This window comes from Caloramator sp. ALD01, assembly GCF_000472625.1.
GTDB lineage: Bacteria > Bacillota > Clostridia > Clostridiales > Caloramatoraceae > Thermobrachium > Thermobrachium proteoclasticum.
In genome coordinates, this window is the sequence record NZ_KI421441.1 from 4,431 (window position 1) to 62,101 (window position 57,671).

Genomic DNA, 57,671 nt, shown 5'->3' on the forward strand with positions numbered 1-57,671 from the left:
CTGTGCCGAATTACGGACTTTTCCAAAGTCGAAAAGCTAAGAATTGCTAAAGCTCATGAAATATGCCAATTTGAAATCCTTTCATGGGGCTTTTTCATACTTTAGCTAACAATTAGGTTTGTCAACAATCTGAGAGGCAATTTTATTACCTCTTTGATCCTATTCTTCTTATAAAGGCCTTTACTTCAACTCTAAATTCTGCCTCTTTAAATGCCTCATCCCAATTATCCTTATATTTTTTATAGACTTTATAATAATTCTTTCTTGTATAATCCTCTAAACCTAAATAATCAGCCTCTATATCATCTTGGAAGTATTTTATTGTTTCCATCATTTCAAGTTCAAAGGATTTTGATAAAATGCTCTCTATATCATCTAAAATTTTTTTATCAATATCCTCTTTACTAAAGGATTCATTTTCTAAGTATCCTTCAAGTTCAGCCTTTATTGTAAATTTGAGCTTTCCATTATCATCCTCTACATATATATCCCTATAGTTATCCTGTATAAAATAGGATATATCTATTCCCTTATAGTTTACAAACTTTCTTCCTCCCTTTAATTTATCATTTAAAAATTGAAATGCCCTTAAATATTTTTCATCCACCTGTTTATAGAGCTTATTATCCTTTATTAATGCAATATTCTTTATCTCAACCTCATCTTCCTTAATAGTTATAACCGGCATTATTGCCTTATTGCCTGAATTAAGATTTGAAATAAAATCTAATAATTTTACAGGTACAATATATGATAAGTTACTTGCATTCCTAAATACACCCTGTATATATGTAACAAGATATATATCAAGCTTTGGTTTTATTTTAGTAAGTTTTTCAATATCACCCTCAAGCATCATAATATTAACTGAAGCATTGATGTCGGGGTCTCTTTCTAAAAAATCTATTGTTTCTTTAAATATCTTTTCATTTTTAAGCACTTTATCACTTAAAACAACAACCTTTGTATGTGCAAAAAAAGGAGTTCTATTTAACCTTATTCCTATTTTTCTTATTGCATCTGGTATTGTCTCTGCCTCAGCCTCAACAGTAACATACCCCTTTTCTCCGCCCTTTAAGACCTCGCCAGGATTTGCAAGTGTAAATATTACCTTTAAGGTGCCATCCATATCCTCCTCATAAAAGGGTTTTACCTCTTTTGATTCTTTACTTCCTTCTTCTCCTACAGCATCAACAAATATTCCTCCTACAAAGGCCCTTTCATCTATCTCAACCTTATCCCAACAGCCTTGAAATATCAAGCTTAAGATTAAAACAAAAACCAAAGGCAATCTCTTCATTTGCCTCCACCTACCTTTTTAAACCTTGATACAATGAACATCACTATTGGAAGTATAAAAATTGTATATAGCCCTAATGTTGTTGTGAGTAGGTCGCCATAGTTCATCATATCTATAATACTTTCACCTACAAGAGAACCAAGATATATAAAGGGTAAAAATATAATTAATATATGTTTTGCTTCAGTATGACCTAATATATCCTTGCCTACAACACTCAATGAATAAAGGAGAGAAACTATGGTTGTATATACAAATAAAACCCAAAGAGCCTCTAATATACCTTCAACCCTCTCTATAAAAGCTCCTGGAACATCCGATGCCTTTATCATACTCATTGTTGGATACATAAGTCTCTGTGTTAATTTTGAACCAAAGGTTGCATAGCATTCAATTATTGTAATAACGTAGGCTACTATTAGTAAAAGCATCGCAACAAAAGATGCCTTAAAGGCTTTATTAGGCTCCTTTATAAAGGGAAATATTATAAGTAGTGCCTCAAAACCTGCGTAGGCAAACATAGCAGATTTAATCCCCTTTACAAAACTTAACAAATCGTGGGAAAGTATAGGTTTTAAATTGGAAAAATCTGAACCCACCAATCCTATTAAAAACAAAATAACAAGGACAAATGCAATTACAGGGGTTACGGCTTCAAAAAACCTTACAATTGATTCTATTCCAAGCCTTGCAAGTATTACTGATAAAATAATCAACGGAATCATTATCATTTCAAGGGGGGTTCTATTTAGCAAAAATATCTTTGCTGTTTCTCCAAAAATTCTTGTTTCGAGTGCTGCAAATAAAAGAAAATACAAAAAGACAGGAATTACAAGTATTATTCCTAATATATTCCCAAAAAGTAGCTTCAAGGTACCAACTAAACCATTTTGGGGAAATTTCTCTCCAACTTTACACATAATATAGACTATACCTATGCAGATAATACCTGCAATTATAGAGAGTATCCATCCATCATTTTCAACTTCCTTTGCCATTGAAGCTGGAAGCGTCAATATACCAACACCTAATATAGTAAGATAAACAAGCACTCCGACTTGATATGTAGATATCTTGTCATTGCCCCTCTGCATTTTCATCACCTGCCTGCCTTATTTCATCCTTCGGATTTATATGCCTTGGTCTTTTTATCATATATTTCCAAGGTGCTCTAAATATTACTGAATCCTTTATGTCTGTATACTCAAAGGGTGCAATAGGTGCCAAAAATGGTACACCAAAGCTCTTTAAGTTGCTCAAATGTATTAACACAATAATTGAACCTAAAACTATGCCATAGAGCCCAAAGACTGCTGCAAATACCATTAATAAAAATCTTACTAATCTAAAGGCTGCTGATAATTCATAGTTTGGTATAGAGAAGGAGGATATAGCTGTTATTGCAACAACTATTACCATAATAGGGCTTACAATACCAGCAGAAACAGCTGCCTGACCTATTACAAGACCTCCTACAATACCAATAGTTGAACCTATTGGTCTTGGAAGCCTAACTCCAGCTTCCCTTAAAAGCTCAAGTGTAAGTTCCATTATTATAGCCTCAATAAAGGCAGGAAATGGAACACCCTCCCTTGTTGCTGCAATTGAAAGTGCAAGTTTTGTTGGAATAATACCAGGGCTAAAGGAGGTTATCGCAATGTATAGAGCTGGTGCAAGTATTGCTATACCTCCACAAATAATCCTTAGTATTCTTACAAAACTTACAACTACAGTCCTTGAATAATAATCCTCTGGAGATTGGAAAAAAGCTGTTAAAGTTACAGGCACAATTAGAGCAAAGGGTGAATTATCAACAAGTATTGCAACCCTTCCTTCATATACTGCTGCTGCCACAACATCTGGCCTTTCTGTTGTCTGAACCTGTGGGAAAAGACTAAAGGGCCTATCCTCTAAATACTGCTGTATATAGCCACTATCTAATATTGCATCTATATTTATGCCATTTAATTTATTTATAACCTCATCAACTATCTGCTTATCAACTATGTCATCTATATACATTACTGCAATATCCGTTTTTGAGCGAACTCCAATCTGCTTTTGTTTTATTTTAAATCTTGGATCTCTTATCCTTCTTCTAACAAGAGCTGTGTTCATCCTTATTGTCTCTGTAAATCCATCTCTTGAACCTCTTATAACCGTCTCTGCTGTAGGTTCCTGTACTCCCCTTACAGGGAAAAACTTAGTTGCAATAATTAAAGCCTTGCTTTCCCCATCCATAAAAATTGCTGTATCACCAGATAAAACAGCCAAAACTGCCTCTTCAATGTTGTCATTTTCCTTAAAATCTGTTACAGACATAGCTGCAACCTTTGAGGCTTCATAGAGTTCATCTTTAATATCATCAAAGGTTGGCTCAACCATCCTTGCCATAAGCATAAGAGGTTTTAATACAAAGTTATTTAATAGCTCTTTATCTGCCATTCCATCTATATAGAATAAAAATACGTCTCTACCCTTATCTCCACCTATTTTAAACTGCCTATATACAACATCATCACAGTCCTTAAGTAGATTTTTCACAGAAAGTATATTGTCATCAATCATTGTACTAATAGGTGTTTTCTTATTAGGAGTATATTGGTATAATATTTCCCTTTTCATATAATCACCCCTAAATTTCAAGCTTTAAATAAAGCACATATCCTATGATTGCAACTATGGTGTATAGATAGATAAAAAACCTACAGAACTTGTACTCCTTCTGCATTCCCTTCTGTTTATATTCCTTTGAATCATTGTATAGAAAAAATACCGATATTAAAAATAAAAGCATCACGTTAAAATCAAAATAATCCTTAAAAAATTTCAAAATAGCCATAGCACCACCTCTTTAATTTAGTTTTACATTCATAGAGGTTATTTATTCAAAAAAAAGTTTCGCCTTGGTTTACCCAAAGCGAAACTTTTTACACTATATTTAGATACTTTTTAACAAAATCTATATCCTCCTGCTTATCAACATCATTTCCAATCTCAGGATACTTGGTGAAGATTGCACGTCCATCTACATTAAACATCTTACCAATTTTTTTCTCAACAGCCTCAATTGTAAGCTTTCCTAATGCTAACCTTATTAAAAATGTAAATCCCAATGTTCTTCCCATCTTAAAAGGCTTTTTTCTATACTCTACAAGCTTTTTTGCCTTTTCTGTACAGTTTTTTATTGCCTCCATCTTTATATATACTATATTTCCTCCAGTATAAACTCCTTCCCTCATCTTTACATAGGTCCTTCTTACATCTGGATATTTTTCATCATTTAATTTTTTGTCTATTACAGGATAACCAACATCTATATTTTTCTTTTCACATTCCTCAACAAATTCCTCTATTGCACTGCTTTTTATAAGTGGTATGTCTGCTGTACATATTATAAGAGGTGTATGTTTGTCCTCTATACATTCGGATGCAAATACAATATTATCTATTATATCACCAGCAGGATTTATACACCCCTTTACTCTATCCTTTAAAACTTTTTTTACACCTTCATCACAAACTATGTAGATGTCCTTAACTTTTTTACACTCCTTTAGAGCATCTATTATGTAGTCTACCATATACCTATCTCCAATTTTTAAAAGGGCCTTTGATACCCCATCCCTTCCCTTATCACCAGCAAGAATTAAAGCATTTACCATTTTTTACACCCCTCTATCAACTGTATTAACAACAAAAGCTTCCTTTATATAATCCCTTAATCTATTGTAGCACTTAATAGCATCCGCCTTTTCCTCAAATATACCAAATACCGTTGGCCCACTTCCACTCATAAGGCTTCCTAATGCACCAAACTCCATCATTATATTTTTAATCTCGTATATTATTGGATATTCCTTTATTGTAACATTTTCAAGAACATTTACCATTGATGCTGCAAGCATCTTTATATCGTTATATTTTATATAATCAATTATTCTTTTAGTATCTGGATGTATTGAAATTTCATCTAATTTTAGATTTTGATAAACATATTTAGTAGAAACATTTATTGGTGGTTTAGCAAGTACAATGTAGCAGGATATGTCGTTTAATTTTGTAAGTTTCTCCCCTATCCCCTCTGCAAGGCAGGTTCCTCCCTCAAAGAAGAAGGGTACATCTGCACCAAGTTTTAGAGCAATTTCCTTCATCTCGTCCTTTGAAAGTTTTAGAGAATACATTTCGTTTATAGCCTTTATTACTGCCGCTCCATTGGTACTTCCACCAGCAAGCCCAGCAGCCACAGGTATATTCTTCTCTATCTCAATCTTAAAGTTATCCTGTATTTCATATCTCTGCTTCATTAGTTCAACTGCCCTTACAGCAATATTACTTCTATCTGATGGTACATTAATATTATTGCATATAACCCTTGTTTCACTATCCTTTGTTATTTTCACTTTATCATAAAGTGAAACCGTCTGCATTATCATCTCTAAAAGATGATAGCCATCCTCCCTTTTACCAACTACATCAAGTGAAAGATTAATCTTTGCAGGACATTCGATAATCATAGAAAATCCTCCCTTCGTATATACAATTATACATAAGTTAAAAAATTCCTGCAATTATATTCAATAAAAGGTGTCAGGAAATATATTTTTACCTGACACCTTTTAGACTACTTCATAAATCCCTTCTTAGGAATTAAAAGCTTCATTCCCGGCATTATTAAATCTGGATTATCTAAATCATTTATTTTAATTATATCCTCCATAGAAGTACAGTATTTTTTAGCAATCTTCCAAATAGTATCATTTGGTTGAACTACATATAATACTAAGCTTGGCATATTCTTTATACTGTCTTCTATATCAACTTCCTCTACATTCTTAATTATATCAAACATCATCTTGTTATATAACTTTGCGGAAACCTCAACAATAACCTTTACATCCATTTCTCTTTGGGATGCCTTGTCAAAGGATAGATATTCTAAATTAACAATTGCATCCTCTATCATATCTATCTTTGCACCATCTATTGAAACTGTAGACTTAAATGGTATCTCTTCACTGTAACTTACAAGCTCATCCTCTTCCTTTTCTGCCCTATATACAGCACAAATAGAAACAACACCATCACATATAACCTTATCTTCCACAATCTTTGTCTCTGTTAATATTGGCTTTGCATCAACATATATAATATCTCTTATTCCATCTAAATCATCATCAATTGTAATTCTTTCTTTTATAGTCTGGCTATCCACTCCCTCATTATAATATCCAATTGAGCCTATATTCTCCCTAACAAATTCAAATCTTGATGATGATGTAAAGGCATCTATTGTTCTTTCTATTACTCTATCATTGTATGTTTTAACATTTACATCAAGGGATATTTGTATTTCAAGGTTTTGTCTCTCACCTGCTTCATTTTCTAATACTTTATAATCTATATCAGTTATCCTAAAGGATACGTCGCACTTCATATTTGGTTTTAAGTTTTCTATCATTATTTCATTAGTAAAGGCTATATCTACATCTTGACATATTAGCTGATCCTTTGTTGTTTCAAAGAGCACCCTTGAGAGTACACAAGCATTTACAACAAGCTTACCATCTTGAATTAATAGGTCCTTTTTATGAACGTGAGCAGAAAGTTTAAGTATGTTTGCAAACTCTCCCTTATCCTGAGGAAGTTCTAAATTACCCTTTACTATAACCTTAGATGTGTCCTCAGAAACAAACTCACATACCTTCATTGTATCCTTCTGTGTTTGAAGGTCTTGTCCTTTAATGTCAACTATTGTTTCAACCTCACACTTTTGATATACAACAGTCTTCAATGTTACAACTGCATTAACCTTTAACTTCTTATCAGAGAGCATTTCATATTCAAGCGTTTCAATTGATGACATTACTTTACAGGTCATATTAGGAACTGCCATTGGAGCCTGAACATATTGTTTAAAATTAGTATCTGCCTTTTGAATTTTAACTACAGAATTTTCACCTTTTGATGCATAGAGTATCTTAAACGACATTCTGCCATCAACTAAAACCTTATCCTCAAGTACAGTAGCCTCCATTAATGTAACTTCTCCATCAACGTTTAGTATCTTATCTATCTCTGGGTTCATCTCGTCAATCACAATATCTCCACTAACCATTGTTTGACTTGAACCTTCAGCAATTATTCTTTCGTAATTTAGCATATCTCTAACTAATTCTACTGACATTATATCCCTCCCACCCAAAATTACCTAATATAGTATATAATGACTACAGCTTTTTTATGACTAAAACATTATTTGATAGAATTTTTTTAATATTACTTCTTTTTTCGATATATATTGACATTTTTTTTATTTTAGATAAAATTAATAATTGTTGATGACCATATAACCTCTCATAAATTCTCAATACCCTAAAGAAACCTTAATCTTTTATCCCCCTATTTTAAAAAATAAGCTGCCAAACCCATAACCCCACACAAAAACCACTTCCCCGGTGGTTTTTGTGTTTTTTGCAAAATCAAAAAGGAGCCAAGCTTTGGCTCCTTTTTGATTTTGTAGTTTATCTTCTACATTGCTACTTCATTGTTTTCAAAGACTATTTGTACATTTTTTGTAAGTATGTCAGAATAGCTATATGAAATAACTCTTGATGTATTGTCACTTGCTTCGACTCTAACTACAAATATATTGGGATATGTTTGTTCTAAAATACCCTCTTTTACAAGAACTTTCTTTCTGCCGTTGTTTGCCTTTAAAAGGACCTTTTCTCCTACGTGCTCATCAATATTTTTTTTGATGGCATCTAAAAGTTCTTTCCCCTTCATAACAAACACCCTCTTTCCACAAATACAATTTTACTCCAACAACTTAATTTTGTCAAATAAAATAATTAATTTTATCAGCATTTTTATCTAAAGTCAATATTAATTTTATGTTTACTAATTTTAAAATTTTTATTAATTTCATAATACTTCACTATATCTCAACAATACTCTATAATTCATATAGTATTTCAATTTGACAAAAAATCATTGTAATAATGCCAAGACATTTCAAAAATACCTTGGCATTATTACAATCAAACAATAACTTCAAAATATTCACATACAGCCCTATATATCGCCTCTGCGATTTTATAAATATTCTCTTCACATATTAACCTACTATCTATATTTCCTGTAATATACATACACTCTACAATAACTCCTGTGCTTTTGCTCTCCCTTAAAATGTAGTAGTCCCCTTCTCTTATACCCCTATTTTTTATCTTCAATTCCTCTGTAACCCTATCTAATATCTTTTTTGATAGGGTTACAGCATCTATATCATCCTTAAAACAGTAAACCTCTATTCCATTAACGCTCTCCTGAGGAAAACTATTCTGATGTATGCTTATAAATATATCAGGTCTTTTCCTGTTTATTATTTTAACTCTATCTGAAAGTGTTATATCCTCATCTATACACCTTGTCAAAATACATTCAGCCCCTTTATTAGATAGAAGTTCATATAGCCTTAGGGCAATTTTTAGGTTTATATCCTTCTCAATAAAATCGCCATTTACATTCCCAAAATCCCTTCCACCGTGTCCTGCATCTATTACAATTTTTCTTCCCTCCAGTGTATTTACAATTTTGTCCTCATCAAGCTTAACAAATTCAATACCTGTATAGTAGTATTCTATTATATCCTTAAAATCTTTATTTTCATTTGCCATAGAACAAGCACCCTCAATACACACACCAAGCCCTATTCCTTCACCCACAACCTTTAAAACTATGCTATCTTCTTTAAAATAAACTCTATTGCTCTTTAAACCTAATATCTCCATTAGCTTATCTCCTGTTATTTCCTTGCCAAGAAGATTAAGTTTTCTTATTCTTCCTGTATCATCCCTCGACACATCACGTATAATTTCCCTTATCTGGTCTTTATATTTAATTCTACATCCTATTGCATTTGCCATCTTTTCGCAATCAATCTTTATTTCTTCACATCTTTCGCTACATCTTCTACAAAGTACCTTTCTTAAATAATTAACCTTATATCCTAATATAGACTCTGAATTTGCTGTCCCTCCTCCACAGCACTTTGTAAAATAGAGTGCAACAGGTTCAGCATTATTTACAACAATTATACCTTGTGTCTCATCATAGGCTCTATCCAATAGTTCCTTCTTTGTATCTTCAAGTTTTTTTAAATTATCCAAATTAATTTCGCCACTAAATTCTCTTTTGTAATAACCAGAATTTTTTACGTGTACAATTAGTTCACTTCTTTTTAAAACAATTAATGCCTTTAAAACCTCAAATGGCATATCAAAAATATCAATATCTATTTTCAACACATTACTTAAAACAAAATCTTTAAAGGATACACCCATTATCTTCATAAACACCCCACCTATGCATAAGGTGATTTAGGTAGTCCCTCTCTATATTTGCCCCGCGTCTCAAGTCCACCTATACCCTTAATCCCTGTAATTGTACTATCAACTATCTCTTTAGGATTTAAAAACTTTGAAATACTTGAAAATGCTATCTTTTCACAAACAAAAACAGGGTCCATGGCGTGTATAAAAACCCTATTAGGAGAGCTTGCAAAGTTTGCACCTGCCTCAATTAATGCTTCATAGAAGGATTGACAAGCACCAGCAAATATAACCAAATCATCATAGGATGGCTCGTATTCCCTTGCTCTTCTTACCGCCTCAACAAAGTATCTTGAGTTTCTATAGCTATCTAAATTTTTGTAGTCCTGACTTCCCTTAAGCATCGCATCGTGACCTGTTAAGACCAATATATCAGGTCTTACTTCATTTAAAAGCTCAAGAACAACATCCGGCTGTCTAACCTCTGGAACAAATCTTCCATAAGCCTCTATACCAAGCTGTTTATATCCCTTTAGGCATATATTTAAATATTCCATATCACCATCTATATGAAGGACCTTGCCAGGACGGCCAAAGGTAACATTTGAGTTTACATTTGGAGTATTTATTCTTTGAAAGGTCCCTTGACTTCTTCTTTGAAGTACTGCCTTTTTAATGAGTGTATTTACTCTCTTTAGGGTTTCATCTTCCTCCTTTGATATTTTAGAAATAGGTGGCTTCTCTAAATCCTCCTCCTGTGCATCTGCAATTAATCTGTAGTTAGTTCCCTTTAAAATATATAGGTTTGTACCATCCTGTTTTTTTACTATCTCCATTATTTTAAAATAGACATCACCGCCATAGGATTTCCTTATAACTATATCCCCCACTTTAAATTCCTCCATAACATCACCTCCTTTGTATATAATATGTTTTATTGAAGTATAAGGTTAAAAAATAATGACATAGGGCAGTTTAGAATATATACCTTCCAAACTGCCCTATGTCACAGTTATCACATTTTTCATACATCACAATATTTCATCTAACTTGCTTAAAAACTCTAAATATCTATCCTTTTCATCAACTATCTCCTTCATCTTCTTTAGGAAGGTCGCCTCCGTCCAAGCTGCCTCTTTATAGTAGTATCTATTAGCAAGCCTCCAAAATCTCTGTGGAAATTTAAGTAATGTCTTTAATACTTCCTTTTCATCAGAAGTAAGCTCTCTTATTGATGAGTATTCCTTTAAAATAACTACTGCATAATCTATATTCCAGTCAACCCTCTTTAATGTTTTAACAATAAGGGTTGATAAGTCATAGACCTGAACCTCAGATTTCAAATAATCAAAATCAACTAAGTACACCTCATCAGGATTTTTTATTAATATGTTGTGGTATGTGTAATCGTGGTGGCACAAAACCTTTTCAATTAGGGACATATCGCATACCTTTTTATAGCTTTCCATATTGATAGTTTCATAAGAATTCTTTGCAAGCTCATAAAAACTATCTACATTTGATAAATACAGCATATCAAACTCGGTTTTCTTTTTGTTCTTTTGTGCCATCTCCTTCATTTTCTTAAGGGTTCTAAGTCTTTTTTCAAGCGTGTATGGCAATTTACCTACATCACATCTAACCTTAAGGTTTTCCTCTAAATCAAAACCCCTTGCTGCTATATGAAATTTTGCTAAAGTTCTTGCAGCTATCTTAACATCTTCTAATACCTTAAAATCTGCCTCTCTTCCATCAATCCAGTCGGTAACTATATATATATCCTCATTTACAAGGGCATATGGATTATTATTAAGGGATAGATTGTATCTATCTACCCTTTCAAAACCATTTGAAACAATATGATTTTTAGCCTTATAAATATAATTTAGTTTTTGAATTCCATAGGATATTTTCTTTAAACATTTATCCCCTTTGTCGGTTTTTAGCAAATATACTCCTTTTTTTTGGTATACAGTCGTATATTCTAAAACCAAATTGATTTGATATTTCTGTTTCTCTAACCATAATTCCACCCCCTTTATTCATTTTTATGTCAGTTTCTATTCAACTATTCCAAATGAATAATAAATAATTGACAATATGTTTAGCAAAATAAAGCGTTTTTAGTTCACAAAACTAAAATTTCAGAATGTTTATTTTTTGTAACATAAACAAGCAAAATCATTGCTTAAATTTGTTTTTCTAAATTTTTCGAAATTTTATACTGGTTGTTTTTATTGAATTTTTTAATTCAAGTTTTTATATCATAGACTATTTTGCATTTTATCCGTCATTTTCAATTCAATTTAAAATATTATTTGAATTTACTAAATATTACTACTTTTTTAAAATATATTGTTAAAATTATTTTAACATTTTATAATACTAATTGTCGAAAAAAAATAATATAGGGGGTAGCACAATGGAACAAAAGGAATTAAAACGTTTTAACCTTAACAGCTATGCCTTCATAGTAAGCTACATATTTATGGGATTACTTTCAGGTATAGCCTTTGACGTACTTGTTACATTCCTACAACAAGTATCACTTGGTACTGCACAATCATTTTCAGCCTATATGGGCTACAGTACCTTCCTTGCAGCAGCAATTCTTCTTTTAGCACCAAAGGTAGGATATAAGGCACTTGCACTTGCAGCTCCTTTAATGGTTATATTAGGACTTGTTGCAGTTGCTTATGTAAATGTTGGACTTATATTCCCAGTTGCAACACTTGCAATATTAACTGGTACAACACTTTATGACGTAATACTTCCACCATACCTTACAGCATATACTACACCAGAAAACAGAAATAAAATATTCTCAACTGCTATTTGGACAAACCTTGCTGGTATGGTTGTTGCAACTTACTTTGGAGGTTCATTAATTGTAAATAGATTTGCTGCAAGAATGAATATTTCAAAGGCAGAAGCTCAAGCTATTTCAGAAGCAGTTGACAAGATGAGCCCTGAAATGCTAAATCAATATATCCTTGCACATAAAGACGTACTTCTAATGTTTGCAATAGTTGCACTTATATCATTAATACCATTCCTATTTGTAAAACAAGTTGAATCAGACTATAAAGAAACAAGCAAAGAAAAGAAGGGCTTTGATTGGTCAATACTTACTAATAAATACGTTCTTATATTCTTAGTATATTATGCTCTAATTAGATTTGGTGCATCATTAATATGCCCATACTTCTCAGTATATCTAAATAAGTTTGTTGGAATAGACAGAGCAACTACTTCAAAGCTAATTTCTTATTCATACTTTGCTGGCGTTATATTTACAGCTATATGTCCATATATAGTAAAGAGGATTGGACAAGTTGTTGCACTTGGTGGTCTTGCACTTGCATCAATTCCATTTATGATGTTCATTGCAAATGGACGTGCATTTGGTGACAAGGCTGCTATGGTAGTAGGTTTAGCACTATTCTTTAGATTTGGTCTTATGAATGCTGCAAACCCAATAATGAACTCACTACCAATGGAATTCGTGTCAAAGGAACTAAGACCTGCATACAACTCAGCAATATTCGTTGCAGGTGCACTAACATCAATACTTGCAGGTTTCTTTACAAAGGGATTCCTATTTAAGACTACATCTGGTTATGCAGTAGCTTACTATATAACTGCTGCTGTATATACTACAGCTTCAATACTATTACTTGTGACATACACTAAAAAATACAATAGATCAAGCGAACAAAAAGAAGAAGAAAAAGCTGCTTAATTCCTTAACATCTGGGCTGCAAAATGCAGCCCTTTTTCTTTACGTTCCTTCTTCACACTTTTATTTATATAACATATTATGATATAGTAGAAATATTTATAAGGTGCTAAAATGAAGATTGGAATTGATGCACGTGCCGCAAGATGGTATCGTGGAACTGGAATTGGCACATACACATATCAAATTATCTATAATATATGCAGGCTCGATAAAATAAACAGGTACACCTTCTTTTTGCCTAATGAAAACAACTCCGACCTTGATATTCCAAATAACATTGAGGTTAATATAATTGACGACAGAAGTAAAGATACCTTTTGGGAGGATGTTTATATTCCTAATGTAATAAGCAATACAAATATGGATGTATATTTTGTACCTCAAAATGGAATTGGTCTACCAAAGGATAAACCCTGCAGATTTTTTATTACACTTCACGATGTAATCCCCTATAAAATGCCTGAAACAGTAGGCCCTCAATATCTTGACATATATCTTAGAGAAGTTCCAGAGCTTATTAAAAGAGTAGATGGAATAATAACCGTATCTAATTTCTCAAAAAAAGATATTGCAGAAACCCTAAACTTTCCTGAAGAAAAAATACATGTAACACATCTTGCAGCCGAAGATTTTTATGTTCCTATGGATAAAGAAATTTGTAAAAACTTTGTACTAAGAAACTATGGTATAGAAGATGATTTCATCCTCTATGTCGGAGGGTTTAGCCCAAGAAAAAATATAAAGGGACTTATACAGGCCTTTGCACTATTAAAGGAGAAATACAAAAATCCTATTAAGCTTGTCATACTTGGAAAAAAAGGTAGGTCCTATTATGATTACAGGGATCTTGCCCTTAAACTTAATCTAAAGGATGATGTAGTATTTACTGGATATGTTCCTGTTGAGGAACTTCCAATCTTTTATAATGCTGCAAAGATTTTTGTTTATCCCTCCTTTTACGAAGGTTTTGGTCTTCCTCCTCTTGAGGCTATGGCCTGTGGAACACCAACAATTGCATCAAATAAAACATCTATACCTGAAGTTCTTGGGGAGGATACACTATATATTGACCCATATGAAATAGAGGATATAAAAGAAAAAATGCTGATTCTTCTAAAGGATGAAACTCTATATAACAAAATGGTGCTTAAAGCACTAAAGAGAAGCAGTATATATTCTTGGAAGAAAACAACAATTGAAACAATAGAAATATTAAATAGATAGAGGGGAATTTTGCTCCCCTCTATCCTTCTATAAACTCCTTAAAGTCCTTTAAAAACCTCTCCCTATCATCCTTATACTCTGCCTTTCGCTTTAGCTTTTCAAAAAATTCATCCTCATCCCATCCTCTTGTCTTCATATAGTAGCTTATCGTGATATCATAAAAATCCTGTGGGAATAAAAGGTATGCATAAAGCACCTCAAGTTCATCCTTTTTTAGCTCGTTAATGCTTCTGTATCCCTGAAGAACAGTGTCTGCCATATCTATATTCCACATATTGTGTTTTATTGCCTTTGTTATAAGATTACAGAGGTCGTGATAGGGTAAATCCACAACAGCATAGTCAAAATCAACAAAATAATAATTATCCTCATTGTCCACAATTATATTGTGATGTGCTAAATCGTGGTGGCAAAGAACATACCTTTCTCTGCACAACCTCCTATACTCCGACTTTTGGAGTTTGTTTAGGGCTTGTGTTGCTTCATCTATATAATAATCTGCATACTCTAAAAAAAGTTTATCAAAGTCACTCTTATTTAAATGAAGCTTTGCAAAGTCTCTACACATATTAAGTTCCTTTATCTTTTTTATGATATTTGCTTCCATCTTATAGAGATTGTTTCGTATATCCTTAACCTTAATTCCCTCTGATGCACTATGAAGTTTTGCAAGCGCCTTTGATGCTCCTATTAAATCAACAGGATTTTCATATATGCACTCGCGTCCCTCAATTAAATCAAGTACAACATATATACCACCTTGATATTCAACATAGGGTTTTCCTTCTATACTCTGCTTAAAATTTATTACATAGGGGTATGTCCTTCTTATGTGATTTAGTGCCTCATAGATGTACTCAAGTTCCTCTAACTTATAATCTATCTTTTTAAGTATCTTAAGCCCCTCATTTGTTTTTAATATAAAAACTGAACGGATGGGCACAGCATCTTCAACTAAAAAATTATATCTATCAAAAAGTTCTGTGTCTAACATATATGTTGAAAGATATACTTTGTCTCTAAACTTATATTCCATAAATTCACCTCACATCATCCTTAATAGAGGCCCTTTGAAGCTTTGCTACTAAATTAGCATCCTTCTGCCTCATATATTCACATATTACCTTAAGTGTATTTTCAGGAAAGTTTAAATATGCCTCAAGTATATTTAAGTTTATCTGCCTTGGTGAATTTTTACTGTAAATATCTATTATTTTGTCTTTATTTTCTCTATTTGTCTTTTTTATGAGCATAGCCAAATCTTCCTCTATAAGTCCATAGGATAAATCAAATACATCGTATATATAATACTTTCCATTTAACTCCGCCAATGTCTGTTTTCCAATGTCATATAGGACTATTTCCTTCTTCTTCATACTTAGTTCAAGAAGATTAAAATATTCTATGCTTCTAAAGGCCTTCATTGCACCTTTACATCTTGTCTTTAGCTCACCCAAAATAGATACAACCTTCTCCTCAAACTCATTACGCCTACTCTTTTCACTTATCTCATCTATAAATTTATCTAACATTGTATAAAGATTTCTATATTTACCTGTTCTCTTTCCCCAGGTTACACTTGGTTTTATTTCATCCCTTGCTGTAAATCCCCCTGTTGTTTTGTGAAAATCTGCCAAAAGCGAAGCTAAACAATAGGCATTTATATCCTTCTTTAAATCGACAAAGCTATATATGTTTGTTAAAATATAAAGTTCATTTTCATACTTTATATATGGTTTCCCATCACTTAGGCTTTCAAATACAACAATATTATTAAATCCATTTTTCACAGAATGTTCTATAACTTCATTTATAAAAAGTATTTCTGACTCCTTTATACCAACCTTCTTTAAATGAAGTCTTCTACTTCCAATATCAACAATAAACCCATCGTCAACCTTTTCAATTTTTTTTATTTTATCTTTTCCCCCTTTAAAATCCATACAATCACTCCTAATGTTTTCTTTTACGCTTTTTCTTTAAATGCTTTTCCTTTGATTTTTCTATCTCCCTTATAATCTCATCCTTCTTCTCAAGAAGTTCCTCCATCTTCTCCTGCTGTTTTCTCAATTTTTTCAACCTCTTTATTTCATCCTTTAAACCTTTTATTTTATCCTCCAAATCTCCAATGTTTATATTTTCTTCATCTGTCCTTTTAAGAAGTTCTAAGGTTATATCGTTAAGTTCGCTCTTCATTTTTTCTATTTTTTCTATATATTTATCTATATTTTCCATATAACCCCTCCAGCTCATCTAAAAATTTAAATCTATTTTCCGAATCAGAAACAACCCTATTTAGCCTCTTTAAAAAGTTGTCCTCTGTCCAGGGCTGCTTCTCAACATAATATTGCAGACCCACCTGCCAAAAATCCTGTGGAAACTCCATAAAGCAGAATATAAGATTAACCTCCTCCAATGAAACAGGAATGTATCTTCCATATTCATTTAAAATGAAGTTAAATAGCTTAATATCCCAATTACCATATCTTAAGTTTCTGATTAATATACTTGATAGGTCGTGAAGATGTGTATCCATTATTGCATAGTCATAATCAATTATAATTAGATTATCGTTTGTTATTAAAAAGTTGTGATTTGCTGTATCGTGATGGCATACCTCGTGAAGTTTTTTATGGGATTCCATTATTTTTAGATATCCGGACTTTTCAAAATCCCTTAGGCACTTCAGTGACTGTTTATAGTGCATATCAAAATATTTTAAGAATATCTCATCAAACTCACTTTTATCCTCCTTTGCTTCACATATTGCTCTAAAGTATAAAAGCTCACTACTTCTTTTTCTAAACTTTTCAATCCACTTACCATAATAATCTCTTATTCTTATGTCATATTTAAATCCTCTTGATAATATATGAAGCCTTGCAATTGCCTCTATGCACATCTTAAGTTCTGTTAAATCCTTAAAGTCTGCCTCCTTTGCTTCTATAAAGTCTGTAAGATATGCATAAGCATCATTTAATGATATAAAAAGCTCTCCATCCTTTGTTTTATAAATAGGAAGTATGTGTTCATAGCCTTTATTTATAAGATATAGCATTACACTTATAATAAAATTATATTGTTTTAAATCGTACTTTGATGTTTTTAAGCAATATAAACCTTTATCTGTATTAAGTTTATATATATTCTTTATTTTTTCGTAGGAGAGAATTTTAAATCCATAGGCCTTTTCTACTTCATCAAAAAACATACTTCATCTCCCATTTAAGAGTTCTATTTTATAATATGTTTATAAATTCTTTTTGTGCTACTATGATATTTAAAAAAATATGCACATTTGGCTAATAAATGTAATATTTATAATATATACAGCTAATTTTCGGAGTGATAGGATGAATATTGCCATAGATGCAAGAGGTGCTAATCTTTATGCTGGAACCGGAATTGGAACCTATACAATAGAGCTTTTGAAATATATAAATCTACACGACTTTGAAAATAATTATTTATTATACTGGTATGGGAGTAACTATAAACAATTTAACTTTAATAAGAACATATCCATAAGTATTGCTTCTAAAAAACACCACCATTTTTTTGAGGAATACTTTATACCCGAAAACCTAAAGGCTAAAAAAATTGATTTATATCACGTTCCACAGAACGGAATAGGACTTCCTTCTAAAAAAAGCTGTATCTATATATCTACAATTCACGATTTGATTCCATATGTAATGCCCGAAACTGTTGGTCGTGGATATTTAAAAAAATTTATATCGCAAATGCCACAGATAATACAAAATTCTGATTTTATAATAACCGTTTCAAACTTCTCCAAAAAGGATATTATGAGGATATTTGACGTGGAGGAGGATAAGATAAAGGTAACACACCTTGCAGCCGATGACTATTTCAGACCAATCGAAAAGGATGTATGCAGAGACTTTTTAAATAAAAGATATAACATAGATTTTGATTACTTTTTATACATTGGTGGATTTAGTCCAAGGAAAAACGTTAAATCCATACTTCTTGCCTATTCAAGGCTCATTAAAGATATAAGGGATAAGTTTAAGGTTGTTATTGTAGGTTCATCTAAAGATGAGCACAGCTTTTTGATAAGCCTTGCAAATAGTCTAAACATAAAGGAAAATGTTATATTTACTGGATATGTACCCTATGAGGATTTGCCCTATTTTTATAGTGGTGCAACTATATTTTTATATCCATCACTGTATGAAGGTTTTGGACTTCCTCCCCTTGAGGCAATGAGTTGTAAGACACCAGTTATAACATCTAATGTTTCATCTATACCTGAAATTGTTGAAGATGCTGCACTTCTTATTAATCCCTTTGATGCAGAAGAGCTAAAAAACTCAATTGAGAGTCTTATTGTGGATGAAAACAAAAGAGAAGGTCTCGCCAAAAAGGGATATGAACATTCATTAAAATTTAGTTGGAATAAAACTGCAAAGGAGACACTAAACATATATAAGGAGGCAGTAGGAAAAATATTGTAATGTCCCCTTAAAAAACTAAGAAGGGGTGGTTTTGTGGGCGAGACAGTAGAAAAATTTGGTTTTGCGGCAAAGTATAAATCGGTTGGTGAGCTTTTTAATACGGAGATATTACCAATTATCGATTCAATATCAAGGCTTGGAGTCGCTGCTGATGGATTTGCATCGGCTGCAAATTCCATTTCACATATAAATTTTACAGAACAACACGAAATAAAAGAACTTTTGGAGCTGGTATTTGAGATTAGACGTTCAGCAGAGGATTTGCATTGTCTTTTAGATAAAAGACTTGATGCTGCAATTAAAACTGTTGAAAGTGGAGTTTATGACATAAAAAATATAAAGGAAGCAAAAGAGGAACAGGAAAAATAAAAAAAACAACAAAATTATGGTACAACAATAAGCTTTTATGGAGTTTGTTTGCCTTTTCAATTCTTATGCCTATCTATATTTTATAAATAATGAGTTCGGAGTTGATAAGGTTTATAATATTACCTAAAAATAGAGCGACATTCATCTTGAAAACTCTAAGATGAATGTCGCTTATTAGATTAAAAATTATAGCAATAATTTAATACATATTATGGGAAATGTCACATTTCACTTGGGTGGGAAACCTCCGAAAAAATCAAATCATTTTCAAAAGTATACTATATATAGCAGCACAAATTATCTCTTATACACTATATATAGTGGTGACATTTTTTAAGGTATCATTTTTTCGGAGCTCTTGGTGGCACTTTTTGAGGAGTTTATCTATAGATATACCGACTGATATTACCCCATCTTTATCCAACCTCTTTACAGCCATAAACTTAAATAGTTCTCCTGTATCTAATCTTCTTGTTAATGGATATATTTGAACTTCCCTTCCACTCTTTACAAAATCTCTATATCTTTTATCAAGTTCAAAAATATTTAGACCTAAGGCATCCTTTGTTGTACCATATTCAAATATTCCCTGTGAATTTGCATAATAAACATCATTTATGTCTAATTCCTTGCATAATCTTTTCAATGCTGCCTCTGACTTATCTCCTCTGTATTCCATTATTTTTTTACCTATCTCAACTAATTTATCCTCTACACTTTTATCTATACTCTGGCTTAAAAATTCATCTGATGCTGAAGAAATATCATTTGAGATAACTTTAAACTTTTCTACAACAGTCCATTGGTTTTGTATAAGTTCTGCTGCCTTTTCTATCAATGAAGATGTATTTTCGTGGGATGAGTAAACAGCCTGTGAAGTTTCAAGGGCTGAATTTGTTGAAGATTCTATTTCCTTTGCCTGTACAATTATGTTATCTATATTTTCATTGAGCTCAACTGAGGAATTTATAAATCTGTATATTGAATTATAAAGCTCCTCCATCTCCATCTTTGTCTGTTCCATCTTAATTGAACTTTGGTTTGAAACCTCATCAAGTCTATTTATATTTTGAGTAATTCCATCTAATACCTTTTTAATATTGTCGCTAAACTCCTTTGATTGAGCTGCAAGCTTTTTAATTTCTGAAGCTACCACTAAAAAGCCTCGCCCAGATTCACCTGCACGTGCTGCCTCTATGCTCGCATTTAAGGATAAAAGGTGTGTCTTATTTGCAATTTCATTTATATAATCTGCAATCTCATAAATCTTTTGTGAGGATGTAACAAGCTCATCCTTGCTCTTTGAAAAATTCCTATATACATTTATTAGCTCATCAAAATTTTGTCTTGAAGTCTTTATTGAATTTTCATTTTCTTTAATATCCTTTATACAATAATTTGAAAAGTTCTTAGCATCTTGGGCTGATCTCATTATATCTGAAACCTTTGACATAATGTTCTCTATTTCTTTTATTATTGATTTTATATTTGAATTATCCTTATCGCTTAGTACAGTTATTTCATCTGATAAGCTGTATATCTCCTTTGACAAATCATATAGTTTATTGCTTGATATATATATATCCCTGCTACTATTTGCAAGCTTTTTTGATATATCCGTAAAATTTAACTCATTTTTTTCAACCTTTTCCTTTACATACACCACCCTTTTAGAAGTAAAATAGGTCACTAACGGCAACAATAAAGTTAATATTGTAAATGATATTATAGGATTTAAATTTAAAAAAATAAAGGCTGCAGATACAAGTCCCCCAAAAACAAAAATCAAAAATAACTTTAGTAAATCTTTCATCATATACCCCCTTTGTAGAATGTGTACTTTAATTATAACAAAAAAAATTTCATCCTTCCATAGATTAAAGGAAGGATGAAGTGCATTTAACACAATTTTAAATATGTTATGATTTTTCAATTAATATACTCAAACCTATACACTTATTACCCCTAAATGGTTGATTTTACTTTTAACCTTGTTGTCTTATATTTTGAATCTCTCTACCGCTTTTACAAGCTCATCTGCAATTTGTGCAAGTCCTTGTACTGATTCTGCAATGTCCTGCACTGAAGCAGACATCTCTTCACTTGATGCTGAAATTTCTTCAGTTGAAGCAGATGCCTCTTCTATTATACTTGATACATTTTCAGTCTTTGCAAGTACAAGATCCTTAACCTCAACTGTTGAATCAACTGATTTATATACATCTTCTATTGTAGGAACAATAGCCTCAACTGAAATTAATATATCCTCAAAGGATTTTACAGTTTTATCTACTGTTTCAATTTGAGATACAACGTAACTATCAACCTCACCTACGGTTGTTATTACTTCCTTAGTATCTTCATTAATTGATGTAATTAGATTTTTTATTTCATCAGCAGAACGCTTAGATTCCTCTGCAAGTTTTCTAACTTCATCAGCAACAACTGCAAAACCACGTCCTGCTTCACCTGCACGTGCTGCCTCTATTGCAGCATTTAAGGCAAGAAGGTTTGTTTGATCTGCTATATTTGTTATTGCATCTGTAAAGCTACTTACTCTTACTACAGAATTTGAAAGGTTCTGTACCTTTTTATTAACCAATTTAAAGGATTCCTTTATATCTTCAATAGATTTTAATAGAAGATTTAATTCATTCTTACCTATATTTACTTTATTTTTTGTATCATCTGTTGATTCTTTAACATTTTTTAATTTTTGGTATATGTTATCCATATTTTGAGCTAAATCCTGCATTAAACTAACAACGGCAGAGATCTCTTCAGATTGTGTATGTGTTCCTCTTGCCACTTCATTTATGGTAGCTGCAACCTCTTCTGAACCTGCTGCCATCTCCTGTGATGTTGAAGCTAATTCCTCTGATGATTTGCCTATATGTTCTGCCTTTTCTTTAATATCACCAATTATCATCTTAAAGGATTCTTTTACCCCTAAGATAGCCTTTGCCATCTCTCCAAATTCATCTTTATTTTTTATAAGATTTTCGTCTACATCCTTTGTTAAATCTCCATCAGACATATATGAAAGTAGAGCTTTAAACTTATTAATAGCATTTACTGCATTGTTAGAGAATATAAATAGTATTGATCCTACCAGTAAAAATGAAAGTATGCCTATAATACTCATTGTAATAATAGTTTTATTTATTGCATCATATACAGGTTTCATTGAAATACCTATATTAATCGCACCGATGTGCTTTCCATTAATATATACTGGTGCTAAAACATCGTATACCTTCACCTTTTTAACATCATAATAATATTCTGAGGCGGATTCTAAACCATCTATAGCTGCCTTTTTACTTCCCTCATCCTTAAGTTCAATTCCTATTCTTTCTTTTATGCTGTGGGCTGCTGCCTTTAGATTTCTATCTATAAATAGAGCATAAACTATATTAGGGTTTTTACCAATTTCATCTACTATTGCCTGATAGCTTGTTTGGTCATACATAGCCTGTATCTTATTGGCAAGTATTCCGACCTGAATCATTCCACCCTTTGGATTTTTAATATAGCCGTATTTATAGTAATTATTGTTTTCTCTGCTTTTTCTTATATTTTCCATAAGCTCACTCTGTTTGCCTGATAACACAGGATAAGAAATATGTTTTTCGTCAAAACTTGCTCCAATGCTTGATTGAAGGTTAGAATAAATTATTACACCCTTTGAATCAGTATAGTTTATTTCATCTACACCTAAGGTATCTGCAAGTTTAATTAACATTTCGTTATTTATTGATGGTTGTTCTAAAATAATCCTACCTGATACTCTTATTTTATCTTCTACCTGTTCATTTAGCGTGTTATACGCCAATCCACTTTGTTCTATTCTTTTTGCCATTTGTCTTGTAAGTTCTAAACCATCATTTTTCATCGTTGATAACACAGACTTTTTTGTATAATTTACTGCTAAAACAGTAAATAAGGTATAAGAAATAAATAATACCAATAATGGAATTATTGTTAGTTTAAATCTTATAGAATTAAATTTGTGTTTTTTTACCATAGATTCACCTCCGAAGTTGAAATATAATTATAATAATTTTAAAGTTTTTGTTAACTATATTTTAATTTAGACAAAATATTTTATCAATATGTAATTTTCGACAAGTTTTGACGAAAGGAATTAATATTTAAATTAATCCTCGGCAAAAGTTACATTTTTTCTGTAAGGAAATGAAAAATTCCGCTTGAATAATAAAAATAATTATTTAACGAAAACAAAACTAAAACTATCCAAATAGCAGTATTATAAAAACTGTCCTTTTAACATTTCGAAACTTATAACAAGAGTTACGTTAACCCCAAAGGCAAAACTTCATAAAGTTTGTTCGTTTCACACTAAAAAAATCCTTCCTCTTTTTTAGGAAGGATTTTTTTTGTTAAATTATATAAACTTCTCAAATTCTTCACTGCTTGAAATCTTCTTAACTAAATCCTTTATACTCTGTGCCCTATCCTTTGGACATACTAAAATTACATCATCAGTATCTATAATTAGCATATCCCTTATTCCTATTGCAGCAACTAACCTTTTATCGCCCATTATTGTTGTATTCTTTACATCCATAACAGCAGCTTCACAGTTTTGAATTATGTTTCCATTTTCATCTTTGCTTAAAAATCTCTCAAGGGATGTAAAGCTTCCTATATCATCCCATACAAAATTAGTTGGTATAACAACTGCCCTGTGGGTTCTCTGCATTACACCAAAATCAATAGATATCCCATCAATCTTTTCGTACTCTTCTTTTATTACCCTTTCCTCCTCATCTGTTCCAATGTATTCATATATTCTCATAAGATTTTTATATAAGTCTGGGAGGTATTTTTTTATCTCCCGCAGGAGTCTATCTGCACGACTTTCCAAAGTGCGATAGTTTATATTTAAAAGTATCTATAAATATATGATTAATAAATTTTAAATATAAATATAACTATAAACTTAATTTTTTATAAATAAATTTTTGTCGGCAATTGAGTGGTTGTGGTATACCACAACCGCCCGATTGCCGACAAATTTTATATAGCAGTATTTCTTAATTGGTCATATACTTTCTTAGCTAAATAGTCAAATACCACACTCTTAAACTCATCCTCAGTCATTATTTTAAGGAATAGTTTTTCATTCTCTTCTCTTCTATTAATTAAAATATCCATAAACGCCTTTGTGTAATCTAACTTGAAGTTATCAAAATCATTACTATTTGCACTAATTCTGATATCCTCATTGTTAATACTATCTTGTTCTAATTGGTCTATAGTTAACCTGTCAGTCTCTGTAAATTCTGTGCCAAATCTTTTATTAAGTTTTTCTATTATAGCAGATAATTTTGTTTTTTCCTCTTCATTTATTGATTTTCCAAAGGAAGTAGGCTTCAAGGTTGCTCTATCTTCTCTAATTAACGAAATGCTTCCATCAAAGGTTTTCTGATTTTTATAATATTCTAAAGCTACTTCATCTGCTAAATTTAGCTTAACTGAACCTGATTTCGGTAGTTTCTTAAGAAGAAAATTCAAATAAATATATAGTTTATGCAATTCTGTATCCGCAAAAGGTCCTATCTGAAGAATGAAAGAGTATGTTCTAACATACTTATTAGCAACACTTTTAAACTGTTCTTGTTCTTCTTTTGGAAGTTTTTTAAATCTTTCTACTGCCTTATCAAGAATAGAGTTGAGTTTCTCTTGTCCTTTTGGTGATTTTAATTTATTTTCAAACTCAAGTTTTACCACATCTAATATTTCATCTTCTGTATATACCTGTACTGCATTTAATTCATTCTGTAAATCATACAAAACATTTGGGTCAGTTGCACATTCTAATTCTGTAACTTCATAAAAGGTTTGGAATGCCTTTTTGATTTCTTCAGGGTCATTAACAAAATCCAATATGAATGTGTCATTTTTACCTTTACATGTTCTATTTAGCCTTGACAATGTTTGTACTGCTTTAATACCTTCAAGCTTTTTATCAACATACATAGTATGAAGTAGTGGTTCATCAAAGCCTGTCTGATATTTTTCAGCAACAAGTAATACCTTATATTCATCAGATTTAAATTTCTCTGGTAATTCCCTTTCACTTATTCTATTTATACCTTCTTCTGTATACTCTACACCATCATCAATTACTGTTCCCGAAAATGCCACTAAAGCTTTTAAATCGTTGTATCCTTTTTCATTTATATATTTATCAAATGCTTGTTTATATCTTACTGCATGTAATCTTGAACTTGTAACAACCATTGCTTTGGCTCTTCCACCAATTTTATGTCTTGTTACTTGCCTAAAATGTTCAATCATTATTTCTGTTTTCTGTGCTATATTGTGGGGATGTAATGATACATATTTTGCTATAGCCTTTGCCGCTTTTCTTGATGGAACTTCAGGGTCTTCTTCTATTTTTTTAGATATTTTATAGAAGGTTTTGTAGGTAACATAGTTCTTTAATACATCTAAAATAAATCCCTCTTCAATGGCTTGCCTCATCGAATACACATGATACGGATAATATTTACCATCATCTCCCCTTATACCAAAATACTCAAGAGTTTTAGCCTTTGGTGTAGCTGTAAATGCATAATACGATATATTGCTATGAGGACCTAATTTTTTTATTTCTTCATTTATTTTATCTTCTAAATCATCTTCTTCATTTTGTTTATCTAACTCTTCTGCTTCATTTAAATCATTCGCAGACAAAACTAACCTTAAAGCAGCCGCAGACTTCCCTGTTTGTGATGAATGGGCTTCATCTATAATAATTGCGTAGTTTCTTGTTTCAAGACCATTTATTTTTTCAATAATATAAGGGAACTTTTGCAACGTTGTTATTATTATTCTTGTTCCATTAATCAATGCTTCTGCTAATTGATTTGAATCTTTTTCTATCTTTGCAACCATTCCTGCTTTATGTTCAATTTGGTAAATAGCATCTTGTAATTGCTTATCCAATACTCTTCTATCAGTTATAACTATAACGCTATTGAATATAGGGTTATTATCTTTATCATGAAGCTTTGCAAGTCTATGTGCAAGCCATGAAATACTATTGGTTTTTCCACTTCCTGCTGAATGTTGAATTAAATAATTTCTTCCCGTTCTATAATTTTTAGTATCATATTCTAACTTTCTTACTACATCTAATTGATGATATCTTGGGAAAATTAATGTTTCTTTTTCTTCTACTATTTCACCTGTACTATCTTTTATCTGCTCTTTCTTTATAAAAACAAAATTAAATAATATATCAAGTAAACTGTCCTTTTGCAATATCTCTTCCCATAGATAGTATGTTTTATATTTCCCTTCTACTTCTGGGTTTCCGCTTCCTCCATTATTTCCTTTGTTAAATGGTAAAAACACTGTGTTCTTTCCCTCTAACTTTGTAGTCATATAAACTTCTTCAGTATCAACTGCAAAGAATACTATTGCTCTTTTTTTAAATTTAAATAAAATTTCATTAGGGTCTCTATCAGTCATATACTGCAATTTTGCATCTTCAACAGTTTGACCAGTAAGAGGATTTTTAAGCTCCAAAATCATTATTGGTAATCCATTAAGCATTATCATCATATCTACACTATTATTGTTTTTTTCACTATAATGTACTTGTCTTGAAACTGTAAATATGTTTTTAGTGTATAAGTTTAATAACGTATAATTTAAATTATTTGCAGGTCTATTATATGCAAGTTTTAAATGAACACCATAATCTTTAATACCATGTCTTAGGCAATCTATTAATCCCCTCTTATTAAGTTCTCTATTAATTCTTTCAATGATTTTTTCTTTATATGATGATTTATATACATTCTTTAACTTTTCTATTTCTTTTGCTTGTGTTGATTCTAAAAATTCAAATAAAATATCTACATCTATTGCAATTTTTTTGAAAGTTTCTAATGCATCTTCTTTTAAATTACGCTTTCTATAACCGTTTATATTAATCAAATAATCTTCAATATTGGTTTCAAAACCTTTTTCAGTATGGTCAATGGACATACAAATTCCCCTCCCCAATTTATTGTAGTGTAATATCTCTTAAATCAATTTTGCCTGTAACAGCTTCAAATATTAATGATTGACGATATTCTTTTAGTTTTTGAATTTGTTGCTTAATATCATTAATAAGTGAATCTATTTCGGAAGTTTTTTTGTCAAGGAAATCGACTATTCTTTTTTGTTCCATAACACTTGGAACAACTAAAATAATTTCTTTTATTATAGATGAATTTAAGCCGCTCATTATTGAACCTTTACTCATGCAATTCATTTGTTCTTTAATATAATTGGCATTATCAATTAAATGTTCAAAAAATTTTGGTAACATAACCTCATTATTTGTTCTTAATCTTATCAAGTGCGAATCCATAATTCCAGGTTGAATACCTAATGGTATTACCTTGCACTTTCCAATCGTTCCCATCATAGAAATAACAATATCTCCTGAAAACAATTCATATCCACGCATTTCATTAAATTTTTCTTGGGTGATAAACCTATTACCTCTTGTAAAATCATTATTGATTATATTTTCTTGTCCATATACTTTATAAGGATTGTTTTCATCCATATCATCTAATTTTAAACTACTACCAAAAGGTCCTATTTTTATACCTTCCTTTCCGTTCCTTACAATATATTTTAACTTTTTAACCTCCCAATGCTCTGGTATCTCCCCTATCCACTCTATTCCACTATCCTTCATTTTTACATTTGGATTTAGTCCTTTTGTCACTGCTTCTGTTATTATTGCTTGTCTTTTTTCTTCAAGTAGTGATATTAATTTTTCTTTGTCTTGGATAAGCGAATCTATTTCGGAAGTTTTTTTGTCAAGATAATTTGCTATTTTAACTTGTTCATTAATTGGTGGATATACAACATATTCTTGTAAATAATAATTTGTGTCTAAATTTTGAATGCCTGTAGTTTGTTTTATTGACCTTACATTTACTCTTTTTGCATATATTGTTGAATGTAAATACTTAAAATAATTTGAATCTGCACACCCTTTATCTAATATCATTTTAGCTATAAAATTTGCATATATAGCTTTTTTATCAAGATTATATAGAGCTACAAAGCCTACGGGTTGTTTTTCTCCACCACCCGATTTTTCTATCAATAAATCTCCCTTATCTAATAAATATTGCATTTGTTTTTCTTTTGGTAAATTTCTAATTGTAAAATATTTATCTTCAACTTCAAAGTTATTTCTATCAAAATCTATTATTCTTATGCAATATATGTCATTTTCATCATTTTCTGGTTCTTCACCCCATATACCATTTTTTAAACTTATAACAGATTTTTTTAATTTGTTAACTTCCCAATGTTCTGGCACTTCCCCTATCCACTCTATTCCACTATCCTTATATTTCTCATACCTTTTATATCTCATATCTCCATCACCTTCTTTAGCTTCTCCTGTATAATCTTTTCAAGTTCTATTATTTCATTTCTTATTTCCTCTGAGCTTCTTAATGGTTCATACTTATAAAAATGTCTTGTAAAAGGTATTTCGTAGCCTATTTTTGTTTTATCTTCATCTATCCAAGCGTCAGAAACGTGAGGTTTAACTTCCCTTTCAAAATATTCATATATATCCTCTTTTAGTGGTACATTTTCTGTATCTCTCAAATCTGGGTCTGCCTCTGGATTTCCCTTAGAATCTACACATATATCTGCTGTTTCATCCTTTTCAGATAGAGCAGACAAAATTGCCTTTAAAATGTTTGCACTTAATTTTAGTTGTTTTTCTTTAAATAATGTTTTTAATACATCAGTAAATTCTTTTCTATTCTTATAAATTTTATCTGATTTTATAGAGTTTAAAGCATTTATTATATCGCTTTGCAACTTTTTACCTTCCTCTATTTCCTTAAGTCCAGCTTCTCCTTTTTTCTTTGATGTGGCTAAATTTTTAAATGCTGTTTCTTCATAAAGATTTTTAATTCTTTCTTCATCTACTTTAAAATTAAGTCTTAATGGTCTTTCTATAACTATCTTCTTATAACCAAAATCTTCATTATCAAATATTTTACAATACTTGTTTTCTTTAAAATCACCATATATTCTTACAATTTCTTCTATTTGCTCTTCTGTTATATAATTTCTCTTATTACCTAAACTCTTTTTCATCTTCTCATAAAAATCAACTGCATTTACTAATTGGATTTTTCCTTTGCGTTCAGGAAGTTTATTATTTGTTAATATCCAAATATATGTTGCAATTCCTGTGTTGTAAAATAAGTCTGTTGGGAGTGCTACAATTCCTTCTACTAAATCATTTTCAATTAGCCATCTTCTAATTTCACTTTCTCCCTGTCCTGCATCGCCTGTAAAAAGTGGTGAACCATTCATAATTATTGCAATTCTTGAGCCTTTAGGATTTTCATTTGTAACACGTTTCATTTTTGATACAAGGTGTTGCACGAATAAAAGTTGTCCATCTGATATTCTTGGTAGTCCTGCCCCAAATCTTCCATCAAAGCCTTTTTCTTCGTATTCCCTTCTTACTGCTTCTTCTGCTGGTTTCCACTCAACTCCATAAGGAGGGTTAGTAATCATATAATCAAATTTCATATCTTTAAATGCATCCTGTGATAAAGTGTTTCCAAGTGCAATATTATTTGGATTTTGCCCCTTTATAACCATATCTGCTTTACAAATAGCATAGGATTGTGGGTTAACTTCTTGTGCAAAAAATTCAAGTTTAGCAGTTGGATTAAGTTCTTTTAAATAGTCTTGAGCCACCAACCCCATTCCACCTGTTCCCGCACATGGGTCATATATTGTTTGTGTTATTCCTGGTTTTGTTAAAATCTCATCATCGTATATAAACAATAAATTAACCATTAATTTAATGACTTCTCTTGGAGTATAGTGGTCACCAGCCTCAGCATCTTCAAGAAATCTTCTAATTAACTCTTCAAATATTAGTCCCATTTCTGTATTAGAAACTACATCAGTGTGCAAATCAATTTCACTAAACTTCTTTACAACTAAGTATAAAAGATTATTTTTATCCATTTTTTCTATTTCTCTATAAAAATCAAAATGTTCTATTATATCTCTTGCATTTTTAGAAAATCCATTAATATAGTCCTTTAAATTGTCTGCAATATTATCAGGGTCTGAAAGAAGTTTATTAAAATCAAATTTGCTTGTATTACTAAAATTACAACCAGATTTTCTGTTTAGTATTTCATCTATAGCCTCTTGTGGAAGATTTTTCATCCTTTGATACTCTTCTAAAACCAATTCTTTTGTGTTGTCTAAAACACAGTCAAATCTTCTTAAAATACACATTGGCAATATTACATTTCTATATTCTTCTTTTCTATATGGGCCCCTTAGTATTTCAGCTATACTCCATATAAATTCGACCTTATCTTGGAAATTATACATTTCTATCACTCCTGTTTATAAATAATTTAGCCATTAGTAGTTTAATTTTTTTAATAAATATATTTTAACATACATAACCGTTGTTAAACAGTTATTGAACCGTTCAAATTTAATCAAAATTAACATTTTTTTGAAAACATAACTATAAAATAATACTAATCAAGTTTTGTGAGGGGGTAAAATGGTCAAAAGAAAGACTACCTTATCTGATTTTGATGATATTATAAAAATATCTGAAGTAAAAAGTAAACTTGAACAAGCATCAAGTGAAGAGAAACAATTAAATATTCTGGAGGAATATATTAAGTATGATAATAATTTGTCTAAAAATAAAAAGATTTTAAATAAGGTATATATAAATCACAATAAAGAAATAGAAATAGTTTATAAAAGGTTCTTTTAGCAATCCAATTGGTGGGGGGTTATGTCTAATCAAATAACTGTAATTCAAAATGAGTCAAATCTCAAAAGATTAAATGATTTATATACAGATGCTGTTCTTGAAATTATCAAGTCAAGATTATCCTCAAATCCCAATGAAATAGAATACCTAATACAACTACTTAAAGCCTGTAGTAATTCGGAGGAACAACTGTGAAAACAGCAGCAATATATTCAAGAAAATCTAAGTACACAGGAAAAGGAGAATCAATCGAAAATCAAATCAACATTTGTAAAGACTATCTATCAAAACTTGGAATATATGATTATATAATCTATGAGGATGAAGGTTATTCTGGTAAAAATGTCGATAGACCAGAATTTAAAAAACTTTTAGCTGATGCAAAGAAAAGAAAATTCCAAGTTCTTATATGTTATAGATTAGATAGAGTTAGTAGAAATATAGCCGATTTTTCAAACCTTATAAATACACTTGAAAAGTATGAAATAAGCTTTATATCAGTATCCGAACAATTTGACACATCAACTGCAATTGGTAGGGCAATGATGTACATCGCCAGCGTATTTGCACAGCTTGAAAGGGAAACTATCGCAGAGAGAATTAGAGATAATATGCTGGAACTTGCTAAAAGTGGCAGATGGCTTGGGGGGCAAACCCCTACGGGATTTAAAAGTACCCCTATAGTTTATCTTGATAGCGAACTTAAAGAAAGAAAAATGTTTAAACTTGAACCCATTGAAGAGGAATTACAGCTAATTAAACTTTTATACAGTAAATACCTTGAACTTAAATCACTTAGCCAAGTTGAAAAATATTGTTTACAAAATAATATAAAAACAAAAATGAATAAGGATTTTGTAAAGAGTAAGATAAAGACTATTCTAACTAACCCTGTATACGTAAAAGCCACTAAGGAGGTGTTTGAATATCTTGAAAGTAAAGGAATTACTGTTGTAGGTGAACCTGATGGAATACATGGATTATATTTATATAACAAACGAAAGGGAAAGACTGATTATAAGGACATATCTAATTGGATTTGTTCAGTTGCAAAACACGAAGGAATAATTGAAGCAAAGGACTGGTTAGCAGTGCAAAGACTACTTGAGAAAAACAAATCAATGGCTCCAAGGCTTGGAAAATCAAAGGTTGGTTTATTATCAGGGCTTGTTAAATGTAAAAAGTGTGGCACTACAATGAGGGTTACATACGGTGTATATAGCAAAGCTCTTGGTAAGGCCCCACATTATTATACTTGTAGGCTTAAAGTCTCCTCTGGTAAAGTCAGATGTGATAATAAAAATGCAAAGGGGGATGATATTGAAAAGGCAGTTGTTGATGCCATAAGAAATCTATATTTAGATAAGGATAGGCTTATTGATGAACTTTCAAAGTATGTAAATGACATATCATCTCAAAATACAGAAAAGGAAATTCAAAAAATAAATGCAACCATAAAGCAAAATGAAGATGCGATAGGAAATCTTACAAACACCCTATCCTTTACACAGGATTCTAATACAGCAAAAATAATAATTCAAAAGATAGAAAACCTATCCTCTGAAAATGAAGTGCTTAAAAAGAAGCTAACAGAGTTAAAGGAGGCTGTTTTAATTGAAGAAGCAAGACAGGAAAAAATAAAGTTTCTTGCCAAATCTATAGAAATGTTTGATACCCTGTTTGAAACAAGCTCCTTTGAGGATAAAAGAAGGCTCCTTACAAATATCATTGATAAGGTCTATTGGGATGGGGATACCAACAGCATAGAGATAATATATAAATAGGCAGGCTTGATGCCTGCCTTTTTGGTTATAAGTCATCAACAGCTCTTTATAAATTAAATTACTAATTGGAGACCTATATTCTTGTCTTGAAAATAGGTAAAATTACTAAAAATACACAAATTATTTTACACTACCGATTTAAAAGTAATATTTTAAATTTATCTAAATATTAGAATATACATAGATAAAACAAATGTAATTATTAAAAATATTAAATTAATCCTTATCAGTATGGACTCTTTTGCTTTAGAATCAATGGAAGCTTTTAAATTAATTAGTTCATCTTCAATTTTTTTTATTTTTTCCTTATTTATATTTTCTATCATTTGATAGAGCTGTTCATATTGACTATTTAATTTAATATTAATGTTTTGTAGTTCTTGTTCTTGCTCTTTATTCAGTCTCACTTGTAATTGTAAGATTTGCTCTTGATGTTTGTTCAATTCCACTTCTTTATTTAATTTACTTTCTAATTGGTTTAACTTCTCTTGTTGCTCTCTATTAAAATTAGTTTCAAATAATAATAAATCTTGTATTTTTCTTATTTCTTCTTGTTGTTCTTCATTCATTTTCACTTGTAGTTGTAAGATTTGTTGCTGATGTTTATTTAATATCATTTCTTTATTTAATATACTTTCCAATTGATTTAATTTCTCTTGTTGCTCTCTATTAAAATTGGTTTCAAATAATAATAAATCTTGTATTTTTCTTATTTCTTCTTGTTGTTCTTCGTTCATTCTCACTTGTATTTGTAAGATATCCTGCTGATGTTTATTTAATTCTGATTCTTTCTGTAAGATATCAGCTAACATATTAATTTTTTCTTCTTGCTTTTCGTTTAAATCACTTTGTTTAAATAATTCACAATAAACATTATTTAACACTTTAATATGGTCTTTTAATTGGCTTTCATGCTCTTTAAGGATATTTTTCATATTCTCTTGTTTTTGTATCATATCTTCTTTATCTTTTAATTGTTTTATTAAATCAATAATTTGTGCTTTAACATCTTGAGATAATTTTTTCTCTGCAGCCGACCTAAGATTTTCTTCTAATTTTTTAACAATTATTCTATTTGTTGCCACATCTCTAATACCTAATAAGAATAGTCCTCTTGTTATTTGAGATATTTGTTTCTGAAATTCATACGTCAAAATATTTGCCTCTATATTTTTTTCTAATGCATCTGTTAAACTTGATGTTGCTTGTTGTAAATTTTCTATTGCTTGACCTTTATTAAAAAATCCAACCTTAAAAGTAGCTGCCTTTTCTGCATCTTGTTTTGCTTTATCTGCTAAAACTTTAGTTTCTTCAATTTTATTACTTAGTTCCTCTAATTTTTTAAAATTTTCATCAACTAAACCTATTAAATATTTGGGTTCTAATAGCATTTTATTCTCTTCCTTAAATAGTGGGTTTTCTTTATCTATACCAAATAATTCTTCCATATGTTTACCTATTTCAACTAAAGTAACATCTTGAAGTGCAACACTGTTTCCTTGTTTCATTTATTTTCCTCCTATATTTATATCATTTTACCATCTTAATTCCTCTAACATATCATCTAATAAATCTTTATTATTCAATTCTATACCTTCTCTGTATCTACCAATATTTTTAATTGATTCTATATTTTCTTCCCACATTCTATTCCTAATCTCTACAGCATGTATCATTGTATTTAATGTTTTAGTAATCTCATAGCAAGTTTCTCCTGCTGAAACCCACATGCCAGCTTCTTTATAATAAATTTTAGCCTGCTTTAATTGTAATTGTTTAGATAATATTGAAATTCTTTCATTTCTTAGTTTTTCCTTATCTATTCCCATCTTAAAATCAGTACCTAATGCTATTACAAATCTACCTACACCTACAAAATTTATCCTTAATAAAACCTCCTTCCCAAAAAACGCCATATTACCTTTAGACTTTATTGCTCCTCTAATAATAGCATCTAAAACATCCACTGACATAAATGTACCATGTGCTATTGTAATCATTCTCTCTATAGTCCTGTTTTTAAATGGTGCTACTTTTTTCCAATCTATCTTTTCAAAACTTTGTTTCTCTTTTAATTCTTGTATTAATCTTCTAATAAAATAAAATGCCCTTACCATACATTCATTTAATATTACAGGTATAGCTTGTCTACTTAATTCATAACCAACAGCCAATTCACTTCTCAGGTCAAATCTATGCTTTACAAAAAGCTCATTAACCTTCTTAGGGAAATCAGTTTTATTTATACCTGGTATCAAAGATATCTCTTTTAATAGAGATACTATCGGACCTGGTATACCCATTCCTACACCTGCAGTTTTATTACTACCAGACATATCACTAACCAAATGAAAAAACCAGTTCACTGTTCCTAAAAATATTTTATCTGGTATATTATCACCAATAAAGCTTTTATCTACGATGTCGACTACTGAAAAAACACCTGCACTATTTTGAAAGTAAGCTTTACAAGTAAATTGAGTAAGTAAAGAAAAAAACAACCCTAAAATTGTTGGATGATGGGATAAATCATCAATATGATGGCTCCTTGCTGAAATACCTAACCCCTTATCTTTCCATATATTATCACTTGGAATCTTGTAATTATCCTCTAAAAATTTAATAGCTCCATCAAGTCTATCTCCATTATATCCTTTTGATTTTGCAATTTTCATAACAAAATCATTAACTGACTTATTACCCCAAGCTTTACCTCTATCAAAATTAAATTCACCAACCCAAAATGAGTCTATTATTCCAGCAATCAATCCACTTGCAACTGCAATAATATAATCCATACCATCTGCATGATTTGTTAATCTGTCTATTTCTTTATCTAATTTCAATAACCATTCATCATTTAATGCTATATTTTCTTCAAGTTGATTAATGTTTTGTTTAATATTCCTCTTTAAATTAGAATATCCTATATCGCTTTTATCATCTTCAACGATAGGAATAAGCTCAAATTGTACATCAATATCATCATTAACTATTTTTAAACCTGATAAATTATCAACTGCTTCAGTATACATTTTGCCCTCCTTTAATTATACCTATAATTCTTTTGTCTTAGTTTACATTACTCGTTATTTATTTCATTATATTAATTATTATAATAAGTTTTTACAATAAAATAAATAATTTCTATTTATTTCGACATTTTTTTACAGATAATCTATATAATTTTCAATACTTTGTTATCTATTAGCATATATTCTTTATATCTTTATAATAGTTATCATTATTTTGTTATATTAGTATAAATTTTCTTTTCAAATACAATCTAATGAAAAAGAGTCATTAGAATATATTAGATTCCAATAACTCTCTCTTGAATAGTTCATCATTATTTTGTTTCTACTCAATTTAAATATAAGCCAATTATAATTCCTTTTCTCTTTTTAAATATTTCTTCTCTATCACTTCCCATTTTAATCCTCCAATATGTTGAATTCTCTTAAAATAGGAATAGCACCATACCTTCCTGATAGATAATCTTTGTTATAGGTTGCATCGTTTCTTACTTTGCTATTATCCTCTAATCTATATTCAACTAAAGAGAAAAGCGTTGAAACTCCTTCCTCATCCTTTTCTGTAAACCAAATCTCATCTCTTCTAAATACATCCTTTGTTAAGGTTGATACATCGTGGGTTGTAAATATTAGCTGTGCATTTTTCTTATTAATCTCTGGGTCGTGGAACATATTAATAATATATCTTACAAGTAGAGGATGAAGTTTTGCATTCAATTCATCTATAAACAAAGGAGTCCCATTTTCCAATGATTTTAAGAAGAAATTAAACAGACAAAACATCTTTATTGTTCCGCTTGATTCCTCCTCAAATGGTATTTCAACCATTTCACCAGTTTTAGTTGCGTGTTTAGCAAATATCCTATATTTCTTCTTGTCATCCTTTATTTCTTCCACTCTAATTCCTTTAATACCTGTATCTATTGCAATCAAAAACTCCTCAACTTTTTTCTTATAAACTTCATCTGTTATTATTTCATTAGATAGGTAGTTTGATATATATGCCTCAAATATGCTATCTCCAAAATCAATTACAAAGCTATCTAAAAACCATTTAAACACAATCTTTGACACCTTAACATTTGTCTTTGCTGTTAAAGTTAAAAACAAAGTTTTATCATCTACAGATTCTATAAATTTTTCTGCATCCTTCATTTTGGCACCACAAACTATATCATTGCCTTCTCTTTGGAATAATGTTGTTGTATTTTTTCTTCTTATATTCCTTGAATATAGCCATTCCTCGTGAATTCTTTTATTATCTACAGTAAATCCATATTGGTATTCCACATTATCTACTATGAAAAAAACTCAAATAGAGAAGTCTCATTTTTATTATCATCGAATGCAAAGCTCTTTACAGGAATAATTTCATCTTTTTTAGTGATATCTTCATTTATCGCAAGGGAGTTTAATACAAAATATCTCATAAAATTAAATGCTTCAATTACATTTGATTTACCACTGGCATTTGCACCATATATGGTAGCAACTTTAAGGAATCTATCCTTTGATGTATATTCAATAACATTGTATGGATGTTCCTTAATGCTTGTTGCAGTCATATCCAATGTGTTTTCATCTCTAAAGGATTTGAAGTTTTCAAAGTTAAATTGAACTAACATCTCCATCACCTACCTTTACTTTAGGTTAATTATACAATATTTTAAAAATAAACGCTATATTTTTGAGAAATTTTCTCATAAAACACCTATTTATAAGTATAATCATTAAATATATAAAATATACCTTATAATAAAATATATTTTTACATATCGCAATTTGGTATGGAGGTAATCTGCCCTCCACACAAACATTCCACTATTCCAGAGGAAATTTCCCTTTTCTAAAAATGAGGTTGCTACATCTAAGTTTGGTTTTTCTATAAATCTTTTTACCTTAAAAACACCATCCTGAAGTTTTTCCCCAACTTCAATATATCCATAACCTATTTCCGGTCGTGTTGGTGTTACTCCCATTGTAACTAAGTAGTCTCCATCCTGTGCTACTTCTACTGCTCTTTTTATGGTTTGTTCAAAATCCTCCTGCCCTATTATTAGGTGGTCTGATGGAAGAACAACCATTGTGGCCTCAAAATCCTTTTTTAAAAGTTTAACAGCTGCAAGGCCTATGCAGGAGGCAGTCTCTTTGTTTAGAGGTTCTTTAAATATATTTTTATTGTCAATTCCTAATAGCTTCTTAATAATCCCAACATAACTTTGATTTGTAACAACATATATGTTTTCCTTTGGAATAATAGTGGATATTCTATCAACAGTGTTTTCTATCATTGTTTTTTGCCCAATTATCTTTAAAAACTGCTTAGGAAGTCCTTTCCTTGATTTTGGCCAAAATCTTGAACCAAGTCCTCCTGACATTATTACTGCATATATCATAAAAAAACCACCCCGCATATTGTTATAATATGCAGGGTGGTATGTGTTTGCTACTATTTTACTCCGTGCTTTCCAAGCATCGCAGCTCCTAATATTCCAGCGTCATTTTTGAACTTAGCAAGTTCAATTTTAGCTGCTGGAAGTGTTTTGAAAAATTTGTTCTTTTCATATTCTTGACGTACTAAATTTAATAAATATTCTCCAGCATTAGATACTCCTCCACCTAACGCTATAACCTCTGGATCCATAAAGTTTACTATGTTGAAAATTCCAATAACAAGGTATTTTACAAGTCTATCTACTGCCATTTTAGCAACCCTGTCGCCTTCCTTTGCACAGTCAAATATAATCTTTGCATTTATCTTTTCTAAATCTCCTTCAGCAAGCTCTAATATCTTTGTATCTGTATTTCCTTCCTTTATTAGCTTTTGTGCATATCTAATTATAGCTGTTGATGAAGCAAAGGTTTCAAAACATCCATTCTTTCCACAGTTACAGTTATAGAAGTTTTCTCCTATAATCATATGTCCTATTTCTGAACCTACTCCGTGGGCACCACTATATACTTCACCATTTAAAACTATTCCTCCACCTACTCCTGTACCAAGTGTAAGAAGTACTCCACTTTGACACCCCTTCATTGCACCAAATTCATATTCTGCAAGTGCTGCAACTGTTGCGTCATTGTCTATAAATACAGGAATATTTAATTCTTCCTCCATCATTTTTCTTAAAGGAATGTTCTCCCATCCTAAGTTAACGCAGAATATAACATTTCCATCCTTATCAGCAAGCCCTGGAATACCTATACCTATTGCTTTTATTTCATTTTTTTCAACCTTTGATTCCTCAATAATTTCCTTAACTAATCTATTCATATCACTAATTACGTCCTTATATCCTCTTGAAGCAAGCGTTGGAGTTGATTTTGTATAAAGTATTTTTCCGCTTTCATCAACTAATCCAGCGGCTATGTTTGTCCCTCCTAAGTCTATACCAATATACATATTTATCCCCTTTCTTAATTTATTTAATATACATAGTAATTATATTATTTTTGAAAAATTTTTTAAAGAGATAAAATATAAAAAAAGTATGATAGTTGTTACTTTTTATTAATAATAAAGTAAAAAAGTCGCCCAATTAAAAATAGGCGACTTTTTTGTTTACCTTATAGGTTTTATAAACATCTGTGTCCAATAACACCTTCCTGACTTATCCTTTGCAAGTCCAACACCTATTTCAGTATAGGATGGACTTAAAATGTTACTTCTATGCCCTGGTGAGTTCATCCAAGCATTCATTACCTCCTGTGGGGTTCTCTGTCCCATAGCTATGTTTTCACCTGCTGCTGAAAACTTTATACCAAAGGATTCAATCATATCAAAGGGTGAACCATAGGTTGGTGAATAATGAGAAAAATAATTTTTGTTTATCATATCTTGGGACTTATACCTTGCAACCCTCGATAACTGCCAATTTTCCTTTAGTGCTGGAAGGCCTGCCTTTGACCTTTCAATATTTACAAGCCTCACAACCTCACTCTCAATTGCCTTTGTTTCAATTACAGGGATTTTTATCTTCTGCCCTGGGTATATTAGAGCAGGATTTTTGATTTCAGGGTTTGCTGCAACTATTTCAGATATACCAACCTGATATTTTTGAGCAATCTTCCACATACTATCTCCAGGCTGTACAGTATAGTATGTATCCTGTGCAAATGCTACTGAAAATATCATTAGAAAAATTAGTAGAGTTAGTAATGTTGTTTTCTTTTTCAAAGCAATCACCTCTACTAATTATTTTTTAGTAGAGGTGATTTTTTATTCCTTGTAATTTTTTACTTTTAAACATATTCTCTTTTTATTATATCCCCTTCTATACCAATTGTTATAACCTTTATTGGTATGTCAGAACCTGCTCTATCCCTTGCTGTTTTTGCTGCATACATCATTCCACTACAGCAGGGAACCTCCATCTTTAACACAGTAATGCTCTCAAGATTGTTTAATCTTATTATATCAGTTAACTTTTCTGTATAGTATTCTATATCATCAAGTTTTGGACAACCTACAACAACCGCCCTATCCTTCAAAAAGTCATTGTGGTAGTTTCCATAGGCAAACGGAACACAGTCTGCTGTAATTAAAAGATCTGCTCCATTTAAATATGGGGCTGTTGGAGGAACAAGGCTTAATTGGACAGGCCATTGTCTTAATCTTGACGCTACCTTTACATCCTGTGATACATTATCCTCTCTTTTAATCTGTCTCATCATACTTCCAGGGCAGCCCCCTCCAATATGGTGAGAGTGATGATGAGGACTAATTGTTTGTTCAAGTTTAGTTTGGGATTTTAGATGTTCTTCTACTGCCTTTTCGTCAAATTCATCTGCTTCTCTTTCAATTATTGAAATCGCACCCTGTGGGCAATGTCCAAGACAAGCACCTAATCCATCACAGTAAATATCCTTTACAAGCTTTGCTTTACCGTCAACAATTTGCAGTGCTCCCTCTGCACAATTTGGAATACATAATCCACATCCGTTGCACTTTTCTTCATCTATATGCACAATCTTTCTTATTGCCATAATATCACCTCCGTTTAATTTCAATCTTATTATATCTTAAAAACTTTTAAATTAATGTGATATAAATCATATAATTGCAAAAAATATTGTTGGAGGTGTATGATATGCTAACTCAAAAGGAAGTAACTTATCTAAAGGAAAATCTTGATGCTGAATATCTTTGCATAAGAAAATACGAACAATATGCCGCTTTATCCACTGACGCTGATGTAAAGAATATGTTTACAACCCTTGCAGGATATGAACAGCAGCACGCCACAACCCTTAAAAATATACTAAATCAAAATGGTGTAAATTATACCAGCATCTATGAGAGCTATAACAAGCCATCCTCTGCACAAAACCAACAAAACCTCTCCTTCTCAGATGCACAGCTTATGAACGATTCACTATCTACAGAAAAACACGTTTCTTCAAACTACAACACAGCAATACTTGAAACTGTTGATACAAATATAAGAAAACAGCTTCAGCATATTCAGCAGGAGGAACAGGGACACGCAGAGACTATATTTAATATGATGAGGACTAAAGGATACTATAAAGTAGAATAAGCTGGCAATGCCAGCTTATTCTACTTTTATAATAAAAGTAACACTATTATACCAAGTATAATTCTGTAATACGCAAATGGTGCCAACTTCTTCTTCTTTATGTAGCTCATAAATGCTGCAATTACAATTAAGGCTACAATGAATGAAACAAAAGTTCCAACAAATAGAACCAACCATTCATAGGGTGTAAACATAAATCCTGCCTTAAATATCTTCAAAACTGAAGCACCTATTATAGTTGGAAGTGCTAAAAAGAAGGAAAACTCTGCTGCTGCCTCCCTTGATAGGCCTAAAAATAATCCTCCTATTATTGTGGATGCAGACCTTGACATACCAGGCCAAAGAGCAAGACATTGAAATACCCCCACCATAAACGCATCCTTATAGGACATCCTATCTACACTATCTACCTTAACCCTCTTTAATCTTGCCTCTGCATATAAAAGAAGTATTGCTCCAACTATCAACGCAAGGGCTACTGTTTTGGGGTTAAAAAAGTGCTCTTCTATATAATCATCAAATAAAAATCCTAATATAAGTGCAGGAATAAATCCTACTACAACCTTATACCATAAGTTAAATACCTTCTTCGATTGTATTTTATCATCAAACTTAGGAAAAATTTTATCCTTATAATAAAATATAACGGCAAGTATAGCACCCACCTGTATTACAACATTAAATGCATTTGCAAAGTCTCCCGTAAAGCTTATAAATTTGTTTGCAATTATGAGATGTCCTGTTGAGGATACAGGTAAAAATTCAGTAAGTCCCTCAATAATACCAAGAATTATAGCCTTTAAAATCAATTTAACGCCCCCTTTCCTTATTATAGCATACAACAATATAGATAATAATTCAATAATTTGTTTTAAATCAATTTCATTTGTCTAATATTGTAACTTTATGTAATCGTTCGACAAATTGTAGAAATTTATATATACATATGATAAAATCTTGATTTGCTGGGGGGATAAAATAATGAGAAATAAAGTAGTTATTGGTATAAATTTGTTTATAACTTTTTTGATTTTAATAACCTTCTACTACCTTTCAAAATTAGATCCTATATTAATAGAACGCAGTACCTATGATTTCATTCATATTGGAATTGAATCTATCATTTCGATGATTTGCTTTACAATATTTTATATAGGATTGTATTCATTCCCTTATGAAAAAAGGCAAAAATATGTTATACCCTCTTCTATTTTTTTCTCTATAGCACTAATTAACATACTTCATATTTATTTTGCTATAGAAAGAAATAGCTGGGGTATAAGTATTGTTTTTGCAAATATGACATATATGCTTTTAGGTATATCTATTATTCTACTTAATACTATACCCGATAGTCATCTCGCAAAGAATAGAAGGCATTTTTGCTATATTCCTTTGATTTTTACAACATCATCTTTAGTTTTTTACTTATTGATAAAAAATAGTTCCTATAGTACTTTTCTAAACTACACTAAAGAAAATTTTATGTTTTATAGACTAATGGATTTAGCTGTTTTTATTTATTATTTTTTTGCATTAATGTTCTCTTCTAAAAACTATATTATAAACCCAGATATACACAATATTAACTCACTAAATTCTATAATATTTGCATTAATTTCCAAATACACAATAACTTTTAATATATACCCAAATGATATTTTTTCTACATCTGCACACTTATTTAAATTTATATCCTTTTTGTTTTTAGTAAAAACCTTTATTATGAGTAATATAAAGAAACCCTATGAAGAATTAAACGAAGCAAATAACATAAAAACAGACTTTTTAATAAATCTTTCCCACGAACTTAGAACACCTGTAAATGTAATTTTAAACGCCTCTAAATTAATATGCAAAAATCCTCAAGAATATGCTAAATATATATCATCAATTGAAAACAATGCATATAGGCTTAATAAAATATCAGAAAACCTTATAATATACAATGAAATTGAAAATGGAAATATAGAAACAGAATATACAGAAGAAGATATAGTTTTTATTATAGATGAAATTATTGAAATGGCAGAGGATGTACTTGATAAGAAAAGCCTTGATGTATCCTTTGAGTTTTCCAATAAAAGAAATTTTGTAACAGATAAGAGACTCTTTACTCAAATAGTTTTAAATTTAATATCAAACTCTATTAAATATGCAGATTACGGTGGAAATATTTGTATTAAACTTGATATAGCAGACTCATTAAAATTAACAATATTAAATGATGGCCCTCCAATTAGTGAAGAAGAAAAGGATAAGATATTCGAAAAATTCTATAAGTCAAAAAATACAAAACTTCCTACAACAGAAGGATTAGGAATAGGGCTATATATCGCAAAGGAATTTTCTAAAATGTTAAATGGAGATATACATATTGTAAATAAAGATAATATGACCGGGTACACATTAATAATTAGAAATGCTAAAAATGTTAAAATACTGGATCAGTATAGAAAAGTTGAGTATTCAGAAAAATATTTTTCAGACATAATATAAGGTGGCTTATGCCACCTTATTGTACAGTTATAGCATTTACTGGGCAGCTATCTTCTGATTCCTTTGCGGCATCCTCTGAACCTGCTGGAACAGTTGATGTTATTACGTGAGCCTTACCATCATCTCCCATTTCAAATACATCTGGTGCAATGGATGGACACAATCCACAGCCTATACAAGCGTCCTTATCAACAACTGCCTTCATTTTAACATCCCTCCTCCCTTTTATTATTACCACATAATTTACTTTTTACCCTTTCTATCCTAAAATATACATAGGGATTTTATTTGTAAGGAGGATTTTATGAGCAGGCTTTCAACACCAGAAAAATTTTTTATAGGAAGAATACTATATGGTATTGAACAGACAGGAAACAATATTGAACAGGAGGATATTGAATTATTACTTAGCCAAAGACTTGAAATAGGGGATGAATTTAAAGAAAAAATTAAAAATGCCCTTATTTTTTCCTACTGTGATGATATAGACAAATTTAAAAGAAAAATAGTAACCTTAGACCCAAGATCAATGTGGGATGAATCTTTAAAAAAGCTATATAAAGGACGCGAAACAGTTTTAAGGGATTTAGTTTTAGATTGGTATTCATCTTATTTTGATAAAAAAGAAAAGAGCCTTTTAGATAAACTAAAGAGCCTTTTTAGAAGATAAAAAATGTGGCACTTAATTAAAGTATAAGTGCCGCATTTTTTTATTCGTATCTTAATGCTTCAATCGGATCAAGCTTTGCTGCCTTGTTGGCTGGATATATACCAAAGAATATGCCAACAGCAGATGAAAATAGAAAGGCTATTAAAACAGTTGAAATGGATACTGTAGGTTCAATCTTCAAAAATACACCTATTGCATAGGCAAATAAAGTTCCAAGCATCATTCCTATTATTCCACCTATTAAAGATAAAATTAACGACTCAATCAAGAACTGAATGAGTATATCACGTCGTGTAGCACCAATTGCCTTTCTTATCCCAATCTCCCTTGTTCTTTCTGTTACTGAAACAAGCATTATATTCATAACGCCTATTCCACCAACTACTAAGGAGATTCCTGCAATTGCCCCTATTATCATTGTAAATATGTTTATTATATTATTAACCTGATCAATCTGCTTAACCATATTTTCAGCCTTGTATTTTCCTTTGTTAAAGTGTCTTGATTCAACTAATTTTATAATGTTGTTTGCTACAGTCTCTGAGTTTTTAGAATCCGATACCAAAACCTGCATTTGTGTTATGTTAAATTCATTAGGGATCAATTTTTGCATAAAACTTATTGGGACATATGCAATTACAGGCATATTACCACCAAAGGCTGCTGCAAAGGCCCCTCCTTCATTTTTATAAACCCCAACTATTACAGCATTTATTAAATTATCTCTACTTCCAAGCCTAACAGTTTTTCCAACGCAATCCTCATATCCAAATATATTTTTAGCACTTACATTATCAATTACAACAACATTTCTTCCAAGTAGAGTATCCCTTTCATTTATAAACCTACCATAGAGTATATCTACTGTAAATATAGATGAATAGTCGTTTGTCGTTCCCATAAGTATAGCCCTCTTTGTTGCCTTTTCAAACTTTGCAGTTACAGGCCTTTGAACAAGAGGGGCAACATTTTTAACCTCATCTATTTTATTCTTTATCTCCTTTACGTCATCTAAAGTAAAGTAGTCTTTAGTAGAAAGCTGAGTGTTATTATCAACCTTAACCTCAAGAACATTTACCCCTATATCTTCAAATTCTGATGTTATCTTCTTCTGTCCACCCTTACCTATTGCAACAATTGTAATTACCGATGAAATGCCTATTATTATACCAAGCATTGTAAGAAACGACCTCATTTTATTTGCAAGTACACTTTCTATTGCAACCTTTAGGCTCTCTAAAATGTTCATATTTTCACCTACCTATAGTACGTTCTATTTTCAACCTGTTTATCATTTAAAATCAAGCCATCTTTAATTCTTACTATCCTTTTTGTATGGTTTGCAATATCATTTTCGTGGGTAACCATTACGATAGTAGAGCCTTCTTCGTTTAAGTTTTGAAATATCTTCATTATTTCTTCACTTGACTTAGAATCTAAATTCCCTGTTGGTTCATCTGCCATAAGTACAGAAGGGTTTGTAACTATTGCCCTTGCAATTGCGACCCTCTGCCTTTGCCCACCTGATAGTTCATTTGGTTTGTGATGCATTCTGTCCGATAAACCTACCCTATCTAATGCTTCCATAGCCCTCCTTCTTCTTTCTGAAAGCTTAACTCCTGCATATATTAAAGGCAGTTCAACATTTTCAAGGGCAGATAACCTTGGCAAAAGATTAAAGGCTTGAAAAACAAATCCTATTTCTCTGTTTCTTATCTTTGCAAGTTCATTGTCATTTAATTTTGAAACGTCGCTACCATTTAGTACATATTTACCCGCACTTGGTCTATCTAAGCACCCTAATATATTCATTAAAGTTGATTTTCCTGAACCTGATGGCCCCATTATTGCAACATACTCTCCCTTGTCTATTCTCAAATTTACCCCCTTTAATACTTCTATGTCTTCAGATAAAAGTTTGTAGGATTTTCTAAGTTCAACAATCTCTATCATCTTTTCACATCCTTATCCATAACCTTTACTCCATCCTTTAATGTTGCTGGAGGATTTAAAATTACCCTGTCTCCTTCCTTTAATCCACTTATAACCTCAGCCTCAAAATCATTTTGAAGTCCTATCTTGATATCCACATTTTTAGCAATTCCATTCTCTACTACAAAGACTCTTACCCTATTTTCCTTATCTTGAATTAGTGCTTCATTTGGTATCTTTAACACACCCTTTTTTTCAGAAATTTTTATCTCAACATCAACATCAAAGTTTGGTTTTATTGCATCTGTAGTATCTATTAAGTCAACGTAGGCCTTTACAATAGTATCGCTTCCTGAGGCAGACATTGTCTTTGTTGCTGATTTACTAATTGATGCAACCCTTCCCTTAAGTGTATTTTCAAGGAATTTTACATAGGCCTCTTGACCTTCTTTAATCTTGTTTACATCATATTGATTTATGTTTACTAATACTCTTAAATTGCTTAAATCTTCAACTATTAGTGCTGGAAGTTGCATAGGTGCAGGTGCTCCTTCTTTTACATTTATTTGAGTTACAATACCGTCATAATCCGCCCTTATGTATTTTTGCTGTTTTGATATTGTCTGCTTTATATTTTCAACATTTATTTTAGCCATCTCAACTTGATTTTCCTGTAGCTTAATTTGATCGTCTATTGATAAGGATTGAGATTGTGGCAATGTAACTGTTGCATTTGCCTTTTGTTTTTTTAAATTTTCAAGCTGAATTTTTGCATTTTCATATTGAAGCTGTGCAGTTTTCAACTGATTAGACATATCCTGAACTTCAAACTCGACAAGTATATCTCCCTTTTTAACCTTGTCAGATTCCTTTACATATACCTTAAGTACTTTACCAGTATTTAGTGCATAATATTCCTTCTTGTTTTTAGATTCAACCACTCCACTACTTGAAAAACTTGCAACAATATCCCCTACTTCTGCCTTTGCTGTCTTAACCTCAATTGGTTTTTGTGCTCCCTTTTTTAGAGCAAAAATAGAGAGTACAAAAACTGCAATAACAATTAGTGTTATAAATAACCCCTTCTTCTTCATACCTCACTTCTCTCCTTTACAATATCATTTAATTTTGTTAACCCGTTTAAAATACAGTTTAAATCCTCATCAGATATATCCTTTAAAATGTCCTGTAGAATTTTTAAATTTTTATCTTCAAACTCCTTTTTATATGAAAATGCCTTTTCTGTTGCATATATAAAAACCCTTCTTTTATCAACAGTATCCCTCTCTCTTTTAACCAATCCCTCCTTCTCAAGCCTATCTACAGCCTCAGACACCGTACTATTGGCAAGACCAATCCCTATACTGAGCTCCTTTAATGTTTTCTTCTCACCATTTATAAGTTGTATCATTATATAAATGTCTGTAGGATTAAACCTTAAACACCCAAGCCTGCAATCAATTCTTTTGTTTATAGCCCTGTTTATATTTCTAAATAGTTCAAATATAATTATTATCTTTTTGTTTGTCATCTAATCATCCCTTCAAGTTAAAATATTTCGCTTACGAAATATTTTAACATTATTATACTATATTTACAATATTAATTATTACTTAAAAGGCCCAATGAAGAATACCTTTAAATCCTTCATTGGGCAAACCTACAATAAGTTCTTTAAACTTCCAGATTGTTGACAAACCTAATTGTTAGCTAAAGTATGAAAAAGCCCCATGAATGGATTTCAATGGGCTCTTTCGTGAGCTTTAGCAATTCTTAGCTTTTCGACTTTGGAAAAGTCCGTAATTCGGCACAGGACGTGCCGAGCCGAGCGGCCATCAGGACGATGGCATCGCGAGGGTAGGACTTTTTCAANCAAAGAAAGGCTTAGAATTGCTTAGCGAAATGAATCGATGCCCAAGAAATCCTTCATGGGGCTAATCAATATATAACTTTTTCAACAGCCTGTAACTTCTTCAAACTTCCTAATTTTTTTAAATAAAAAAATATCTGTTTATATTTCTCCATCAGTTATTGTTTTATATATTGCATACATTACCTTATCAATTAATTTCTTTGCATCATTTATTGTGTTTTTACTGCTAATTTCTATCCTAAGTGCCTTATCACCAAATTCCTGAACATAACATTTGCTCTCACCTAAAATATTTACCCTATCCTTATTTAAAATGTCTCTTATTTTATTTGCATAATTTATATTACTATCATAGTTTTCATTTTTTTCTACTCTTAAAAGTATAGTATCCTTATTTACCATTTTGTCATTCACACATATTTCTAAAATAATATGCCTTCCATTCCCTTTTGTTATGCTATCTATCTTTCTTTCTAATGTCTTCTTATCACCTACATAACCTAAATTAATAAATTTTACCCCCAATCCATTCTGTGAAGTTTCTATGTAGTCTAAAAGTTCCTTTATACTTCCGTCACTAAACCTATTATCACTTGTTGTATAGAGTACAATATTAAAACTGTCCCCTCCTGCAAATGTGTACTCCTGTACTCTTTTTGCTATCTTGTTAAGATAGAGAATAGATAAAACTGTAACTGCAATAATAGTTGTAATTACAAATACTTTAAAATACTTCATAACACCACCTACAAAAATAATAGCTTCATATCTATAGATATGAAGCTATTATTTTACTTATTCTTAATAAAATATGTTATTTTATCTCCTACTCTATTTCCTTCATATAAAAGCCTTTGAACCACATTATTTTTATTCTTTATTACAACATTTGCTACAACCTTAGTATCATTATATGTGTTTGTAACTATTGTAACAACGTAATCAGCATTATCTATGCTATCGACTATTTCAACAGAATTATTTTTTATGGAATCAAAAATATTAAACATATCAACACTTGTAAGATATTTTGTAACCATATAATCCTTGTCTATATCAATAAAAACTTTATTATTTCCAATTCCTTTTTTAGGTATCCTCTCTATTACATCATCTAATAGCGAAACGTAATATTCCTTTGCCCCTTTAAACATCTCTTTTTTCATTATTCTTTTTATAAATTCATCCTCTATACTATCATCTACATAATATCTATTTCCATCCTCATCAATCAAATTAGGCTGTGTCTCGTCCGTTATTCCTGCAATATATTTGAAGGTTGCTACTTTTTTGTTTGAGTCATAAAATTCAATATAAAAATCTGGTTCAAAATTTGTTTCTGCTGATAAATCCTTTGCTTCGTATATTTTATTTAAAAATCTTTTTATTGAAGAAGCATCAAACATTGTATATCTTCCTGCAAGCCTTGTACTTGTTATAATAATCCTTTCGTACTTAGTTTCTTTTTTAATTTTACCCTCTATCTTGGGATTTATATGTTTAAAAGTACTGCAGGAAGTAGTCAGACCTATGCATAGGGCTAAAATAAATGTTAAAATTTTTTTCACACTATCACCATCCTATAGTTCTTCCCATATAGTACAAATCATAATATTTTCCATTAACCATTACACCCCGTGATATTTTACCCTCAAATTTAAAGCCCCATTTAAGGTATAGACTGATTGCAGGCATATTGTCATCTCTCACCTGTAATTCTACCTTTTTAATTTTCTCTGTGCTTTGAGCCCATTTAAAGAAATAATCCATAAGGCTGTTTCCAACCCCTATATTCCAATAATCCTTAAGAACAGCAATTCCTAATTCTCCTCTATGCATAAGCCTTTTCCTTTGTGATGCAACAAAGCTTAAATTTCCTATAATCTTACCATCTAAAATTGCAACGATATATAGGCAGTTTTCTCTGCTATTTAAACTGTATATTAAACTTTTCTCTTGATCATAATTTAGATAATAATCATCCATACCAAAGGTTAAATTGTCTGACTCTGTGCCTAACCTATTGTACATTGCCACTAATTCCTTTGCATCCCTCTCTTCAGCACGTCTTATACCAAGCTTTTTTCCATTTTTAAGCTCATATATCATCATCACTGTATCACCCTAACTTCTTTTTAACTTGTGAATATTATATACAAAAACTCCGATTATAAACACAAATATACAAATAAATTGTGATGTTGATAAAAACAATACATTTCCTCTTGGGTCGTCTCTTAAAAACTCAACAATAAATCTTCCTACACTATATAGAATCATATAAAGACCAGCTACTTGACCGTTATGTTTTGCCTTTTTAGAAAAATAAAATAGCACTGCTGCAATTAAAAAGTTTCCTAAGCTTGAAATTAACTGTGTAGGTATAAGTCTTACCCCATTTGGTGCAAAGGGCGAGTTTTTAAATACTACTCCAAATGGACTTGTTGTTTCTTTACCATAACAGCAGCCTGCTGAAAAACATCCTATTCTTCCAAGACCTTGTGCTACTGCAATTGCTGGTGCTGCAACATCAAACATTTTTAAAAAATCAACCTTCTTTTTTCTGCAGTATATATATGCTGCTAAAACTCCACCTATTAAACCTCCATAAACTACAAATCCACCCTTAATCATATCCTTAAGCACAACAGGATTTTTTATTACATAAGGTGCTTCTGCTATTATAAATAGAAGCTTAGCACCAATTACCCCTCCTAAAACCCCAAAGATTGCAATATCAAGTACCACATCATCACTTATTCCAACCCTTCTTGCCCTATACATACTAATAATAACTGCCGAAAGAATACCAACAGCTATCATAAAACCATAGCTATATATTGTTATATTTCCTATTCTAAATAATATTGGATGCATAACACCTTACCCCCTTAGCATATAAACCTTTTCTAATAAAAACGCTATTAATAAAATTATACCAGAATATAAAAAAATTGATATACCTGTATAAAAGCCATCCTCCCTAAATTCCTCAAAGGCCTCCTCCATTGCCTCCTCAGTATATGGATTTTCCTTCATATCATAAAAACCATAAAGTGGGCTTTGTCTTCTAATCCTTCTAAGTTTTGCATCTTCGTTTCTTTTATAGAGTTGAGGTATAGCTAAAATCATACTAAAGCCACCAAAGTAATATAGCGTAGTATAAATATTTTTAAATATATCCTTATTTCTTATCAGTGCATATATGATAGAAATAGCAGATAGTACAACAATTGATATAAAAGAAGCAATAAGTACAAATTTAACTCTTTTTTTTATCAAAAATATCTTTTGTTTTTTATCCATAATCCACCTCATTTAATTAAAGTTTTATTCACTATCTCCTCAAATAGATTATAAAACTTATCATTAAAAATTTCATCCCTTATAAAAAAGCTCATCCTAAATACATATCCCTTATTAGTCTTAACAAAATATTCGTAAACCCTATAGTATTTATTGTCATTTCCCCTTCTTACATATTCAAGTAAATATCCATCTTTATTTGCTACCTTCTTATTGTAAATATTAAAAAACTTAAAATCAACTACTCCAGTAGCACTTTTTTTGGAATTTTCCAAATATGTTTCTAAATCTTTTATATTTAAAACTTCAACTATTCCTCTTATACTTCCATCGCTTGATTTAAAATCCGCGTGATATAAAACTTCATTATCTTCAAAATTAATTTCAATATGCTCAAAATTCACAGGTAGATAATATATTATACCATACCTTTCTACTTTAATCTCTTTATAATTCTCTATATTTAAGTTTAAACTTACCTTGTACAGTTTAAAAATTGACAACCAATTTAAAGATAAAATAAAAACTATTATAGATACAACCGTTACTAAAAAAATTTTGTTTTTACCCATAAAACCCCTCCCATTTAAAATTTAAAAAGCCCCATCTGAGTTTTCCTCTATGGGGCTCAAAATCTACTTATCCTTTGGTTTAGGAATCATAATACAGCCATTGTAGGGATTATAGGTCATAACCCACATACCCTTATCCTTTACTTTTATCCACTTAATAAAACCTGTCATACCACTATAGGGCTGGGATTTGACATCATTTTCTCCTTCTATACCGTATAGTAGATATTTAACTTCTCCATCCTTATCATACTTTATTCCAAAGTAGTAGTATCCTGTATTCTTGCAATATTTTAAATAGTTAATATAAGGATATGCCATCTTTATATGGTATATTGCACAATAGTAAGGATAATATTTATTGTCTTTTAACTTAATATCATAGTCTAACTTAACCTTCCACCATCTACAATTTGAGTACTCTTCAGTTATTCCATCTACCTCTTCAAAATCCCTAAGTATCTCCTCGAAATAATTTGCGTGTTTTTGCTGTTTCTTTATTTTTAGCTCCTCATTTCTTATAAGCTCAACCTGTGCTGCCTCATCATAAATAGTATCTTCTTCATCTTTTTTATCTTCTTTAACTTCCTCTAATTTCATAACTTCTTTCTTTATTTCATTTTCATATTCAATAAACTTCTCTGCTTCCTTTTCTACAACTTCATCTTTAACTTCAACTTCAACTTTAACCTCTTCTTTAGGTTCCTCTACTGTTCTCTTTTTTACAACAAACCTATCCTTAAAACTTGCCCTTTCTTTTCCCACATATCCTACAAGTGGAAAATTAGTCTGTTCTGCCTCTACAACTATAGTTGAAACATTAAACTTATCAACATTAAGACCTGTATCTGCTACATTATCCTCCTTATATTCCCACCAAATTTCTCCTCTCCCTGTATCATCAACAGGCACCTCTCCAAGCCTTGCTGTATAGAGTGGATTCTTTGTTGTATCAATTAGATAACATACATATGGGCCCTTTTCTTTAACAAGATTCTGTACATAAACAGTAATCTTACACTTACCGTTCTTGTTTTCAATCTTTGTATATCCCGTTGGCTGCTTATCTATAGCTATTCCAAAACCCTTATCTTCTTCCTGTAATATTATGAAATATCTACTATAACTTTTTTTAGCAGACACTCTTATACCTCCCAGTTAATGTTCATCATTATAGTATATGAACATTAACCGAAAAATTGTCCTTATTTTTTAAGTTTTGTATAAATTATATTAGAAAGTTTAGCAAACTCCTCAATACTTAATGTCTCTCCTCTTCGTGCCTCATCAATATCAGCCTCAATAAACACATTGTGAAGCTCATCCTCCTTAAGCCCTATTGGCTTTAGAGCATTAAAGAGGGTTTTTCTTCTCATATTAAAGGCCTGTCTTACTACATTAAAAAATAAATCTTCATCCACTACGTGATATTTTGGAGGTCTTAAATCCATCTTTATTACGCTTGATTCCACCTTTGGAGGAGGAACAAAACAATTTCTTGATACTTTACATACCTTATGTACGTCACAATAGTATTGAACTAATATAGAAAGAGAACCGTATTCCTTTGTACCCGGTTTTGCAACTATCCTATCTGCAACTTCCTTTTGAATCATAACTATAATCGATTTTAAAGGTAATTTATCCATTAAAACCTTTGTTAATATTGGTGTTGTTACATAATATGGTAAATTTGCAACAAGCTTAATATTTTCTAACTCCTCTTCCTCTATAAGCTTTTTAAAATCAACCTTTAGTGCATCATTATGTATTATCTTTATGTTTTCAAAGTTTGCTAAGGTTTCATTTAAGATAGGAATCAACGTGTCGTCTATTTCAACTGCAATAACCTTTTTACATCTTCTTGCCATCTCCTGAGTTAAAACACCAATACCAGGCCCTATCTCAATAGCAGTACTATTTTCATCAAGCTCTGCAGAATCAACAATTTTATTAAGAATATTTTGGTCTATTAAAAAGTTTTGTCCTAAACTCTTACTGAATTTAAATTCAAAATGCTTTACTATATCTTTAGTTTTTGAAGCAAGACTCATTCTTTTCCCTCCTTTGCTCTATATACAGCTCTTTCAAAATCTTCTCTTTTTATACCGTATCTATTTAATCTATTTAGAAACTGTTTTGCATTTCCATATCCTATTCCTAAAATTTTCCCAACTTCATCCCTAAGTTCAGATGCGTTTTCTGTATCAGCAAGTCCGTATTTTATGATATCCTCCATTGTAAACTCTATCTTAGGATTTTCAATCTCTGTTTGAACTTTATTTAAGGCGTCCCTTATGCTCTCTATGCTTGCATTCTCAACTCCTATGTCTCCATTTTTAATAGCTCTATCCCTTGGCATATATGCGTGTTTACATCCCTTTACCTTTTCTGATATTGTTCTTCTTATCTTCTCTCCTGCATAATCAGGGTCAGTAAATATTATAACACCTCTTGTTTTTTGTGCTTCCCTTATCCTCTCTATTGTTTTTTCTGTAATTCCAAAACCACTTGTAACTATAACATCTGCATCAACTGCCTGTTTTACCTTAATTAAATCATCTCTTCCTTCTACAACTATAACTTCTTTAATCAAATTAAACACCTCTTTTATTATACTTCTACACAACCTATTAATTATACAAAAAAATAAGGTGGAAATCCACCTTATTTTAAAACATAAACATCTACATATCTAACTCCCCAGGTTCTGTATTCACGGCTTCCTGGATTAAAATAAAGGTCAATCTTTTTACCCTTAATTGCACCACCTGTGTCCTCTGCTATTGCAAATCCATAGCCAGGAATATATAGCTTTGTTCCAAGTGGTATAACATCAGGGTCTACTGCAACTGTACTATAGCCATCTTCATCTCTTCTTGCTATTGTACCCGTTGCGGTTCTTCCAAATCCAGGGCTTCCAGGCATCTTACCTGTATCTTCGTAGCTTGAAGTATAACAGGTTGCTCTCATTCTAAACTTTTGAACATAGAATATCTTGCTCTCACCTCTTGATATCCAAGCAAGTGTTCCGTATGCTATAACTTTATTTACTGGAGCCTTTTTTACGTTTTGTGCTACAACTTGTCTTGAGATTTCTTTCCCATCTTCATATACTACCTTTGTTATGATTTCCTTCTCTCCATCTTGACCATCCTGTAGAACTTCGGTTGTCCCCTTTGCAAGGTTATTATTTGCCTTTCTTACTATAGTATAAGGTATTCTTTCGGTTTTTGTTATGATTTTTTCTTCTACCCTTGTTATTTTAATATTGGTTCCTTGTTCTACCTTAGATGTTAAGGATGGAGATACTTTGTCCTTTTCATTTAGGACAATACCTTCTTCTTGTAGTACGTCTTCTACCTTGTCTTGAGCAGTTTTTATTGTTATTACTTTACCATCAACCTGGATGGTAACTGGAACTGCTCTTTTTATATTTATAATAGTGTCATCTTCTACTTTACTGTCAAGCCCAGGTGTAACCTTATCCTTGTCTCCTACATTAACATTACAAGACACTAAGACATCCTTAACCCTTGCCTTAAAGGTAGCCACCTTAACTACTTCTTTACCATCTACTATTGTTACTGTTTTCTCTGACTGAACATAAAGAATTAAAAAGGCAACTACACAGGCGGTTACAATGCCTAGAAACCTGGGATTACCTATTATTCTGGTCTTTACCTTAGAGGTCATATTGCTCATATTAACACCTCCTTATTGGGACCAGGGACAACTATCACATTATACACATTTCGACATAATTTGTCAAATGCCCCAGCTTCCCAAGCTGGAAAATTCTTAAATGCCTATACTTGGCATATTTTATATAAAAAATTATAAACAAAAATGATTGCATTTATACACTCTATTCCCAGCACGGAGGCAACTTGTTAATATTATATACAAAAATTGCAAAAAATAAAACCCAATTATTCACTTTTCATTATTTTTTACAAAAAATTAATTTAAGGGCTTATAGATTAAAAGCCCTTAAACCATTCTTATATGTAGTCTCCTCCACCTTTTTATAATCAAGTTCCTTTATCTTTGAAATCTTATCTATTACATAAATTAAATATGAAGAATCATTTCTTTTTCCCCTATTAGGCTCTGGTGCCATATAAGGGCAGTCAGTTTCAACTAAAATATATTCAAGGGGTATATTTTGTACAACCTCCACAGTTTTTTTAGCATTTTTAAAGGTAACTACTCCTGTGAAGCCTAAAAAATACCCAAGTTTAACAACTTCCTTCGCAAACTCATAGCTTCCGGAATAACAGTGAAGAACCCCTGTAACCCCCTTAAACTCTTTAATAATCTTTAAAGTATCCTCGTGGGCATCTCTATCGTGAATTACAACTGGCTTATTTAACTGCCTTGCTAAATCCATCTGCTCCATAAATAGTCTTTTTTGTTTTTCTCTATCGTGGGGATAGTAATAATCAAGTCCAATTTCTCCAACTGCAACAATCTTATTCTTTGAAAGTAAATCCCCAATAACGTTTAAATCATTCTTCTTTTCTGCCTCGTGGGGATGAAGACCAACTGCACCATAGAAAAAGTCATATTTTTGTGCAAGTTCTACTGTATTAAAACACCCTTCAATACTTGCACCACAATTTAGTACAAGTCCAACACCTGCTTTCTTTATTTTGTCTATAACCTCTTCTCTATCTTCATTAAAGGCTTCATCGTCATAGTGTGCGTGTGTATCGAATATCAAGCTATCACTCCTTACTTAACCTGTGCACCAGTTTCTATATCGCCATCAACTGTAGCAAGAACAAGCTTTTCTTTATCTGAAGTTGAAGCTGCTAAAATCATTCCATAGGAGTCTACTCCTCTTAATTTTACAGGCTTTAAGTTAGCAACTAATATAACATTTTTTCCAATAAGCTCTTCTGGTTTAAAGTGTTTTGCAATTCCTGAAACAACCTGTCTTTGCTCTCCACCTAAATCAACCTTTAACTTTAGAAGTTTATCTGCTCCCTCTATTCTTTCACACTCTAAAACCTTAGCAACCCTTAAATCTATTTTTGAAAAATCATCTATTGTAATTTCACTCTTTATAGGTTCCATCTTCTTCTCCTCCTTCTTCTCTTCCTTTTTATTCAACTTTTCAAGTTCCTCAAGCTTCTTTTCAACATCTATTCTTGGGAATAGAAG

57 protein-coding genes (1 of these 57 only partly in view) are annotated in these 57,671 nt (G+C 31.1%); 10 read left to right on the plus strand and 47 right to left on the minus strand.

Annotated features, from left to right (window positions below; genetic code table 11):
* Positions 1-145: 145 nt before the first annotated feature.
* The 11 genes from A3M9_RS0112275 to A3M9_RS13970 all read right to left on the minus strand — a co-directional run bounded on the left by A3M9_RS0112275 (position 146) and on the right by A3M9_RS13970 (position 11,585).
* Positions 146-1,300: a Ger(x)C family spore germination protein gene (locus tag A3M9_RS0112275; RefSeq protein ID WP_027309435.1), complete on the minus strand. Its 1,155-nt coding sequence runs from the start codon at positions 1,298-1,300 to the stop codon at positions 146-148.
* A complete protein-coding gene (locus tag A3M9_RS0112280; protein ID WP_027309436.1) occupies positions 1,297-2,400 on the minus strand; it encodes an endospore germination permease in 1,104 nt (367 codons plus the stop codon). The genes A3M9_RS0112275 and A3M9_RS0112280 overlap by 4 nt, the downstream gene beginning before the upstream one ends.
* Positions 2,378-3,925 (minus strand): spore germination protein, encoded by a 1,548-nt coding sequence (locus A3M9_RS0112285; RefSeq protein WP_051350741.1) that lies wholly within the window; start codon positions 3,923-3,925, stop codon positions 2,378-2,380. Before A3M9_RS0112285 ends, A3M9_RS0112280 begins: the two co-directional genes overlap by 23 nt.
* A gap of 10 nt (positions 3,926-3,935) precedes the next feature.
* On the minus strand, positions 3,936-4,142 hold the full coding sequence (locus A3M9_RS0112290; protein WP_027309438.1) for a CLC_0170 family protein: 207 nt from the start codon (positions 4,140-4,142) through the stop codon (positions 3,936-3,938).
* An 88-nt stretch (positions 4,143-4,230) separates the two neighbouring features.
* Positions 4,231-4,965 (minus strand): nucleotidyltransferase family protein, encoded by a 735-nt coding sequence (locus tag A3M9_RS0112295; protein WP_027309439.1) that lies wholly within the window; start codon positions 4,963-4,965, stop codon positions 4,231-4,233.
* Positions 4,966-4,968: 3 nt separating this feature from the next.
* Positions 4,969-5,817: a 4-(cytidine 5'-diphospho)-2-C-methyl-D-erythritol kinase gene (gene ispE, locus A3M9_RS0112300; RefSeq protein WP_027309440.1), complete on the minus strand. Its 849-nt coding sequence runs from the start codon at positions 5,815-5,817 to the stop codon at positions 4,969-4,971.
* Between the two features lie 107 nt (positions 5,818-5,924).
* Positions 5,925-7,487, minus strand: a complete 1,563-nt coding sequence (locus tag A3M9_RS0112305; protein WP_027309441.1) for an SPOCS domain-containing protein — start codon at positions 7,485-7,487, stop codon at positions 5,925-5,927.
* 344 nt (positions 7,488-7,831) lie between these two features.
* Positions 7,832-8,089, minus strand: coding sequence for a Veg family protein (locus A3M9_RS0112310; RefSeq protein ID WP_027309442.1), 258 nt, complete (start codon positions 8,087-8,089; stop codon positions 7,832-7,834).
* 254 nt (positions 8,090-8,343) lie between these two features.
* Positions 8,344-9,657, minus strand: coding sequence for an N-acetylmuramoyl-L-alanine amidase (locus tag A3M9_RS14315; protein ID WP_027309443.1), 1,314 nt, complete (start codon positions 9,655-9,657; stop codon positions 8,344-8,346).
* 11 nt (positions 9,658-9,668) lie between these two features.
* A complete protein-coding gene (gene yabG / locus A3M9_RS0112320; RefSeq protein ID WP_027309444.1) occupies positions 9,669-10,541 on the minus strand; it encodes a sporulation peptidase YabG in 873 nt (290 codons plus the stop codon).
* A gap of 126 nt (positions 10,542-10,667) precedes the next feature.
* Entirely contained in the window at positions 10,668-11,585 is a 918-nt protein-coding gene (locus tag A3M9_RS13970; protein ID WP_242826206.1) for a CotS family spore coat protein, read from the minus strand.
* A gap of 473 nt (positions 11,586-12,058) precedes the next feature.
* Here A3M9_RS13970 and A3M9_RS0112330 point away from each other — a divergent pair, with 473 nt between their 5' ends.
* Both A3M9_RS0112330 and A3M9_RS0112335 read left to right on the plus strand, forming a co-directional pair.
* Positions 12,059-13,378, plus strand: coding sequence for an MFS transporter (locus A3M9_RS0112330; protein WP_027309445.1), 1,320 nt, complete (start codon positions 12,059-12,061; stop codon positions 13,376-13,378).
* Positions 13,379-13,489: 111 nt separating this feature from the next.
* The gene (locus A3M9_RS0112335) at positions 13,490-14,602 is read left to right on the plus strand and encodes a glycosyltransferase family 1 protein (RefSeq protein WP_027309446.1); all 1,113 of its coding nucleotides are present in this window, start codon (positions 13,490-13,492) and stop codon (positions 14,600-14,602) included.
* Positions 14,603-14,621: 19 nt separating this feature from the next.
* Here A3M9_RS0112335 and A3M9_RS0112340 read toward each other — a convergent pair whose 3' ends face one another.
* Genes A3M9_RS0112340 through A3M9_RS13975 form a run of 4 tightly spaced genes read right to left on the minus strand, consistent with a single transcriptional unit; the run spans position 14,622 to position 17,813 of the window.
* Positions 14,622-15,638: a CotS family spore coat protein gene (locus tag A3M9_RS0112340; RefSeq protein ID WP_027309447.1), complete on the minus strand. Its 1,017-nt coding sequence runs from the start codon at positions 15,636-15,638 to the stop codon at positions 14,622-14,624.
* Positions 15,639-15,642: 4 nt separating this feature from the next.
* Positions 15,643-16,545, minus strand: coding sequence for a hypothetical protein (locus A3M9_RS0112345; protein ID WP_027309448.1), 903 nt, complete (start codon positions 16,543-16,545; stop codon positions 15,643-15,645).
* Between the two features lie 10 nt (positions 16,546-16,555).
* Positions 16,556-16,837, minus strand: coding sequence for a hypothetical protein (locus A3M9_RS0112350; protein WP_027309449.1), 282 nt, complete (start codon positions 16,835-16,837; stop codon positions 16,556-16,558).
* Positions 16,821-17,813 carry a CotS family spore coat protein gene (locus A3M9_RS13975; RefSeq protein WP_051350742.1) on the minus strand — a complete coding sequence of 331 codons (993 nt, stop codon included), beginning with the start codon at positions 17,811-17,813 and terminating at the stop codon, positions 16,821-16,823. Before A3M9_RS13975 ends, A3M9_RS0112350 begins: the two co-directional genes overlap by 17 nt.
* A 142-nt stretch (positions 17,814-17,955) precedes the next feature.
* On the opposite strand from A3M9_RS13975, the gene A3M9_RS0112360 reads away from it, so the two are divergent.
* Complete coding sequence (locus A3M9_RS0112360; RefSeq protein ID WP_027309450.1) at positions 17,956-19,083, plus strand: glycosyltransferase family 1 protein; 1,128 nt, start codon at positions 17,956-17,958, stop codon at positions 19,081-19,083.
* 33 nt (positions 19,084-19,116) lie between these two features.
* Positions 19,117-19,452 (plus strand): hypothetical protein, encoded by a 336-nt coding sequence (locus A3M9_RS0112365; RefSeq protein ID WP_027309451.1) that lies wholly within the window; start codon positions 19,117-19,119, stop codon positions 19,450-19,452.
* 304 nt (positions 19,453-19,756) lie between these two features.
* On the opposite strand, the gene A3M9_RS0112370 is transcribed toward A3M9_RS0112365, so the two are convergent.
* The 6 genes from A3M9_RS0112370 to A3M9_RS0112395 all read right to left on the minus strand — a co-directional run bounded on the left by A3M9_RS0112370 (position 19,757) and on the right by A3M9_RS0112395 (position 30,888).
* Complete coding sequence (locus A3M9_RS0112370) at positions 19,757-21,265, minus strand: methyl-accepting chemotaxis protein (RefSeq protein ID WP_027309452.1); 1,509 nt, start codon at positions 21,263-21,265, stop codon at positions 19,757-19,759.
* 186 nt (positions 21,266-21,451) lie between these two features.
* The gene (locus A3M9_RS0112375) at positions 21,452-23,479 is read right to left on the minus strand and encodes a methyl-accepting chemotaxis protein (RefSeq protein WP_027309453.1); all 2,028 of its coding nucleotides are present in this window, start codon (positions 23,477-23,479) and stop codon (positions 21,452-21,454) included.
* A 381-nt stretch (positions 23,480-23,860) separates the two neighbouring features.
* Positions 23,861-24,343 carry a hypothetical protein gene (locus A3M9_RS13980; RefSeq protein WP_073247946.1) on the minus strand — a complete coding sequence of 161 codons (483 nt, stop codon included), beginning with the start codon at positions 24,341-24,343 and terminating at the stop codon, positions 23,861-23,863.
* A 152-nt stretch (positions 24,344-24,495) separates the two neighbouring features.
* On the minus strand, positions 24,496-27,480 hold the full coding sequence (locus tag A3M9_RS0112385; protein ID WP_027309454.1) for a type I restriction endonuclease subunit R: 2,985 nt from the start codon (positions 27,478-27,480) through the stop codon (positions 24,496-24,498).
* Between the two features lie 19 nt (positions 27,481-27,499).
* Positions 27,500-28,879, minus strand: coding sequence for a restriction endonuclease subunit S (locus tag A3M9_RS13985; protein ID WP_035166725.1), 1,380 nt, complete (start codon positions 28,877-28,879; stop codon positions 27,500-27,502).
* Positions 28,876-30,888 carry a class I SAM-dependent DNA methyltransferase gene (locus A3M9_RS0112395; protein ID WP_027309455.1) on the minus strand — a complete coding sequence of 671 codons (2,013 nt, stop codon included), beginning with the start codon at positions 30,886-30,888 and terminating at the stop codon, positions 28,876-28,878. The genes A3M9_RS13985 and A3M9_RS0112395 overlap by 4 nt, the downstream gene beginning before the upstream one ends.
* 181 nt (positions 30,889-31,069) lie before the next feature.
* Here A3M9_RS0112395 and A3M9_RS0112400 point away from each other — a divergent pair, with 181 nt between their 5' ends.
* From A3M9_RS0112400 to A3M9_RS0112410, 3 genes are read left to right on the plus strand one after another with little or no spacing between them, the layout of a single operon-like run.
* Entirely contained in the window at positions 31,070-31,291 is a 222-nt protein-coding gene (locus A3M9_RS0112400; protein ID WP_027309456.1) for a hypothetical protein, read from the plus strand.
* A 21-nt stretch (positions 31,292-31,312) separates the two neighbouring features.
* Entirely contained in the window at positions 31,313-31,486 is a 174-nt protein-coding gene (locus tag A3M9_RS14740) for a hypothetical protein (protein ID WP_156897916.1), read from the plus strand.
* Positions 31,483-33,075, plus strand: coding sequence for a recombinase family protein (locus tag A3M9_RS0112410; protein WP_027309457.1), 1,593 nt, complete (start codon positions 31,483-31,485; stop codon positions 33,073-33,075). The genes A3M9_RS14740 and A3M9_RS0112410 overlap by 4 nt, the downstream gene beginning before the upstream one ends.
* Positions 33,076-33,233: 158 nt before the next feature.
* On the opposite strand, the gene A3M9_RS0112415 is transcribed toward A3M9_RS0112410, so the two are convergent.
* The 8 genes from A3M9_RS0112415 to A3M9_RS0112445 all read right to left on the minus strand — a co-directional run bounded on the left by A3M9_RS0112415 (position 33,234) and on the right by A3M9_RS0112445 (position 41,096).
* Positions 33,234-34,583: a hypothetical protein gene (locus tag A3M9_RS0112415; RefSeq protein ID WP_027309458.1), complete on the minus strand. Its 1,350-nt coding sequence runs from the start codon at positions 34,581-34,583 to the stop codon at positions 33,234-33,236.
* A gap of 27 nt (positions 34,584-34,610) precedes the next feature.
* On the minus strand, positions 34,611-36,110 hold the full coding sequence (locus A3M9_RS0112420; RefSeq protein WP_035166727.1) for a hypothetical protein: 1,500 nt from the start codon (positions 36,108-36,110) through the stop codon (positions 34,611-34,613).
* A gap of 399 nt (positions 36,111-36,509) precedes the next feature.
* Entirely contained in the window at positions 36,510-37,400 is an 891-nt protein-coding gene (locus A3M9_RS13990; RefSeq protein ID WP_256379689.1) for an ATP/GTP-binding protein, read from the minus strand.
* 8 nt (positions 37,401-37,408) lie between these two features.
* A complete protein-coding gene (locus A3M9_RS15000) occupies positions 37,409-37,741 on the minus strand; it encodes an ATP/GTP-binding protein (RefSeq protein WP_256379690.1) in 333 nt (110 codons plus the stop codon).
* 99 nt (positions 37,742-37,840) lie between these two features.
* Positions 37,841-38,506, minus strand: a complete 666-nt coding sequence (locus A3M9_RS13995) for a mannose-1-phosphate guanylyltransferase (RefSeq protein ID WP_051350744.1) — start codon at positions 38,504-38,506, stop codon at positions 37,841-37,843.
* A gap of 53 nt (positions 38,507-38,559) precedes the next feature.
* The gene (locus A3M9_RS0112435) at positions 38,560-39,513 is read right to left on the minus strand and encodes an ROK family protein (RefSeq protein ID WP_027309460.1); all 954 of its coding nucleotides are present in this window, start codon (positions 39,511-39,513) and stop codon (positions 38,560-38,562) included.
* Between the two features lie 159 nt (positions 39,514-39,672).
* Entirely contained in the window at positions 39,673-40,245 is a 573-nt protein-coding gene (gene safA, locus A3M9_RS0112440; protein WP_370882862.1) for a SafA/ExsA family spore coat assembly protein, read from the minus strand.
* A 107-nt stretch (positions 40,246-40,352) separates the two neighbouring features.
* On the minus strand, positions 40,353-41,096 hold the full coding sequence (locus A3M9_RS0112445; RefSeq protein WP_027309462.1) for an ATP-binding protein: 744 nt from the start codon (positions 41,094-41,096) through the stop codon (positions 40,353-40,355).
* A gap of 104 nt (positions 41,097-41,200) precedes the next feature.
* Between A3M9_RS0112445 and A3M9_RS0112450 the strand changes: the two genes are divergently transcribed.
* Complete coding sequence (locus tag A3M9_RS0112450) at positions 41,201-41,650, plus strand: DUF3231 family protein (RefSeq protein WP_027309463.1); 450 nt, start codon at positions 41,201-41,203, stop codon at positions 41,648-41,650.
* A gap of 26 nt (positions 41,651-41,676) precedes the next feature.
* Here the strand turns inward: A3M9_RS0112450 and A3M9_RS0112455 are convergent, their stop codons facing one another.
* Positions 41,677-42,459: an undecaprenyl-diphosphate phosphatase gene (locus A3M9_RS0112455; protein WP_027309464.1), complete on the minus strand. Its 783-nt coding sequence runs from the start codon at positions 42,457-42,459 to the stop codon at positions 41,677-41,679.
* Positions 42,460-42,631: 172 nt separating this feature from the next.
* Here A3M9_RS0112455 and A3M9_RS0112460 point away from each other — a divergent pair, with 172 nt between their 5' ends.
* Positions 42,632-44,149, plus strand: a complete 1,518-nt coding sequence (locus A3M9_RS0112460; RefSeq protein ID WP_027309465.1) for an ATP-binding protein — start codon at positions 42,632-42,634, stop codon at positions 44,147-44,149.
* 16 nt (positions 44,150-44,165) lie between these two features.
* On the opposite strand, the gene A3M9_RS0112465 is transcribed toward A3M9_RS0112460, so the two are convergent.
* The gene (locus A3M9_RS0112465; RefSeq protein WP_027309466.1) at positions 44,166-44,354 is read right to left on the minus strand and encodes a ferredoxin; all 189 of its coding nucleotides are present in this window, start codon (positions 44,352-44,354) and stop codon (positions 44,166-44,168) included.
* 99 nt (positions 44,355-44,453) lie between these two features.
* On the opposite strand from A3M9_RS0112465, the gene A3M9_RS0112470 reads away from it, so the two are divergent.
* Entirely contained in the window at positions 44,454-44,819 is a 366-nt protein-coding gene (locus A3M9_RS0112470; protein ID WP_027309467.1) for a hypothetical protein, read from the plus strand.
* Between the two features lie 40 nt (positions 44,820-44,859).
* Here the strand turns inward: A3M9_RS0112470 and A3M9_RS0112475 are convergent, their stop codons facing one another.
* The 16 genes from A3M9_RS0112475 to metG all read right to left on the minus strand — a co-directional run.
* Positions 44,860-46,068 carry an ABC transporter permease gene (locus tag A3M9_RS0112475; RefSeq protein ID WP_027309468.1) on the minus strand — a complete coding sequence of 403 codons (1,209 nt, stop codon included), beginning with the start codon at positions 46,066-46,068 and terminating at the stop codon, positions 44,860-44,862.
* Positions 46,069-46,076: 8 nt separating this feature from the next.
* Positions 46,077-46,772, minus strand: coding sequence for an ABC transporter ATP-binding protein (locus A3M9_RS0112480; protein WP_027309469.1), 696 nt, complete (start codon positions 46,770-46,772; stop codon positions 46,077-46,079).
* Positions 46,769-47,845, minus strand: coding sequence for an efflux RND transporter periplasmic adaptor subunit (locus A3M9_RS0112485; protein WP_027309470.1), 1,077 nt, complete (start codon positions 47,843-47,845; stop codon positions 46,769-46,771). The genes A3M9_RS0112480 and A3M9_RS0112485 overlap by 4 nt, the downstream gene beginning before the upstream one ends.
* The gene (locus tag A3M9_RS0112490; RefSeq protein ID WP_027309471.1) at positions 47,842-48,282 is read right to left on the minus strand and encodes a MarR family winged helix-turn-helix transcriptional regulator; all 441 of its coding nucleotides are present in this window, start codon (positions 48,280-48,282) and stop codon (positions 47,842-47,844) included. The genes A3M9_RS0112485 and A3M9_RS0112490 overlap by 4 nt, the downstream gene beginning before the upstream one ends.
* 480 nt (positions 48,283-48,762) lie before the next feature.
* Positions 48,763-49,362 (minus strand): hypothetical protein, encoded by a 600-nt coding sequence (locus A3M9_RS0112495; protein WP_027309472.1) that lies wholly within the window; start codon positions 49,360-49,362, stop codon positions 48,763-48,765.
* A 53-nt stretch (positions 49,363-49,415) separates the two neighbouring features.
* Positions 49,416-50,192 carry a hypothetical protein gene (locus A3M9_RS0112500; protein ID WP_027309473.1) on the minus strand — a complete coding sequence of 259 codons (777 nt, stop codon included), beginning with the start codon at positions 50,190-50,192 and terminating at the stop codon, positions 49,416-49,418.
* Positions 50,193-50,196: 4 nt separating this feature from the next.
* Positions 50,197-50,736: a GNAT family N-acetyltransferase gene (locus A3M9_RS0112505; RefSeq protein ID WP_027309474.1), complete on the minus strand. Its 540-nt coding sequence runs from the start codon at positions 50,734-50,736 to the stop codon at positions 50,197-50,199.
* 12 nt (positions 50,737-50,748) lie between these two features.
* Positions 50,749-51,501, minus strand: coding sequence for a prolipoprotein diacylglyceryl transferase (locus A3M9_RS0112510; protein ID WP_027309475.1), 753 nt, complete (start codon positions 51,499-51,501; stop codon positions 50,749-50,751).
* A 6-nt stretch (positions 51,502-51,507) separates the two neighbouring features.
* The gene (locus tag A3M9_RS0112515) at positions 51,508-51,930 is read right to left on the minus strand and encodes a hypothetical protein (RefSeq protein ID WP_027309476.1); all 423 of its coding nucleotides are present in this window, start codon (positions 51,928-51,930) and stop codon (positions 51,508-51,510) included.
* Positions 51,931-51,938: 8 nt separating this feature from the next.
* Complete coding sequence (locus A3M9_RS14320) at positions 51,939-52,502, minus strand: hypothetical protein (RefSeq protein ID WP_051350745.1); 564 nt, start codon at positions 52,500-52,502, stop codon at positions 51,939-51,941.
* A gap of 63 nt (positions 52,503-52,565) precedes the next feature.
* Positions 52,566-53,645: a hypothetical protein gene (locus tag A3M9_RS0112525; RefSeq protein ID WP_027309477.1), complete on the minus strand. Its 1,080-nt coding sequence runs from the start codon at positions 53,643-53,645 to the stop codon at positions 52,566-52,568.
* A gap of 62 nt (positions 53,646-53,707) precedes the next feature.
* Positions 53,708-54,556, minus strand: a complete 849-nt coding sequence (gene rsmA / locus A3M9_RS0112530; protein ID WP_027309478.1) for a 16S rRNA (adenine(1518)-N(6)/adenine(1519)-N(6))-dimethyltransferase RsmA — start codon at positions 54,554-54,556, stop codon at positions 53,708-53,710.
* A complete protein-coding gene (rnmV, locus tag A3M9_RS0112535) occupies positions 54,553-55,098 on the minus strand; it encodes a ribonuclease M5 (RefSeq protein WP_027309479.1) in 546 nt (181 codons plus the stop codon). Before rnmV ends, rsmA begins: the two co-directional genes overlap by 4 nt.
* 71 nt (positions 55,099-55,169) lie before the next feature.
* Positions 55,170-56,207 (minus strand): 3D domain-containing protein, encoded by a 1,038-nt coding sequence (locus A3M9_RS15040; RefSeq protein WP_051350746.1) that lies wholly within the window; start codon positions 56,205-56,207, stop codon positions 55,170-55,172.
* A gap of 271 nt (positions 56,208-56,478) precedes the next feature.
* The gene (locus A3M9_RS0112545) at positions 56,479-57,228 is read right to left on the minus strand and encodes a TatD family hydrolase (RefSeq protein ID WP_027309481.1); all 750 of its coding nucleotides are present in this window, start codon (positions 57,226-57,228) and stop codon (positions 56,479-56,481) included.
* An 11-nt stretch (positions 57,229-57,239) separates the two neighbouring features.
* Positions 57,240-57,671: the 3' end of a methionine--tRNA ligase gene (gene metG, locus A3M9_RS0112550; protein ID WP_027309482.1), read on the minus strand. Its footprint extends 1,500 nt past the window's final position; only the last 432 of its 1,932 coding nucleotides appear in the window; its start codon lies beyond the right edge, outside the window; its stop codon occupies positions 57,240-57,242.

Excerpts from the sequence above, each read along its gene's own strand:
- A3M9_RS0112275 (WP_027309435.1), bottom strand. The coding sequence starts at position 1,300 with ATGAAGAGATTGCCTTTGGTTTTTGTTTTAATCTTAAGCTTGATATTT.
- A3M9_RS0112310 (WP_027309442.1), bottom strand. The coding sequence starts at position 8,089 with ATGAAGGGGAAAGAACTTTTAGATGCCATCAAAAAAAATATTGATGAG.
- A3M9_RS0112490 (WP_027309471.1), bottom strand. The coding sequence starts at position 48,282 with ATGACAAACAAAAAGATAATAATTATATTTGAACTATTTAGAAATATA.
- A3M9_RS14320 (WP_051350745.1), bottom strand. The coding sequence starts at position 52,502 with ATGGGTAAAAACAAAATTTTTTTAGTAACGGTTGTATCTATAATAGTT.
- ispE (WP_027309440.1), bottom strand. The coding sequence starts at position 5,817 with ATGATTATCGAATGTCCTGCAAAGATTAATCTTTCACTTGATGTAGTT.
- yabG (WP_027309444.1), bottom strand. The coding sequence starts at position 10,541 with ATGGAGGAATTTAAAGTGGGGGATATAGTTATAAGGAAATCCTATGGC.
- rsmA (WP_027309478.1), bottom strand. The coding sequence starts at position 54,556 with ATGAGTCTTGCTTCAAAAACTAAAGATATAGTAAAGCATTTTGAATTT.
- A3M9_RS0112370 (WP_027309452.1), bottom strand. The coding sequence starts at position 21,265 with ATGAAAGATTTACTAAAGTTATTTTTGATTTTTGTTTTTGGGGGACTT.
- A3M9_RS0112290 (WP_027309438.1), bottom strand. The coding sequence starts at position 4,142 with ATGGCTATTTTGAAATTTTTTAAGGATTATTTTGATTTTAACGTGATG.
- A3M9_RS0112305 (WP_027309441.1), bottom strand. The coding sequence starts at position 7,487 with ATGTCAGTAGAATTAGTTAGAGATATGCTAAATTACGAAAGAATAATT.
- A3M9_RS0112345 (WP_027309448.1), bottom strand. The coding sequence starts at position 16,545 with ATGGATTTTAAAGGGGGAAAAGATAAAATAAAAAAAATTGAAAAGGTT.
- A3M9_RS0112285 (WP_051350741.1), bottom strand. The coding sequence starts at position 3,925 with ATGAAAAGGGAAATATTATACCAATATACTCCTAATAAGAAAACACCT.
- A3M9_RS0112480 (WP_027309469.1), bottom strand. The coding sequence starts at position 46,772 with ATGATAGAGATTGTTGAACTTAGAAAATCCTACAAACTTTTATCTGAA.
- A3M9_RS0112495 (WP_027309472.1), bottom strand. The coding sequence starts at position 49,362 with ATGAAGTATTTTAAAGTATTTGTAATTACAACTATTATTGCAGTTACA.
- A3M9_RS0112505 (WP_027309474.1), bottom strand. The coding sequence starts at position 50,736 with ATGATGATATATGAGCTTAAAAATGGAAAAAAGCTTGGTATAAGACGT.
- A3M9_RS0112475 (WP_027309468.1), bottom strand. The coding sequence starts at position 46,068 with ATGAACATTTTAGAGAGCCTAAAGGTTGCAATAGAAAGTGTACTTGCA.
- A3M9_RS0112420 (WP_035166727.1), bottom strand. The coding sequence starts at position 36,110 with ATGTATACTGAAGCAGTTGATAATTTATCAGGTTTAAAAATAGTTAAT.
- A3M9_RS0112330 (WP_027309445.1), top strand. The coding sequence starts at position 12,059 with ATGGAACAAAAGGAATTAAAACGTTTTAACCTTAACAGCTATGCCTTC.
- A3M9_RS0112385 (WP_027309454.1), bottom strand. The coding sequence starts at position 27,480 with ATGTCCATTGACCATACTGAAAAAGGTTTTGAAACCAATATTGAAGAT.
- A3M9_RS0112435 (WP_027309460.1), bottom strand. The coding sequence starts at position 39,513 with ATGTATATTGGTATAGACTTAGGAGGGACAAACATAGCCGCTGGATTA.
- A3M9_RS0112510 (WP_027309475.1), bottom strand. The coding sequence starts at position 51,501 with ATGCATCCAATATTATTTAGAATAGGAAATATAACAATATATAGCTAT.
- A3M9_RS0112340 (WP_027309447.1), bottom strand. The coding sequence starts at position 15,638 with ATGGAATATAAGTTTAGAGACAAAGTATATCTTTCAACATATATGTTA.
- A3M9_RS0112360 (WP_027309450.1), top strand. The coding sequence starts at position 17,956 with ATGAATATTGCCATAGATGCAAGAGGTGCTAATCTTTATGCTGGAACC.
- A3M9_RS0112450 (WP_027309463.1), top strand. The coding sequence starts at position 41,201 with ATGCTAACTCAAAAGGAAGTAACTTATCTAAAGGAAAATCTTGATGCT.
- A3M9_RS0112395 (WP_027309455.1), bottom strand. The coding sequence starts at position 30,888 with ATGTATAATTTCCAAGATAAGGTCGAATTTATATGGAGTATAGCTGAA.
- A3M9_RS0112375 (WP_027309453.1), bottom strand. The coding sequence starts at position 23,479 with ATGGTAAAAAAACACAAATTTAATTCTATAAGATTTAAACTAACAATA.
- A3M9_RS0112445 (WP_027309462.1), bottom strand. The coding sequence starts at position 41,096 with ATGGCAATAAGAAAGATTGTGCATATAGATGAAGAAAAGTGCAACGGA.
- A3M9_RS13975 (WP_051350742.1), bottom strand. The coding sequence starts at position 17,813 with ATGTTTTTTGATGAAGTAGAAAAGGCCTATGGATTTAAAATTCTCTCC.
- A3M9_RS13985 (WP_035166725.1), bottom strand. The coding sequence starts at position 28,879 with ATGAGATATAAAAGGTATGAGAAATATAAGGATAGTGGAATAGAGTGG.
- A3M9_RS0112515 (WP_027309476.1), bottom strand. The coding sequence starts at position 51,930 with ATGGATAAAAAACAAAAGATATTTTTGATAAAAAAAAGAGTTAAATTT.
- A3M9_RS13995 (WP_051350744.1), bottom strand. The coding sequence starts at position 38,506 with ATGATATATGCAGTAATAATGTCAGGAGGACTTGGTTCAAGATTTTGG.
- A3M9_RS0112295 (WP_027309439.1), bottom strand. The coding sequence starts at position 4,965 with ATGGTAAATGCTTTAATTCTTGCTGGTGATAAGGGAAGGGATGGGGTA.
- A3M9_RS0112280 (WP_027309436.1), bottom strand. The coding sequence starts at position 2,400 with ATGAAAATGCAGAGGGGCAATGACAAGATATCTACATATCAAGTCGGA.
- A3M9_RS14315 (WP_027309443.1), bottom strand. The coding sequence starts at position 9,657 with ATGAAGATAATGGGTGTATCCTTTAAAGATTTTGTTTTAAGTAATGTG.
- A3M9_RS0112460 (WP_027309465.1), top strand. The coding sequence starts at position 42,632 with ATGAGAAATAAAGTAGTTATTGGTATAAATTTGTTTATAACTTTTTTG.
- A3M9_RS15040 (WP_051350746.1), bottom strand. The coding sequence starts at position 56,207 with ATGAGCAATATGACCTCTAAGGTAAAGACCAGAATAATAGGTAATCCC.
- A3M9_RS0112350 (WP_027309449.1), bottom strand. The coding sequence starts at position 16,837 with ATGGAAAATATAGATAAATATATAGAAAAAATAGAAAAAATGAAGAGC.
- A3M9_RS14740 (WP_156897916.1), top strand. The coding sequence starts at position 31,313 with ATGTCTAATCAAATAACTGTAATTCAAAATGAGTCAAATCTCAAAAGA.
- safA (WP_370882862.1), bottom strand. The coding sequence starts at position 40,245 with ATGATATTTTCAGTAGCATTTGCACAGGATACATACTATACTGTACAG.
- A3M9_RS0112400 (WP_027309456.1), top strand. The coding sequence starts at position 31,070 with ATGGTCAAAAGAAAGACTACCTTATCTGATTTTGATGATATTATAAAA.
- A3M9_RS0112335 (WP_027309446.1), top strand. The coding sequence starts at position 13,490 with ATGAAGATTGGAATTGATGCACGTGCCGCAAGATGGTATCGTGGAACT.
- A3M9_RS0112415 (WP_027309458.1), bottom strand. The coding sequence starts at position 34,583 with ATGAAACAAGGAAACAGTGTTGCACTTCAAGATGTTACTTTAGTTGAA.
- A3M9_RS0112465 (WP_027309466.1), bottom strand. The coding sequence starts at position 44,354 with ATGAAGGCAGTTGTTGATAAGGACGCTTGTATAGGCTGTGGATTGTGT.
- A3M9_RS15000 (WP_256379690.1), bottom strand. The coding sequence starts at position 37,741 with ATGGAGATGTTAGTTCAATTTAACTTTGAAAACTTCAAATCCTTTAGA.
- A3M9_RS0112485 (WP_027309470.1), bottom strand. The coding sequence starts at position 47,845 with ATGAAGAAGAAGGGGTTATTTATAACACTAATTGTTATTGCAGTTTTT.
- A3M9_RS0112470 (WP_027309467.1), top strand. The coding sequence starts at position 44,454 with ATGAGCAGGCTTTCAACACCAGAAAAATTTTTTATAGGAAGAATACTA.